At 41.9% G+C, this 57,671-nt stretch carries 53 protein-coding genes and 1 riboswitch (1 of these 54 running past the window's edge); of the genes, 8 read left to right on the top strand and 45 right to left on the bottom strand.

Annotation, left to right across the window (positions count from 1 at the left end; all coding sequences use genetic code 11):
* A partial coding sequence (locus FYJ75_RS07175) for a transposase (RefSeq protein WP_235907029.1) occupies nucleotides 1-719 on the top strand: 719 nt, incomplete at its 5' end.
* Between the two features lie 132 nt (nucleotides 720-851).
* Here the strand turns inward: FYJ75_RS07175 and yajC are convergent.
* The 3 genes from yajC to FYJ75_RS07190 form a co-directional block, all read right to left on the bottom strand.
* Entirely contained in the window at nucleotides 852-1,163 is a 312-nt protein-coding gene (gene yajC / locus FYJ75_RS07180) for a preprotein translocase subunit YajC (protein WP_154429781.1), read from the bottom strand.
* 101 nt (nucleotides 1,164-1,264) lie between these two features.
* Complete coding sequence (gene tgt, locus FYJ75_RS07185; protein ID WP_154429782.1) at nucleotides 1,265-2,422, bottom strand: tRNA guanosine(34) transglycosylase Tgt; 1,158 nt, start codon at nucleotides 2,420-2,422, stop codon at nucleotides 1,265-1,267.
* 47 nt (nucleotides 2,423-2,469) lie between these two features.
* Nucleotides 2,470-4,233, bottom strand: a complete 1,764-nt coding sequence (locus tag FYJ75_RS07190; protein WP_154429783.1) for a glycoside hydrolase family 13 protein — start codon at nucleotides 4,231-4,233, stop codon at nucleotides 2,470-2,472.
* 171 nt (nucleotides 4,234-4,404) lie between these two features.
* Here FYJ75_RS07190 and aroC point away from each other — a divergent pair, with 171 nt between their 5' ends.
* Nucleotides 4,405-5,517 carry a chorismate synthase gene (gene aroC, locus FYJ75_RS07195; RefSeq protein WP_154429784.1) on the top strand — a complete coding sequence of 371 codons (1,113 nt, stop codon included), beginning with the start codon at nucleotides 4,405-4,407 and terminating at the stop codon, nucleotides 5,515-5,517.
* A 115-nt stretch (nucleotides 5,518-5,632) separates the two neighbouring features.
* Here aroC and FYJ75_RS07200 read toward each other — a convergent pair whose 3' ends face one another.
* From FYJ75_RS07200 to mtaB, 8 genes are all read right to left on the bottom strand, one after another.
* Complete coding sequence (locus FYJ75_RS07200; protein ID WP_154429785.1) at nucleotides 5,633-6,889, bottom strand: peptidase U32 family protein; 1,257 nt, start codon at nucleotides 6,887-6,889, stop codon at nucleotides 5,633-5,635.
* 1 nt (nucleotide 6,890) lies between these two features.
* Nucleotides 6,891-7,562 (bottom strand): O-methyltransferase, encoded by a 672-nt coding sequence (locus FYJ75_RS07205; protein WP_154429786.1) that lies wholly within the window; start codon nucleotides 7,560-7,562, stop codon nucleotides 6,891-6,893.
* A gap of 21 nt (nucleotides 7,563-7,583) precedes the next feature.
* Nucleotides 7,584-8,018 (bottom strand): endolytic transglycosylase MltG, encoded by a 435-nt coding sequence (locus tag FYJ75_RS07210; RefSeq protein ID WP_154429787.1) that lies wholly within the window; start codon nucleotides 8,016-8,018, stop codon nucleotides 7,584-7,586.
* Nucleotides 8,019-8,043: 25 nt separating this feature from the next.
* Complete coding sequence (locus FYJ75_RS07215) at nucleotides 8,044-9,729, bottom strand: ribonuclease J (RefSeq protein WP_154429788.1); 1,686 nt, start codon at nucleotides 9,727-9,729, stop codon at nucleotides 8,044-8,046.
* 200 nt (nucleotides 9,730-9,929) lie between these two features.
* A complete protein-coding gene (locus tag FYJ75_RS07220) occupies nucleotides 9,930-10,193 on the bottom strand; it encodes a DUF1292 domain-containing protein (protein WP_154429789.1) in 264 nt (87 codons plus the stop codon).
* Between the two features lie 73 nt (nucleotides 10,194-10,266).
* Nucleotides 10,267-10,701, bottom strand: a complete 435-nt coding sequence (gene ruvX / locus FYJ75_RS07225; protein ID WP_154429790.1) for a Holliday junction resolvase RuvX — start codon at nucleotides 10,699-10,701, stop codon at nucleotides 10,267-10,269.
* A 17-nt stretch (nucleotides 10,702-10,718) separates the two neighbouring features.
* Nucleotides 10,719-10,982, bottom strand: a complete 264-nt coding sequence (locus FYJ75_RS07230; RefSeq protein WP_154429791.1) for an IreB family regulatory phosphoprotein — start codon at nucleotides 10,980-10,982, stop codon at nucleotides 10,719-10,721.
* 125 nt (nucleotides 10,983-11,107) lie between these two features.
* Nucleotides 11,108-12,409, bottom strand: coding sequence for a tRNA (N(6)-L-threonylcarbamoyladenosine(37)-C(2))-methylthiotransferase MtaB (mtaB, locus tag FYJ75_RS07235; protein WP_154429792.1), 1,302 nt, complete (start codon nucleotides 12,407-12,409; stop codon nucleotides 11,108-11,110).
* Nucleotides 12,410-12,496: 87 nt separating this feature from the next.
* On the opposite strand from mtaB, the gene FYJ75_RS07240 reads away from it, so the two are divergent.
* Entirely contained in the window at nucleotides 12,497-12,730 is a 234-nt protein-coding gene (locus FYJ75_RS07240) for an HPr family phosphocarrier protein (RefSeq protein WP_154429793.1), read from the top strand.
* 76 nt (nucleotides 12,731-12,806) lie between these two features.
* Here FYJ75_RS07240 and thiI read toward each other — a convergent pair whose 3' ends face one another.
* Genes thiI through prmA form a run of 4 tightly spaced genes read right to left on the bottom strand, consistent with a single transcriptional unit; the run spans nucleotide 12,807 to nucleotide 16,917 of the window.
* Complete coding sequence (gene thiI / locus FYJ75_RS07245; protein WP_154429794.1) at nucleotides 12,807-13,991, bottom strand: tRNA uracil 4-sulfurtransferase ThiI; 1,185 nt, start codon at nucleotides 13,989-13,991, stop codon at nucleotides 12,807-12,809.
* A gap of 15 nt (nucleotides 13,992-14,006) precedes the next feature.
* Entirely contained in the window at nucleotides 14,007-15,161 is a 1,155-nt protein-coding gene (locus tag FYJ75_RS07250; RefSeq protein WP_154429795.1) for a cysteine desulfurase family protein, read from the bottom strand.
* A gap of 8 nt (nucleotides 15,162-15,169) precedes the next feature.
* Nucleotides 15,170-15,922, bottom strand: a complete 753-nt coding sequence (locus tag FYJ75_RS07255; RefSeq protein ID WP_154429796.1) for an RsmE family RNA methyltransferase — start codon at nucleotides 15,920-15,922, stop codon at nucleotides 15,170-15,172.
* Between the two features lie 11 nt (nucleotides 15,923-15,933).
* Nucleotides 15,934-16,917, bottom strand: a complete 984-nt coding sequence (gene prmA, locus FYJ75_RS07260; RefSeq protein WP_154429797.1) for a 50S ribosomal protein L11 methyltransferase — start codon at nucleotides 16,915-16,917, stop codon at nucleotides 15,934-15,936.
* Between the two features lie 166 nt (nucleotides 16,918-17,083).
* On the opposite strand from prmA, the gene pap reads away from it, so the two are divergent.
* Nucleotides 17,084-18,565 (top strand): polyphosphate:AMP phosphotransferase, encoded by a 1,482-nt coding sequence (gene pap / locus FYJ75_RS07265; protein ID WP_154429798.1) that lies wholly within the window; start codon nucleotides 17,084-17,086, stop codon nucleotides 18,563-18,565.
* A gap of 30 nt (nucleotides 18,566-18,595) precedes the next feature.
* Here pap and dnaJ read toward each other — a convergent pair whose 3' ends face one another.
* From dnaJ to gpr, 11 genes are all read right to left on the bottom strand, one after another.
* Entirely contained in the window at nucleotides 18,596-19,774 is a 1,179-nt protein-coding gene (gene dnaJ, locus FYJ75_RS07270) for a molecular chaperone DnaJ (RefSeq protein ID WP_154429799.1), read from the bottom strand.
* Between the two features lie 88 nt (nucleotides 19,775-19,862).
* A complete protein-coding gene (gene dnaK / locus FYJ75_RS07275; protein ID WP_154429800.1) occupies nucleotides 19,863-21,761 on the bottom strand; it encodes a molecular chaperone DnaK in 1,899 nt (632 codons plus the stop codon).
* An 85-nt stretch (nucleotides 21,762-21,846) separates the two neighbouring features.
* Entirely contained in the window at nucleotides 21,847-22,494 is a 648-nt protein-coding gene (gene grpE, locus FYJ75_RS07280; RefSeq protein WP_328596884.1) for a nucleotide exchange factor GrpE, read from the bottom strand.
* 15 nt (nucleotides 22,495-22,509) lie between these two features.
* The gene (gene hrcA, locus FYJ75_RS07285; protein WP_154429801.1) at nucleotides 22,510-23,565 is read right to left on the bottom strand and encodes a heat-inducible transcriptional repressor HrcA; all 1,056 of its coding nucleotides are present in this window, start codon (nucleotides 23,563-23,565) and stop codon (nucleotides 22,510-22,512) included.
* 235 nt (nucleotides 23,566-23,800) lie between these two features.
* Complete coding sequence (gene thiC / locus FYJ75_RS07290) at nucleotides 23,801-25,111, bottom strand: phosphomethylpyrimidine synthase ThiC (RefSeq protein ID WP_154429802.1); 1,311 nt, start codon at nucleotides 25,109-25,111, stop codon at nucleotides 23,801-23,803.
* A 30-nt stretch (nucleotides 25,112-25,141) separates the two neighbouring features.
* A complete protein-coding gene (locus FYJ75_RS07295) occupies nucleotides 25,142-25,282 on the bottom strand; it encodes a hypothetical protein (protein ID WP_154429803.1) in 141 nt (46 codons plus the stop codon).
* Between the two features lie 77 nt (nucleotides 25,283-25,359).
* Nucleotides 25,360-25,875, bottom strand: a complete 516-nt coding sequence (gene thiW / locus FYJ75_RS07300) for an energy coupling factor transporter S component ThiW (protein ID WP_154429804.1) — start codon at nucleotides 25,873-25,875, stop codon at nucleotides 25,360-25,362.
* Nucleotides 25,876-25,995: 120 nt separating this feature from the next.
* Nucleotides 25,996-26,103: riboswitch (TPP riboswitch) on the bottom strand.
* 66 nt (nucleotides 26,104-26,169) lie between these two features.
* Nucleotides 26,170-27,393 (bottom strand): radical SAM family heme chaperone HemW, encoded by a 1,224-nt coding sequence (gene hemW, locus FYJ75_RS07305; protein ID WP_154429805.1) that lies wholly within the window; start codon nucleotides 27,391-27,393, stop codon nucleotides 26,170-26,172.
* 3 nt (nucleotides 27,394-27,396) lie between these two features.
* A complete protein-coding gene (gene lepA / locus FYJ75_RS07310) occupies nucleotides 27,397-29,208 on the bottom strand; it encodes a translation elongation factor 4 (protein WP_154429806.1) in 1,812 nt (603 codons plus the stop codon).
* A 75-nt stretch (nucleotides 29,209-29,283) separates the two neighbouring features.
* The gene (spoIIP, locus tag FYJ75_RS07315; RefSeq protein ID WP_328596885.1) at nucleotides 29,284-30,543 is read right to left on the bottom strand and encodes a stage II sporulation protein P; all 1,260 of its coding nucleotides are present in this window, start codon (nucleotides 30,541-30,543) and stop codon (nucleotides 29,284-29,286) included.
* Nucleotides 30,544-30,564: 21 nt separating this feature from the next.
* Nucleotides 30,565-31,578: a GPR endopeptidase gene (gene gpr / locus FYJ75_RS07320; protein ID WP_154429807.1), complete on the bottom strand. Its 1,014-nt coding sequence runs from the start codon at nucleotides 31,576-31,578 to the stop codon at nucleotides 30,565-30,567.
* 199 nt (nucleotides 31,579-31,777) lie between these two features.
* Here gpr and rpsT point away from each other — a divergent pair, with 199 nt between their 5' ends.
* Nucleotides 31,778-32,041 carry a 30S ribosomal protein S20 gene (rpsT, locus tag FYJ75_RS07325; protein WP_154429808.1) on the top strand — a complete coding sequence of 88 codons (264 nt, stop codon included), beginning with the start codon at nucleotides 31,778-31,780 and terminating at the stop codon, nucleotides 32,039-32,041.
* 58 nt (nucleotides 32,042-32,099) lie between these two features.
* Here the strand turns inward: rpsT and holA are convergent, their stop codons facing one another.
* The gene (holA, locus tag FYJ75_RS07330; protein ID WP_154429809.1) at nucleotides 32,100-33,101 is read right to left on the bottom strand and encodes a DNA polymerase III subunit delta; all 1,002 of its coding nucleotides are present in this window, start codon (nucleotides 33,099-33,101) and stop codon (nucleotides 32,100-32,102) included.
* 92 nt (nucleotides 33,102-33,193) lie between these two features.
* Here holA and FYJ75_RS07335 point away from each other — a divergent pair, with 92 nt between their 5' ends.
* Both FYJ75_RS07335 and FYJ75_RS07340 read left to right on the top strand, forming a co-directional pair.
* Nucleotides 33,194-34,723 carry an ABC transporter substrate-binding protein/permease gene (locus FYJ75_RS07335; protein WP_154429810.1) on the top strand — a complete coding sequence of 510 codons (1,530 nt, stop codon included), beginning with the start codon at nucleotides 33,194-33,196 and terminating at the stop codon, nucleotides 34,721-34,723.
* Complete coding sequence (locus tag FYJ75_RS07340) at nucleotides 34,713-35,486, top strand: amino acid ABC transporter ATP-binding protein (RefSeq protein WP_154429811.1); 774 nt, start codon at nucleotides 34,713-34,715, stop codon at nucleotides 35,484-35,486. The genes FYJ75_RS07335 and FYJ75_RS07340 overlap by 11 nt, the downstream gene beginning before the upstream one ends.
* 65 nt (nucleotides 35,487-35,551) lie before the next feature.
* On the opposite strand, the gene nadA is transcribed toward FYJ75_RS07340, so the two are convergent.
* The 12 genes from nadA to argC all read right to left on the bottom strand — a co-directional run bounded on the left by nadA (nucleotide 35,552) and on the right by argC (nucleotide 48,666).
* Complete coding sequence (gene nadA, locus FYJ75_RS07345; protein ID WP_154429812.1) at nucleotides 35,552-36,469, bottom strand: quinolinate synthase NadA; 918 nt, start codon at nucleotides 36,467-36,469, stop codon at nucleotides 35,552-35,554.
* Nucleotides 36,470-36,482: 13 nt separating this feature from the next.
* The gene (gene nadC / locus FYJ75_RS07350; protein WP_154429813.1) at nucleotides 36,483-37,334 is read right to left on the bottom strand and encodes a carboxylating nicotinate-nucleotide diphosphorylase; all 852 of its coding nucleotides are present in this window, start codon (nucleotides 37,332-37,334) and stop codon (nucleotides 36,483-36,485) included.
* Entirely contained in the window at nucleotides 37,331-38,617 is a 1,287-nt protein-coding gene (locus tag FYJ75_RS07355) for an L-aspartate oxidase (RefSeq protein WP_328596886.1), read from the bottom strand. The genes nadC and FYJ75_RS07355 overlap by 4 nt, the downstream gene beginning before the upstream one ends.
* A 94-nt stretch (nucleotides 38,618-38,711) precedes the next feature.
* Complete coding sequence (locus FYJ75_RS07360; protein WP_154429814.1) at nucleotides 38,712-41,099, bottom strand: DNA internalization-related competence protein ComEC/Rec2; 2,388 nt, start codon at nucleotides 41,097-41,099, stop codon at nucleotides 38,712-38,714.
* The gene (locus FYJ75_RS07365; RefSeq protein WP_154429815.1) at nucleotides 41,099-42,082 is read right to left on the bottom strand and encodes a GerMN domain-containing protein; all 984 of its coding nucleotides are present in this window, start codon (nucleotides 42,080-42,082) and stop codon (nucleotides 41,099-41,101) included. Before FYJ75_RS07365 ends, FYJ75_RS07360 begins: the two co-directional genes overlap by 1 nt.
* A gap of 9 nt (nucleotides 42,083-42,091) precedes the next feature.
* On the bottom strand, nucleotides 42,092-43,534 hold the full coding sequence (locus tag FYJ75_RS07370; protein ID WP_154429816.1) for a sensor histidine kinase: 1,443 nt from the start codon (nucleotides 43,532-43,534) through the stop codon (nucleotides 42,092-42,094).
* A 13-nt stretch (nucleotides 43,535-43,547) separates the two neighbouring features.
* Complete coding sequence (locus tag FYJ75_RS07375) at nucleotides 43,548-44,240, bottom strand: response regulator transcription factor (protein ID WP_154429817.1); 693 nt, start codon at nucleotides 44,238-44,240, stop codon at nucleotides 43,548-43,550.
* Between the two features lie 31 nt (nucleotides 44,241-44,271).
* Nucleotides 44,272-44,898, bottom strand: a complete 627-nt coding sequence (locus tag FYJ75_RS07380; protein WP_154429818.1) for a ComEA family DNA-binding protein — start codon at nucleotides 44,896-44,898, stop codon at nucleotides 44,272-44,274.
* Nucleotides 44,899-45,014: 116 nt separating this feature from the next.
* Entirely contained in the window at nucleotides 45,015-46,211 is a 1,197-nt protein-coding gene (locus FYJ75_RS07385; protein ID WP_328596887.1) for an aspartate aminotransferase family protein, read from the bottom strand.
* Nucleotides 46,204-47,103: an acetylglutamate kinase gene (gene argB, locus FYJ75_RS07390; RefSeq protein WP_154429820.1), complete on the bottom strand. Its 900-nt coding sequence runs from the start codon at nucleotides 47,101-47,103 to the stop codon at nucleotides 46,204-46,206. The genes FYJ75_RS07385 and argB overlap by 8 nt, the downstream gene beginning before the upstream one ends.
* 20 nt (nucleotides 47,104-47,123) lie before the next feature.
* Complete coding sequence (locus FYJ75_RS07395) at nucleotides 47,124-47,585, bottom strand: GNAT family N-acetyltransferase (RefSeq protein WP_154429854.1); 462 nt, start codon at nucleotides 47,583-47,585, stop codon at nucleotides 47,124-47,126.
* A 25-nt stretch (nucleotides 47,586-47,610) separates the two neighbouring features.
* A complete protein-coding gene (gene argC, locus FYJ75_RS07400) occupies nucleotides 47,611-48,666 on the bottom strand; it encodes an N-acetyl-gamma-glutamyl-phosphate reductase (protein ID WP_154429821.1) in 1,056 nt (351 codons plus the stop codon).
* Between the two features lie 343 nt (nucleotides 48,667-49,009).
* Between argC and FYJ75_RS07405 the strand changes: the two genes are divergently transcribed.
* A complete protein-coding gene (locus FYJ75_RS07405) occupies nucleotides 49,010-50,236 on the top strand; it encodes an argininosuccinate synthase (protein ID WP_154429822.1) in 1,227 nt (408 codons plus the stop codon).
* 68 nt (nucleotides 50,237-50,304) lie between these two features.
* On the opposite strand, the gene FYJ75_RS07410 is transcribed toward FYJ75_RS07405, so the two are convergent.
* The 6 genes from FYJ75_RS07410 to FYJ75_RS07435 form a co-directional block, all read right to left on the bottom strand.
* Entirely contained in the window at nucleotides 50,305-51,978 is a 1,674-nt protein-coding gene (locus tag FYJ75_RS07410) for a putative ABC exporter domain-containing protein (protein WP_154429823.1), read from the bottom strand.
* Nucleotides 51,979-51,981: 3 nt separating this feature from the next.
* On the bottom strand, nucleotides 51,982-52,692 hold the full coding sequence (locus tag FYJ75_RS07415) for an ABC transporter ATP-binding protein (RefSeq protein ID WP_154429824.1): 711 nt from the start codon (nucleotides 52,690-52,692) through the stop codon (nucleotides 51,982-51,984).
* A 110-nt stretch (nucleotides 52,693-52,802) separates the two neighbouring features.
* Nucleotides 52,803-54,281: a GH25 family lysozyme gene (locus tag FYJ75_RS07420; protein WP_154429825.1), complete on the bottom strand. Its 1,479-nt coding sequence runs from the start codon at nucleotides 54,279-54,281 to the stop codon at nucleotides 52,803-52,805.
* Between the two features lie 31 nt (nucleotides 54,282-54,312).
* Complete coding sequence (locus tag FYJ75_RS07425; protein WP_154429826.1) at nucleotides 54,313-55,176, bottom strand: DUF2225 domain-containing protein; 864 nt, start codon at nucleotides 55,174-55,176, stop codon at nucleotides 54,313-54,315.
* An 86-nt stretch (nucleotides 55,177-55,262) separates the two neighbouring features.
* Nucleotides 55,263-56,948, bottom strand: coding sequence for a glutamine--tRNA ligase/YqeY domain fusion protein (locus FYJ75_RS07430; protein WP_154429827.1), 1,686 nt, complete (start codon nucleotides 56,946-56,948; stop codon nucleotides 55,263-55,265).
* Between the two features lie 95 nt (nucleotides 56,949-57,043).
* Nucleotides 57,044-57,671, bottom strand: the end of a protein-coding gene (locus tag FYJ75_RS07435; RefSeq protein ID WP_154429828.1) for a BMP family ABC transporter substrate-binding protein. Its footprint extends 668 nt past the window's final position; only the last 628 of its 1,296 coding nucleotides appear in the window; the start codon falls outside the window, past its right edge — the gene reads right to left on this strand; its stop codon occupies nucleotides 57,044-57,046.

The raw sequence follows: 57,671 nt of genomic DNA on the forward strand, positions 1-57,671 counted from the left end.
TTCCGGCTTATAATGTACAGGTCGGTGTTGCAGATGAGTACATTGCTGTTGTTGATGTAAATCAGTACCGCTCAGATATGGATTGTTTTGTTCCGCTGATGAACAAATTTTATACTACATATGGCTTTTATCCGAAATATCCAGTAGCGGATGCGGGATATGGTTCTTACAACAATTACATCTTTTGTGAGCAGCATGGAATGGAAAAATATATGAAGTTTCCCATGTTCAAGAAAGAGACTACTGACAAAAAGTATCAAGAAGATCCATTTCGTGCAGTCAATTTCCCAATCGGGAAAGATAGAATCATGCGTTGCCCAAACGAGAAAAAATTTTATCTTCAGTACCGTAAAAACGTAAAGGGAAACAAGTATGGACGTCAGGAAGAAATATACCAGTGTGAAGACTGTTCTGGATGTCCATACGCTGAACACTGTAAAAAGACGGATAAAAACCGCACCGTTCGGATTAACCGTGAACTTACAGCGATGCATCAGGAAGTGATTGGAAATCTCGAAAGTATCCAGGGAGCACTTCTGAGGATGAACAGATCCATCCAGGCAGAGGGCACATTTGGTATCATAAAAAACGACCGTTGGTACAAAAGAATTGTCCGAAGAGGAATAAAATCTGTCCTGCTTGAAGTATTTCTTGTTTCTATTGGACACAATCTTTATAAATATCACAATAAACATGAAAAAAATGTAACAGCCGCATAGGATTCCATAATAGCCTTTCTTATGGGGTAAGGGGAATTATACACGTTTTATGAAATATAACTACTGTTGTATCCATAATAAAAAGGACGCATGAAAAAACTTTCGTTTTTTCACACGCCCTTTTGATCACGATTATTCTGCGTCTTCCGGCTTCTCTACTGCGGAAATTGCTGCTTTCTGCATTGGGATACGGCAGTTTTTGTTGTTTCCGAATTCAACAATTACCATATCGTCCTCAATATCAATGACAGTTCCATAGAATCCGCTTGTTGTAAGAACAGTATCTCCTACTGCAAGCTCGCTTAACATAAGATCCTTTTTCTGAGTTTCTTTCTTCTGTGGACGAATCATTAAGAAATACATGAATGCAAATAAAATGACCATCCATACAATAATTCCAACCCAGCCACCTGCTCCGGCTGATTGTGCTAAAATTGACATCATCAATCTTCCTCCTAAATTAACATACTTCTATTATTGTACACAACGAGTGATAAATCGGCAAGTATTTTGTACTATTTTATCCTTTTTTTAGAAATAAAACGTTATTTCTGCATCTCTTTCTCTCTGTTGATCTGCCCCATTCCGTATAGCTTTTCTTCCTTGTAGGAATGGAATCTTCCCTCATCTAAAGCATCCCGTATCTCTTCCATCATGTTATTATAGAAGTAAAGGTTATGAAGTACGCACAGACGCATGCCAAGCATCTCTTTCGCCTTCAGAAGATGTCTGATATAAGCTCTGCTGTAGGTACGGCATGCAGGACACTGACATCCTTCTTCGATCGGTCTCATATCCTTTTCGTATTTCTGGTTAAACAGATTGATCTTACCCTGATTGGTATAAACATGTCCATGTCTTCCGTTACGGCTTGGATATACGCAGTCAAAAAAGTCAATTCCACGCTCTACACCTTCCAGAATATTTGCCGGTGTACCAACTCCCATCAGGTATGTTGGTTTATTTACCGGAAGATAAGGCACTGTCTCATCCAGAATATGATACATTTCCTCATGGGTTTCTCCGACCGCAAGTCCTCCGACTGCATATCCATCCAGATCAAGTTCGGAGATTCTTTTTGCATGGTCGATTCGGATATCCGAATAAATTGCTCCCTGGTTAATACCAAAAAGCAGCTGGTCTTTGTTGATTGTATCCTCAAGGCTGTTTAATCTAGCCATCTCTTTTTTGCAGCGTTCGAGCCATCTTGTAGTACGTGCTACAGAATCGGATACGTATTTGCGGTCTGCAACACTTGATGGACATTCATCAAAAGCCATTGCGATCGTTGATCCAAGATTTGACTGGATCTGCATACTTTCTTCCGGTCCCATGAAAATCTTTGCACCATCAATATGAGAGCGGAAATACACACCCTCTTCCTTGATCTTGCGAAGTCCGGCCAGCGAAAACACCTGGAATCCGCCGGAATCTGTCAAAATTGGACGATCCCAGACCATAAATTTATGAAGACCTCCAACTTCTTTAATCAACTTGTCCCCAGTACGCACATGCAGATGATACGTATTGGACAGTTCAACCTGACACTTGATCTCTTTCAGATCAACGGTAGATACGGCGCCCTTGATTGCCCCTACCGTTCCTACGTTCATAAAAACAGGTGTCTGTATATCTCCGTGCACCGTATGAAAAACGCCTCGTTTTGCGCGCCCCTCCTGTTTTAACAGTTCATATTTAGCCATCTGATTTCTCTCTTTCTATTACAATTTGCTGTTACTATTATAACAGATTATCGTGAAATGCGGCGAATTAAAATTCCATTTTGCAGTAACGTCGAATCAATGCAGTGTCTTTCAAACAGAATCTCTCCATCTTTTGGTACTTCCACATCTTCTCCGGAGCAGTTAATAATGACTTCAACATAGGTGTCTACCCAGCCCATTTTCCGGAACTGGATCACACGCGGATGATCTGAAAAGTCATCCGGGAAATGGAAATTTCTGCTCTTTAAAAGCGGTTCACTTGCCCGAAGATGGATCAGTTTGGAAACCATTTCAATACGTTCTTTGTATTTTCCTGCCTCAATTTCATCCCATGGCATGCATCTTCTGCAGTCCGGATCAAAACTTCCTTCCATTGCAATTTCCGTTCCATAATAAATACACGGGCTTCCCGGCATTGCAAATAAAACTGCAAGCTGTGCAAAATATTCATCAAGATTCTTCACATCTGAGCGAAGTCTTTTGGTGTCATGGGAATCCAAAAGGTTAAACAAAACATCATTCGTCTGCTGCATATAGCTTGTATAACAACGATTGATCGTATACTCAAAATCCTGGTTGGTCAGACTCTTATCGATCCAGAAATCTTTAATGCTCTCACCAAGCGGATAATTCATTACCGCATCAAACTCATCTCCCCGCAGCCACGGAAGTGCATTATGCCATATTTCTCCAAGAATGTAAATATCCGGATTAATTTGTTTCAGCCGCAGATGCAGTTCTTTGCAGAAAAGATGGGATACCTCATTGGCCACATCCAGGCGGAGACCGTCAATTTTATAATTTTCCACCCAGTTTGCACAAATATCAATAAAGTATTTACGGACTTTCGGATTGCTCGTATTCAGTTTTGGCATATTATCAAAAAATGCAAAGGTATAAAACTGTTTCTTTTTTGCAGCTCCGCCTTTAAAATCCAACGGCCACTCATTGATCATAAACCAGTCATAGTATTCCGATTCCGGTCCTTTTTTCAGCACATCCTGCCACGGTGCAAAATAATACCCGCAGTGATTGAATACACCATCCAGCATAACCCGCATTCCTCTGGCATGTGCTTCTGATACCAGTTTCTGAAATGTCTCTTCATCTCCAAAATTCGGATCGATCTTCGTATAGTCAGTCGTATCGTATTTGTGATTGCTTGGCGACTCATTGATTGGTGTCAGATAAAGACCTGTGATGCCAAGATCCTTCAGATAATCCAGTTTCTGGATAATTCCTGCAAGATCTCCGCCGAAACATTCTTCATTTTTAACTTTTCCATGATTCCGCCATGGCACAACATTCTCCGGATCAATCGAATGATCTCCGTTACAGAAACGGTCTGGGAAAATCTGATACCAGACCGTTTCATTTACCCATTTCGGTGTCACCGGAATATCACATGGATTCATCCAAGGAAAAACAAAGCACTGTCTGCTTCTTCCTTCAAGTTCCATCTGTTCTCCACTGACAAATCCATCCTCGAAATAAAACCAGTGTTCATCCTCTGTAAAAAGCTCAAAATAATATTTCAGACGCTTGTATTCCGGCTTAACCGTTGTCGTCCACCAGATCTGATTTTTCAGTTTCTTTTTAAAAATAATCGGTTCCTTATTTCCGTTCCAGCTTTCTCCACCGCCTAAAATTCCAGCTGCAAATGGATCGCCAAGAATAATATTTACTTCTTTTACATCATAACCTGTCTTTAAATTTATGATCAGTTCATCCTCATTTAAAGGATAGCAATAATTATCCGATGCCTGATGATATACTCCGTTAAATTCCATATCATACCCCCGTTATGTTCTCTTTTATTTCTGAAAATATTTCAGCCAACATTGATTTTCGCAAATTTTAGTAAAACTACATCTAAAATATATCATAACTTTCTTGACTATTCAACTTCGCTTTCCTTATAATTGTCTATAAAAGATTGAAGAGACAAGAGGAGAGAAATTATGGCTGGTTCATCATACGGAACAATATTTAAAATCACTACCTGGGGAGAATCACACGGCGCAGGACTCGGTGTGGTCATTGACGGCTGCCCTGCCGGGCTTTCGCTTACCGAAGAAGATATTCAGATTTACCTGAATCGAAGAAAACCGGGACAGTCCCGATTCGCAACTCCCCGCAAGGAAGACGACGCTGTCGAAATCCTTTCCGGAGTTTTCGAGGGAAAAACAACCGGTACTCCTATTTCTCTTTTGGTTCGAAATAAAAATCAGAAATCTGCTGACTATAGCGAGATTGCATCCTACTACCGCCCTGGACATGCCGACTACGGATTTGATATGAAATACGGTTTCCGTGACTATCGTGGAGGTGGACGTTCTTCCGGACGTGAAACAATCGGACGTGTTGCTGCAGGTGCAATTGCAGCTAAGCTCCTTGGTGAACTTGGCATTCATTTTCTTACCTACACACAGTCGATTGGGGATATTTCCGTTGATCCATCCCGTTTTGATCCGGACGAGATCAGTAAAAATACACTTTACATGCCGGATGCCAATGCCGCAGACAAGGCACAGGAATATCTGGATCAGTGCCTGGAGAATAAGAACTCTTCCGGTGGCACCATTGAATGCATCGTAACCGGTCTTCCAGCCGGAATCGGCGATCCTGTTTTTGAAAAACTGGATGCAAATCTTGCAAAAGCAATGTTTTCTATCGGCGCCGTAAAAGGCTTCGAGATTGGTGACGGCTTTGCAGCAGCCAAAGCTACCGGTCTTGCAAATAATGATGCATTTTCCATTGATTCGAATGGTCAGATCGTGAAAAAGACCAATCACTCCGGTGGTACACTCGGCGGAATAAGTGACGGTTCCCCGCTTCTTATGCGCGTTGCTGTCAAACCAACACCTTCCATTGCAGCCCCACAGCAAACAGTCAACAAATCCATGGAAGAAATCGATATTTCAATCAAAGGACGCCACGACCCGATCATTGCTCCACGTGCCGTTGTTGTCGTAGAAGCGATGGCAGCACTTACGATTGTCGATCTTCTGTTTACCAATATGACAGCCCGGCTTGACTCTGTAAAGGAATTTTACAAGCCATCCCGTTCCTGATACAACTTGCAGATTAGAAAAACCCTTCGAAAAACCACCTTTTAAAGCCGTTCACGATCCGGCTGTGGTTTTCTCGAAGGGTTTTCTTTTTGGAATGCTATTTGTTTGTTTTCCGCTACTGCAGCTGAATGCTGCTGTCCTCTTCTTTACGGCGGATAATATCATACATATCCAGTTCGATTCCAAGATCAATGTACAATACCTGCTTTGGATGTGGTGCAGATTCTACATCTTTTCCATCCTCATCGGTAATCCGGCGTACTGTCACTTCAATGTTATCACCATTCGGCTTCATTACCTCAATCTGTTCACCTACAGAGAATTTATTTCTCTGCTCGATCCGATACAGTCCCTCTGCATTTTGCTCCCCAATGATTCCAAGATAGGTATATTCCTTGCAGTACGTATTGTTGTCGTAAATCTGAGCTTCCTCAGATGGCTTTCCATAGAAAAATCCGGTTGTAAACTGTCGGTATGTGCAGTTTGAAATCTGATCCAGATACCATGGCATATTTTCTTTATATTTGTCCGGAGATTCCAGATAATCGTTGATTGCCTTTCGGTATGTTCTTGCAACCGTTGCCACATAAAGTGCGGTCTTCATACGGCCTTCGATCTTATAGCTGTCAATTCCTGCATCGATGAGATCCGGAATATGCTCGATCATGCATAAGTCCTTTGAGTTGAAAATATAAGTTCCTCTCTCATTTTCATACACCGGAAGATATTCACCTGGTCTTTTTTCTTCAACAACCGCATATTTCCATCTGCATGGATGCGTACACGCTCCCTTATTCGCATCTCTTCCCGTAAAATAATTGGAAAGCAGACATCTTCCGGAATAAGAAATGCACATTGCACCATGAATAAATGTCTCAATCTCCAGATCATCCGGAATATTGGCACGGATCTCTTTAATCTCTTTTAAGGAAAGCTCTCTTGCTGATACAACACGTGATGCTCCCTGTCCATACCAGAACTGATAGGTTCCGTAATTGGTATTGTTCGCCTGTGTGCTGACGTGACGTTCAATTTCCGGACAGACTTCCTTTGCAATCATGAAAACCCCCGGATCCGAAATAATAAGTGCATCCGGACGATCCGGTTTCATCTCGTTTAATTCTTTAAAATACTGGCGTACTCCATCAAGATCATAATTATGTGCAAGTATATTCGCTGTTACATATACTTTTACATTGTGGTCATGAGCAAACTTAATTCCCTCTGCCATCTCTTCCATCGAGAAGTTTTTTGCCTTTGCACGAAGTCCGAATACTTCACCACCAATATATACTGCATCTGCGCCAAAAATAACTGCAACCTTTAATACTTCCAGACTGCTGGCCGGGACCAGTAATTCGATATTTCTCATTTTACTCTATTCCTCTCTCACTCATCTGTTCTTTTATTTTCGTGCTGACTGTAATTCCATCACCAATCGGAAGTACCGCCGTGACAAGATCATCCCGGTGTGTCAGTTCATATAAATATTCCCGCATTCTTTTATAGATCGTACGGTTTCTTCTTGTAACTGCAAAATGGGATTCTATGATATCTCCATCCTGTAGTACATTATCAGACACCAATACCCCGCCTGTTTTTAACAGCCGTAAAATATCCGGCATAAAATGGATATACTGTCCTTTTGCAGCATCCATAAAAATCATATCATACGGTTCGGAAAGCTGCTTTAAAACCTCTGTCGCATCCCCTTCAATCAAAGTGATCTGATCTTCTTTTCCGGCTCTTTTAAAATTCTCTTTTGCAATTGGAATACGTTTCTCGTAATTTTCAATTGTGGTTATCTCACACGCTTCCGGATCATATTCCGCCATTAAAATTGCAGAAAAACCGACCGCTGTTCCTACTTCCAGAATCCTTTTGGGCTTCTGCATTGCAAGTAACAGTTTCAAAAAGCTCTGCATCTCTTTCCGAATGATCGGAACATAAGAATCCAGAGCTTCTCTTTCTATGATATCCAGTATTTCGGTATTTCCCTGATCCAGCGAATTTATGTAGGTAACCAGACGTTCATCTACTACCATTGTTAAATTCTCCTGTTCTTTTTACTCTCCACCGGTTGTCACTTCGGTGGCAACCTCCGGCTCCTGTGTGTCCTCCGTCTGTTCTGTATCGGAATCAGCCTGCGCCATCTCCACGATCATTTCCTTTGGGGTCATGGAAGTATTGAGCGTATAGGTTCCGGAATGTATCCTGTTATTATAGGCAGAGAGACGAAGCTGCAGATAAAACAGATTCGCATCTCTGACAAGTCCCTTTTTCTCCAAAAGCTGTCCAAGTTCTTTTCCTGACATTCCGCTTTTCACCTGTACCAGAACATCGGTTCCAGGTTCTTCCTCCATCGCAGATTCCGTAAAAACACGATATCCAAAATCATATGCGGTTGTCCCAAGCCTGATAAATACATAAACGATCAACAGGACGATCATCAAAGTAAATGCAATTTTTATAAAACGAAACAGCAGTTTGTTAATATTCATAAGCCTCTCCCGGTTGTAAGCAATGTTATACTTCCATAATGATCGGCATGATCATCGGACGTCTCTTCGTCTCTTTCCAGACAAAATCTCCAAGTGCATCTTTTACTTCTGTCTTGATCTTGCCCCAGTCAGTAATATTATGTTCCATACAATATTCCATCGTATTGTCCAGAACTGTCTTTGCCTCATCCATAAGGCTTTCTGAATTACGTACATATACAAATCCTCTGGATACAATATCCGGGCCTGCAAGTACCTGTCCCGAACCGCTTTCAAGTGTCATAACCACAATAATAATACCATCCTCAGCAAGATGCTGTCTGTCTCTTAAAACGATATTTCCAACATCTCCAACGCCCAGTCCGTCAACAAAGACATTTCCGACATGAACATGTCCGGTAACCTCTGCGCCATCTTCATCGATTTCAAGTACATCTCCGGAAGAAAGGATCTTAATATGATCTTTATCCATTCCCAGTTCCTCAGCAATCTTCGCCTGAGCAACGAGATGTTTATACTCTCCATGTACCGGAATTGCATATTTCGGATTAACCAGCGAATAAATAAGCTTGATATCTTCCTGGCAGGCATGACCGGATACATGAACATCCTGGAAAATAACTTCAGCTCCTTTTCTCATCAGTTCATTGATGACTCCGGTTACAGACTTCTCATTTCCTGGAATCGGGCTGGAACTGAATACGATCGTATCATTTGGTTTAATGGAAACTTTTCTGTGCATACCAGATGCCATACGGGAAAGTGCTGCCATAGATTCTCCCTGGCTTCCCGTCGTAATGATGACCGTCTGCTCATCCGGATAATTGCGAAGCTGATCCGCCTCGATCAGGATATTATCCGGAAGAGAAAGATATCCAAGCTCCGAAGCGATCGAAATGATATTCACCATGCTTCGTCCTTCAATAGCCACCTTGCGTCCGTATTTATTCGCCGAGTTGATGATCTGCTGAACACGGTCAACATTTGATGCAAACGTTGCAATAATAATCCTCTGGTTCTTGTGATCATCAAAAATCTTATCTAAAGTCTTACCAACCGTCTTTTCAGACATGGTAAAGCCTTTTCTTTCCGCATTTGTACTGTCGCATAAAAGTGCAAGTACACCTTTTTTACCAATCTCTCCAAATCTCTGAAGGTCAATCGCATCACCAAATACCGGTGTGTAATCCACTTTAAAGTCACCTGTATGGACAACGATTCCTGCCGGTGAGTAGATTGCAAGCGCTGCTGCATCCTGAATACTGTGGTTTGTCTTAATAAACTCAACACGGAAACATCCAAGATTGATATGCTGACCGTATTTTACGACTTTGCGTTTTACTTTCTTTAACATATCATGTTCTTTTAATTTATGATCAATAATTCCGATTGTAAGTTTTGTTGCATAGATTGGGACATTGATTTCTTTTAAAACATATGGAATTGCCCCAATATGGTCTTCATGACCATGTGTGATAAAAAATCCCTTTACTTTATCGATATTATCTCTCAGATATGTGATATCCGGGATAACAAGGTCAATTCCCAGCATATCATCATCCGGGAATGAAATTCCGCAATCTACAACAATAATACTGTCCTCATATTCAAAAGCAGTGATATTCATACCAATCTGCTCTAATCCGCCTAATGGAATAATTTTTAATTTGCTCTTTTTGTTTGTGTTTTCCTGTTCTCTTTCTTTCTTCAAAATTTTACCTCCAAAATCTAAACCGAACCGGACAGGTTTACACCTGAGACCTTATGAACAAATATCAAACAACCATAAGGTGACCGGATAATCCTGTACGGTTTCTTTCACACACAAAAAAAGTCATGACAAACCAGCGAAACCATATCTTACATTCCGCTTTTTGTCATCCTTTTATTATGTGTCTGTTTCACGTATCATTAAAATTCTACTCTTGTATCTTCATCCATGAGTTCCGAGAATATTTTTCCGAGTGCAGCAAGCTCCACTTCGTCTTCTACCATCTCATAGACAATTTCACCGCCATCTTCTTCGCGAAGTTCTTTCAGGATATAGGCATCACCATCGCCTTCCTCTTCTTCTGTCACGAAAAGATATTTCATGCCATTCAGCTGTGTCTGTTCCAATACGAAAAACGAAACAGCTTCATTTGTTTCCGGATCTGTAAAAATTACTTTTTCCATGTTATCTCCATTTCATACATTCATTCCGGAGCAAAAGCAATCCTCTGCAGGACATAAAAACAAGATATCCCGGTTATCCCTGTTTCTGGTGTGTCAGATAATCCAGATACCCCTGTAAAATAAATATTGCCGCGATTTCATCCACATATTCCTTACGGTTCTCTCTTCGGATTCCCATCTCCATCATAGAATTATCCGCAGAAACTGTAGTGAGACGCTCGTCCCAGAGAATGACTTCAAGTCCAGTGCGTTTTTCCAGCATTTCCTTAAATTCTTTCGTCTTTTCGCAGCGCTCACCTTCCGTATTATTCATGTTCTTGGGAAAACCAAGGACAATCTTATCTACTCCGTATTCTGTTACAAGTTCTTCTATCCTTGCAAGTGTCTGACGCAATTTGGATGAAGATTTGCGTCGAATAATCTCTACTCCCTGTGCAGTGATCAGGAGTTCATCACTCACTGCCACTCCTACTGTCTTTGAACCATAGTCCAATCCTAAAATCCGCATTACTTCACCGTACCGGATTATCTCCAGGAATTGTTCTCAATGTAAGCCTTCAAAACTTCTTCCACAAGTTCATCACGCTCTACTTTCATGATCAGGCTTCTGGCATTATTATGACTGGTGATATAAGTTGGATCACCAGACATGATATATCCCACAATCTGATTAACCGGATTGTATCCTTTCTCATTGAGTGCTCGGTATACAACCTCAAGAACATCTTTTACCTGAAGTTCCGGCTCCTTTTCTACTTTAAAATACTGTGTGTTGTTAATATTCTGCATAATTTCACGCCTTTGCTCTTGTTACAATTATCCCGTAATGACTGTCACATTCATCACCGGGTTCTTTACGCCACAATAAGCTATGTCTATTTTATTGTAAACTACTCGGACAAAAAATACAACCATTAATCCATCAAAAGCACTTCATCATTCAGCATACCTGTAAGTTTACCGCTCTTTAAGCAGTTGGAAAGATTCTCTTCAGATTCCACTGCAACCTTTACATATTCTCTTGTATAGCCGGTAAAATAAGTCTTGCCGTCAATCTCATTTTCTTCTTCAAACAAAACATCCTGTGTACTTCCGATATAATGCTGGCGGAATTCTTTTGACATTTTTTCTCCAAGTTCAATCAGCTGTGCGCTCCGATTCGTCTTCTCCTGTTCTGAGACCTGATCCGGCATCACAGCTGCTTTTGTTCCCTGCCGTTTGGAATATTTAAAAATATGCATTTCATAAAAATGTATCTGTGCAAGAAATTCCTTTGTGATTTGAAATTCCTCTTCTGTCTCTCCCGGGAAACCTACGATCACATCCGTCGTAATCGCAGGATGGTCAAACGCGTCCCTCAGCAGACTGCACGCATGTGCATATTCTTCCGCTGTATATTTGCGGTTCATCCTCTGCAGCGTCGCATCGCATCCACTCTGTAATGACAAGTGAAAATGCGGACAGATTTTCGAAAGCCCGGAGAGTTCTTTTGCGAAATCTTCGGTAACAAGTCTTGGCTCCAGTGATCCAAGACGGATTCTTTCGATTCCGTCTATTTTATGAACTTCCTGGATCAGGTGAAGCAGATTATCCCCGAGATCTGTTCCATACGAACTCAGATGAATTCCAGTAAGCACGATCTCTTTATAGCCATTTGCAGCCAGACGTTCAACCTCTTTTACCACGTGTTCGAGCTTTCTGCTTCTTACCCGTCCTCTGGCATAAGGAATGATGCAATAGCTGCAAAACTGGTTACACCCATCCTGAACTTTTATAAATGCTCTTGTATGTTCTGCTGTCCGGGACAGGAAAAGTTCCTCGTATTCCTGTCTTTCATGGTTAATATCCAAAACATCATCGCGGTCTTTATGATTCTTCATAAATGCCTCGATCCGCTCAACCAGTTCATGTTTTTTATTATTTCCGATCACGATATCGATCGCGGTATCTTTTAATGCTTCTTCCTCTTTTGTCTGGATATAGCAGCCGGTGCCCACAACTACCGCATCCGGATTTTTTGCTTTTGCCCGGTGCAGCATCTGGCGTGATTTCCGGTCTGCCATATTTGTAACGGAACAGGTATTGATAATATAAACATCTGCATATTCCTGAAATGGCACAATCTCATACCCTGCATTTTCAAGCATCTGCTGCATCGCCTCGGTTTCATATGCATTCACTTTGCATCCCAGATTATGAAGTGCTGCTTTTTTCATTTTTCTCTCCTAAATAATTGACTTTTCATGTAAAAACCTTTAGTATCAAAAGTAGATAAATTCTATTATTGATAAGGAGGTTTTCTGATGAAAACAGTACAGATTTCATTAAATTCTATCGGTAAAGTAAAATCTTTCGTAAATGCAATTACACAGTTTGATTTTGATTTTGATTTAATTTCCGGAAGATATGTCATTGATGCAAAATCCATCATGGGTATCTTCAGTTTAGATTTATCCAAACCAATCGACCTTGCAATTCATACAGAGACTAATCTGGATGAGATCATGGAAGTATTAAAACCATACATTATCGAGTAATTGCAGCTTTAGAATTTATAAGCACAGACAAAGAAGATCAGAAATGATCTTCTTTTTTTGTGCCTGTTATAATAGTTTATTCTGCATCAACGTGAATCGTTTCAACCGTTTCAATTGCCTTTTTCATCAGTTCTTCGATGCAGTCATTTAAATTTTCTTCTGACTTCTTGATGTATTTCAGATTTGGCTTGGTTACCGGATGTTTTGCAACAAAGATCGTACAGCAGTCTTCAAACGGCTGGATTGAAGTTTCATACGTATCGATCTTTTCCGCAATCTCTACGATATCCTGTTTGTCCAGTGCAATAAGCGGACGATATACCGGCATGGTACATACTTCATTTGTTGCTGCAAGTGACTGCATGGTCTGGCTTGCCACCTGTCCAATGCTCTCTCCTGTGATCAGTCCGAGGCATTTATTCTCATATGCAAAATGCTCAGCGATCTTCATCATATAACGGCGCATAATAATCGTCAGTTCATCATGTGGACATTTCTCATAAATTGCAAGCTGGATATCTGTGAAATTCACAACATGAAGATTAATTGGTCCGGAATATCTTGCGACCTTCTTTGCCAGATCAACCACTTTCTGTTTTGCACGCTCACTGGTATATGGCGGTGCATGAAAATAAGTTGCATCAATGGTTACACCTCGTTTGCTGATCATATAGCCTGCAACCGGGCTGTCAATTCCTCCGGATAAAAGAAGCATTGCTTTTCCGGCTGTTCCAAGCGGCATACCTCCAGGTCCTGGAAGTTCGATGGAATAGATATTGATCATCGGACGAATTTCGATATTTACAAGCACCTGTGGATGATGTACGTCAACTTTCATCTCTGGAAAAGCTTCCAGTAATTTCTCACCGATTGCTGCATTAATCTCCATTGAATTCATCGGGTAATTTTTTCTTGCACGACGTGCATTTACCTTGAATGTAAAGTTTTTGTCCGGATATGTTTCATCCACATGCCGGATTACTTCTTCTGCAAGCTTGTCAAATCCCTCATCTTCCACAAGGATTACCGGACAGATTCCAACGATACCAAACACTCTCTGCAGCGCAGTAACGGTTTCATCATAATCGTATTCACCCTCTGTCTCCACATAAATACGTCCGTTTTCCTTGCGGACATGAAACGTTCCGTCCACATTCTTTAACTGATAACTGATGTTGTGAACCAGCGCATCCTCAAACAGATATCTGTTTTTTCCTTTGATTGCGATCTCTGCGTATTTAATCAAAAATGCTTTGTACATTCTTATCTCCTTTACTTATTTTCTTGTATATTTCTGAAGCATCGGAATGACTTCTCTCATAACTCCGAGTGCATAATCAAGTTCTTCCATTGTGGTGTGTACCGAAAAACTAAACCGGATCGTAGAATCCAAAAGCTCCGGTGCAAGTCCGATACTTTTTAACGTATGGCTGACCGAAGGCTTATTCGATGAACATGCGCTTCCTGCTGATACATAAATTCCTCTGTCTTCCAGTGTATGAAGCATAACCTCTGCACGCACACCGCGAATGCTGACGCTGACCACATGAGGAGCAGACGCTCTTTGGGATTGTCCGTTTACGCTCACACCTTCAATCTGCGTCACCTGTTCGATAAAATGCTCTCTTAAAGCATACATCCGGTCGATCTTTTCCTCAAAATCCGTATAGATCTCCTCAGCAGCAAGTCCAAGTCCTGCGATTGCAGGCACATTCTCTGTTCCGGAACGCATTCCCTTCTGCTGGCCACCACCAAATATCACCGGACGGATTTTGGTTTTATCTTTTATGTATAAAAATCCACTGCCCTTTGGTCCATGAATCTTATGTCCGCTCACTGACAAAAGATCAATATTTAACTTCTTTGGAACGATCCGCATCTTTCCATATGCCTGAATCGCATCCACGTGAAAAATAATATCCGGATTCGCTGCTTTTATGATCTTTCCAGCTTCTTCAATCGGCTGGATTGCCCCGATTTCATTGTTTACCTGCATCAAAGAAACCAGGATTGTATCCTCCCGGATCGCATTTTTTAATGCTTCCATAGAGATAACACCCTTAGAATCCACCGGCAGATAAGTCACTTCAAATCCCTGTTCTTCCAGATATGCCATAGGATTTGACACAGACGCATGTTCAATGGAAGATGTAATAATATGCATGCCGGCACGCCGGTTTGCCATTGCACTTCCAATGATGGCCAGGTTATTGGATTCTGTTCCGCCTGACGTAAAAACGATTTCTTTTTCCTGTGCTTTCAGAGTCTTTGCAATCTGTTTTTTTGCTTCATTGATATATTTTTCAGCAATTACTCCCTTCATATGTAACGAAGAAGGGTTGCCATAATCCTCCAATAACAGCTTCATCATCAGTTCAGCTGCTTTGTCTGAACATCTTGTTGTTGCTGAATTATCCAAATATGCTTCCATGATTACTCCTATTCATCCAGCTGGTACACAAGCATTGCAAGTGTTGCAAGTCCAGCTGTTTCCGTTCTTAAAATCCGTCTTCCAAGTGAGATCCGATGCATCTCGTCCGGAAGACCTGTAATCTCCTCTTCTGAGAATCCGCCTTCCGGTCCAATAAAGATTCCAATCGACTGCCCTGGTGTAATGTGCCCGATGATCTCTCTGGTAGCTTCCATGCCACGTTCATTCTCATATGGTACAAGAACAACATCCAGCGTCTTTGCCAGTTCCAATGCCTCTTTCCAGTTCATTAACGGTCTTATCACCGGAATGACCGTTCTTTTTGACTGTTTTGCAGCACTCTCTGCAATCGTCTGCCATCGTTTATTTTTATTGTCTGCCTTCTTTGCATCCAGCTTAACCACACAGTTTTTCATGGATACCGGAATCACTTCCGAAACTCCAAGCTCGGTTGCCTTTTGTATGATCAGCTCCATCTTATCGCTTTTTGGCAACCCCTGAAACAGCCAGATCGGATTATCCAGTTCTGTCCCTGTCTCATCTGCATATTCGATTCTGGCGCTCACATAATCCGCGGCAATTTCTTCCAGGCAGCAGAAAAAAGCATGTCCAGAACGATCTGAAACTCTCACCTTTTCTCCTGTTTTCATACGGAGGACATTCCGGATATGATTTACATCCGGTCCTGTGATGCAGATTTTCCCTGTTTTCTGTTCTGCGTCAAAAGCTACCTGCTCATCTTCTACAAAAAATTGATACATCTTGTCTATCCTTAATTTTTACGTGCAGTAATGTTGACCCATTCACCCTGATGATTGATCTCCACAACTTCAAGACCCGCTTTTTCAATTGCTGCCTTCACTTCATTTTCTTTGAAATCAATAATTCCGGATGTAATAAAATATCCACCCTTTTTCAGGCGGGCCGGAATGACCGGTGCCATTGGAATGATAACATCCGCAAGAATATTTGCAACTACGATATCATATACTTCTGTTCCAACCTTTTGTTGAAGTTCTTCGTCATCGATCAGGTTACCAACATAAAAAGTACCAAGTCCGGCATCAAGATGGTTTACTTCCATATTCTCTTTTGTGGAGATCATGCAGTCTGCATCCAGATCTGTACCAACTACCTCTGATGCTCCAAGTTTTAATGCAACAATTGATAAAATGCCACTTCCACATCCGACATCCAATACCTTAGGATGCTTATTCTCTGGGGTATATTCGCTGTTACCGCGGATATATTTTAAAAGCTGTCTGATGCATAACTGCGTGGTCTCATGTTTTCCTGTTCCGAACGAAATTCCAGGATCAATTTCAATCAGGAATTTATCCTTATCTTCCTCTTTCAGTTCCTCCCAGGTTGGTTTGATCAGAATATCCTCGATCGTAAAAGAAGAAAAATATTTCTTCCAGTTATTGATCCAGTCCAGATCTTCGGTCTCACTTGATGAGATCATGCCAGAACCTACCTCTACCATCTTTCTGAGATTCTCAAGGCCGGCTTTCACCTGCGTTAAGATCTGTTTCTGATCACTTCCGTCCTCTTCAATATAAAAGCTGACATGGCTGATTCCCTCATCCGGTGGAAGTTCCGGAAGAAAGTCAATAAACATATCTGCCTGGTCCTCTTTCGTCAGAGGGATATTATCTTCAATTTCAATTCCCTCAATTCCAAGGTCCATCAGCATAGAACTCATATAGTCTTCTGCTGCTGTTGTTGTTTCAATTGTATATTTTTTCCATTTCATAATGTGATATCCTCTCTGTGCATACTTCTTTTTATATTACCTTAGAATCCTGCAAAATACAAGATGGAACTCCGAAATTGATTTTTGATTCTTACTGGTATTTTTGCGGAAATGGGTTAAAATAGAAATAACAAAATGTATAGGGACACATATGGGAGGGACATATATGGGTGATTCAAAAACAAATGAGATTCAAAAACTCAGTCAGGATGAACTGAAAAGTATTTTAAAAAACACAAGGCGCACGCTGTCCGCACAACAGCAGCTGATCAAGGAAAAACATCTTCCGGTCATTGTTCTTGTAGAAGGCTGGAGTGCTTCCGGAAAAGGCACTTTGATCAGTTACCTTATCCGGGATCTTGATCCCCGCTTTTTTCAGGTTATTCCGGTAAAGTCGCCTACAAAAGAGGAAAAAAGAAAACCTTTTCTCTGCCGTCATATGACCAATATTCCGGAAGCCGGGAAATTCGTCTTCTTCGACTCCGGCTGGATGGAAGAAACTGTTTTCGACGTTGTTGATGGACACCTTTCCGAAAAGGCTCTTGCACACCGGATTCACGATGTAAACATCTTTGAGCGGCAGCTTGTTGACAACGGTTATCTGGTACTGAAAATTTTCGTGGATGTATCGAAAGAAGACCAGGAAGCAAGAATCGCCAAACTTTCCGATAGCGAAGATACCAGCTGGCGTGTAAACAAACGGGATCTCGATCAGCTGAAGCATCGCAAAAAATACGAAAAAGCATTCAGTCATTTTATCGAAGCCACGAACTCCGTCAAAGCTCCATGGCATGTCATCGACGGAAGCAAAAAGGAACTTGTAGAACTGCAGGTGTGCCATCTTCTCGTAGACGGTATTGATGCTGCAATCCAGCGGAACACACTTCCCGCTGATATTCCGGAAAATCCGTTCAAACTGGTTCCAATGCCGGAATTAAAGGATGTTCCTCTTGACAAAGCCATGACAAGGGACGAATACGAAAAACAGCTGCAGATTGCACAGAAAAAACTCAAAAAACTTCACAACCGCATCTACAACAAAAAGATTCCTGTCATTATTGCCTATGAAGGCTGGGATGCTGCGGGAAAAGGAGGCAATATCAAGCGCCTGACCAGTGCACTTGATGCACGGGGCTTCGTTGTAAATCCGATTGCGGCACCGGATGTTCACGAGAAGAACCGCCACTTCTTATGGCGTTTCTGGACCAGACTTCCGAAAACCGGCCATATCTCAATCTTTGACCGTACCTGGTATGGCCGTGTCATGGTTGAGCGTCTTGAAGGCTTCTGTAGTGAAAATGACTGGAAGCGCGCATACAACGAGATCAATGAATTCGAAAAAAATCTCTCCGACTGGGGTGCTGTCATTGTAAAATTCTGGATTCAGATCGACAAAGATACCCAGCTTGCCCGTTTTCACGAGCGCGAAGAGAATCCGGACAAACGCTGGAAAATCACTGACGAAGACTGGAGAAACCGCGAAAAATGGGATCAGTATGAAGATGCCGTCAATGAAATGCTGCAAAAGACCAGCACTACGTTTGCCCCATGGCACATCATTGAATCCAATGATAAATTATATGCCCGCATTCAGGCTATGAATATTGTGATCGATGCACTGGAGCAAAAAATTAAGGAGATTGGATAATATCCAATCTCCCTTTTTCTTTCATTTCTTTTACAGGTCGTCCAATGACTCTTTCAGTTTGCCCATAAAGCCTTTTTTCTTTTCATTCTTAGCTTTTGGAGCGGTTGCTCCATTCTCTTTATTTAATGAATCTCCGGTCAGTGCATCAAACTGGCGAAGTGCTTCTTTCGCATCTTTGCTGAGTCCTGTAGGTGTCTGTACGATCAGTGTTACATAATGATCTCCGCGTACAGCTTTATTGCGCAGAGATGGAACACCTTTTCCTTTCAGACGGATTCTTGTTCCTGTCTGGGTTCCAGGTGCAACAGAAGAAATAATATCACCATCCACTGTCTTGATCCGGATGTCTCCACCAAGTGCCGCAATTGCAAATGAGATTGAAACATTTGAATAAATATTCATATCCTGTCTCTGGAAAGCCGGATTGCTGGAAACAATCACTTCTACAAGAAGATCTCCTCTTGGTCCGCCATTTGTTCCAGGTTCACCATAATCACGTACTCTTACGCACTGTCCATTATCGATACCAGCCGGGATCTCAACTTTTTTACGTACCTTTTTCGTAATATATCCGGTTCCACGGCAGGATGCGCACTTCTCTTTTACAACCTTACCGGTTCCGTTACATTCCGGACAGGTCTGTACATTCTGAACCATTCCGAATAATGACTGCTGGGAATAAACAACTTTTCCTTTACCGCCACATTTCGTACATGTTTCCGGACTTGTTCCCGGTTTTGCACCTGTTCCATGACAGGTTGCACATTCTTCTTTATAATTAAATTCCAGTTCTTTCTCGCATCCAAAAACAGCCTCTTCAAAACTGATACGGATACTCAGACGGATATTTGCGCCCTTCATCGGTCCATTATTTGCAGATCTTCTTGAACCGCCACCGAAGAAATCACCAAAAATATCACCAAAAATGTCGCCCATGTCCATTCCTGAGAAATCGAAGCCTCCGGCTCCTCCAGCGCCTCCGTCAAAAGCTGCATGACCAAACTGGTCATACTGACGTCTCTTGTCTGCATCGCTTAATACTGCATATGCTTCCTGCGCCTCTTTAAATTTTTCTTCGCATTCTTTATCTCCTGGATGCATATCCGGATGATACTTTTTCGCAAGAACTCGGAAAGCCTTCTTTATCTCTGCATCCGTCGCAGTCTTGGGAACACCAAGCACCTCATAATAATCTCTTTTCTCTGCCATAACATTACCTTTTCTACTCTAACATTCTAAACACCGAAAACCCGGCAAGCCAAAACTTACCGGGTATTCAGATTCTTTTACGCTAAGATTAAACTTCTTTGAAGTCTGCGTCAATTACGTCATCGTCAGCGGAACCATTTGTGTTTGCACTCTGGCCTGCTCCGCCCATATTGCTCATATCCGGACCTGCACCTGCTGCGCCCTGAGCTCCCTGGGCAGCCTGTGTCTGCTCATACATTTTTGCAAAAACTTTCTGAGCACTCTGTGTTAATTTCTCCTGAGCTGCTTTTAACTCTGCAATGTCTGCATCTGTCATCTGCTCAGCTTCCGGATGTGCATCTAAGATCGCTTTTACTGCATTGATATCAGCTTCTACTGCTGATTTATCAGCTGCATCAATTCCGTCTCCAACCTGATCTAATGCCTGCTGTGTCTGGAATACGAATGCATCAGCATCGTTTCTTGCATCGATTGCTTCTTTTCTCTTCTTATCCTGAGCTTCAAATTCTGCAGCTTCTTTTACAGCCTTATCAATCTCATCATCTGACATATTTGATCCGGATGTAATTGTAATATGCTGCTCTTTTCCTGTTCCCAAATCTTTTGCAGATACATTTACAATACCGTTTGCATCGATATCAAATGTAACCTCGATCTGTGGAACACCACGACGTGCTGGTGGGATACCATCCAGACGGAACTGTCCAAGTGATTTGTTATCACGGGCAAACTGTCTCTCACCCTGTACTACGTTGATGTCAACTGCTGTCTGGTTATCTGCTGCTGTAGAGAAAATCTGGCTCTTCTTTGTAGGAATTGTTGTATTTCTCTCGATCAGTCTTGTAGCAACACCACCCATTGTCTCGATAGATAATGATAATGGAGTTACATCTAACAGTAAGATTTCACCAGCACCGGCATCTCCTGCTAATTTACCACCCTGGATAGAAGCACCAAGTGCAACACATTCATCCGGGTTTAATGATTTGCTTGGCTCTTTTCCTGTCAGCTGTTTTACTTTATCCTGTACTGCCGGAATACGTGTAGAACCACCAACTAATAATACCTGGCCAAGATCTGCATTTGTAAGACCAGCATCTTTCATTGCGTTCTGAACCGGGATTGCTGTTCTCTCAACAAGATCATGTGTTAATTCATCAAATTTTGCTCTTGTAAGGTTCATATCGAAATGTTTTGGACCTTCTGCTGTTGCTGTGATGAATGGTAAGTTGATATTTGTTGTTGTAGCTGATGATAACTCTTTCTTAGCTTTCTCAGCAGCTTCTTTTAATCTCTGAAGTGCCATCTTGTCTGTAGAAAGGTCAACACCCTCTGCTTTCTTGAACTCATCGATCATCCACTGTGTGATCTTGTTATCGAAGTCATCACCACCAAGGTGTGTATCACCGTTTGTAGATAATACTTCAATGACGCCATCACCGATCTCGATAATAGATACATCGAATGTACCACCACCAAGGTCATATACCATGATCTTCTGCTCTTTCTCATTGTCAAGTCCATAAGCTAATGCTGCTGCTGTAGGCTCGTTGATGATACGTTTTACATCCAGTCCTGCAATCTTACCTGCATCTTTTGTTGCCTGACGCTGAGCATCATTGAAGTAAGCAGGTACTGTGATAACTGCCTCTGTAACCTTTTCTCCTAAATATCCTTCTGCATCTGCTTTTAATTTCTGTAAAACCATTGCAGAAATCTGCTGTGGAGAATACTGTTTGTCATCAATTGTTACTTTGTAATCAGAGCCCATATGTCTCTTGATGGAAGAAATTGTCTTCTCTGCATTGGTAACTGCCTGACGTTTTGCAGGTTCACCAACTAATCTTTCTCCTGTTTTTGTAAATGCAACTACAGATGGTGTTGTTCTTGCACCTTCCTGGTTTGCGATAACGGTAGGTTTACCACCTTCCATAACTGCTACGCAGCTGTTTGTTGTTCCTAAGTCAATACCAATGATTTTTCCCATTTTATTGTCCTCCTGATATAAAATCAATGAATTTGTTTGCTTGTTTATATATCTATCGTGAGCTTATGCTCTGCGATATTGTCTGTTACTGTACAACTGCCACCATGCTGTGACGGACAACCGAATCTTTATACATATAACCTTTCTGAAGCTCCTGTGCTACCACACCGGACTCATACTCGTCACTTTCCACCTGCATAACTGCATTGTGGAATTCCGGATCGAATTCTTTTCCGACAGCCTCGATTGGTTTTACGCCTGCTGCATCAAGTTCTGTAAGAAGCTGTTTATAAACTTTATCCATTCCGTCTACAAATGCGCTTTCTTTTTCATCCTCAGATACCGCTGCAAGACCTCTCTCAAAATTGTCAACTACAGGAAGGATCTTCTCGATAATTGTTCTCGCACCCATATCAAACATCTGGGTCTTTTCCTTCTCTGTACGTTTACGGAAATTATCGAACTCTGCCATCTGTCTTTTCAGACGGTCATTCAGATCTTCGATCTGCTCATCTTTTTTGTCTTTCTTCTTTTTCTTGAAAAAACCATCTTTTTCTTTTTTGTTATCTTCATCCGAAGTTTCTTCGGTTTTTTCTGTTTTATCGTCTTTTTCAGAAGTATCCTTATCTGTATCTTCGGTTTTCTCTGCATCCTCAGCTTTCTTTGCTTCTGCTGCATCATCCTCTAATTCTTCAAGAACTTCTTCCATAACGTCTTTCTTTTCTTCAGCCACTTCATTACCACCTTTCTATTTATCCTCATTCGAGTTATCAAATATACCATCCAGCTGTGCCTTCAGGTTCTTCAGATTATCTACTACATTTTCGTAATCCATACGTTTCGGTCCCACAATTCCAATTGTGCCCTTCACGCCCTCGCCCAATTCATAAGTTGCAGTAACAACGCTGCAATCCTTCATGGTCTGGATCGGACTTTCATTGCCGATATACACCTGAATGCCATTGTTCTCATCATCGGATAAGGATTCTGACACCAGACTTGCCAACTGGTCTTTTTCCTCAAATGTGGTCAACAGATTACTTACCTTTTCGGAATCAGACAACTCCGGATATTTCAAAATATTTGTAGCACCGCTAGTGTAGATTTCAAGATCCTCATCTTCACTGAGTGCTTCTGCAAGTGCATCCAGCACGTCACTTACAAGGGTACTATGGATTCCTGCCTGTTCCTTTAACTTTGCAATCACTCCAAGATTGATTTCCTGAATGGACAATCCGTTCAATCCTGTATTCAATAGAATGTTCAGCTTCAGCAATGTCTCATTGTCTAATGACTGTTCTACTGAGATCATACGGTTCTTTACGATATTACTCTGCATTACGATGACTGCAAGGATCTGTGTTTCATCCACATTGGAAAGCTGGATGAACTTGATCTTATTGTGATGATATGATGGCGCAGACACGATTGTCGCATAATTGGTATTCGCTGCAAGCATTTTGGCAACCTGCTTTAAAACCTGTTCCATCTTCTCTGTCTTCTCGATGACAAACTTCTTCATCTCGGTAACCTGTTTGTCTTTCTCTTCCATCAGATGATCGACATAAAAGCGATATCCTTTATCCGACGGAATACGTCCTGCAGAAGTATGAGGCTGTAAAATATATCCGAGTTCTTCAAGATCGGACATCTCATTTCGAATCGTTGCTGAACTCAGGTTCAAATCCGTATATTTCGAAATTGTTCTTGATCCGACCGGTTCACCAGTCTCAAGATAGTTCCGGATGATGGCATCCAGTATTTTAATTTTACGTTCGCCTAATTCTTCGTAGTCCTTTTCCATTCACTCACTCCTGTTTGTGAAATTCTTACAGGTGCTATTTTGTTCCTGTAATATGCTTTCAAAAGTTGTTAGCACTCATTTGTTTGGAGTGCTAATATCTTTTCTGTACTTAAGATAGCACCACCCCTGTTTTTTGTCAACACCCTATATCAAATTTATTTATTTTTTATATTTAAAACCGCCCGGAAGCGATTTTTGATACGCTCCCGGGCGGTCTTTCCTTTTGCCCCTTGTATTATAAAATATCGATATATTCTCCGGACAATGCTTTATTCATGCTTCGGACTGCACAGAACTTGCCACACATACTGCAGGTATCACTGTGATCGTCTTCCGGCTTTCTGCTGTCCCGGATTGCTTTGGCGGTTTCCGGATCAAGCGCACATGCATACTGTGCATCCCAGTCAAGTACCCTTCTTGCATCTGCCATTTTATCATCAATATCTCTTGCTCCAGGAACTCCCTTTGCAATATCAGCGGCATGCGCTGCAATTTTCGAAGCAATGATTCCCTGTTTTACATCATCGACATTTGGAAGTGCCAGATGTTCTGCAGGTGTTACATAACATAAGAAAGCAGCTCCACTCATCGCTGCAACTGCTCCTCCGATTGCAGCTGTAATATGATCATAGCCCGGTGCAATATCTGTAACAAGCGGTCCAAGGACATAGAACGGTGCACCCTGGCAGATCTGTTTCTGTACCTGCATATTTGCAGCTACCTGATCAAGCGGAACATGTCCCGGTCCTTCAACCATAACCTGAACATTATGTGCCCACGCACGTTTGGTAAGCTCGCCCAGACGAACCAGTTCCTCAATCTGGCACACATCGGTTGCATCCGCAAGGCATCCAGGTCTGCATGCATCTCCAAGAGAAATTGTCACGTCATGTTCCTCACAAATATCAAGGATCTCATCATAATACTCATAAAACGGATTCTCTTCTCCTGTCATGCACATCCACGCAAACACAAGACTTCCACCACGGCTTACAATGTTCATCTTTCTCTTATGATTTTTAATCTGGTCAATGGTCTTTCTTGTGATTCCACAATGAAGTGTTACAAAATCCACTCCATCTTCCGCATGCAGTCTTACGACATCGATAAAGTCTTTCGCGGTAAGTGTTGCCAGATCTCGCTGATAATGGATTACGCTGTCATAGATTGGAACTGTTCCGATCATAACCGGGCATTCACTTGTCAGTTTCTGACGGAATGGCTGTGTATTTCCATGGCTGGAAAGATCCATGATTGCCTCTGCTCCAAGTTCTACGGCGCTCATAACTTTTTTCATCTCGATGTCATAATCTTTGCAGTCTCTTGAAATTCCAAGATTTACATTAATCTTTGTGCGAAGCATGCTTCCTACACCTTCTGCGCTCAGACACTTATGATGTTTGTTGGCACAGATTGCAACTTTTCCCTCTCCAACGAGTTTCATAAGCTGCTCTACCGGCATGTTTTCCTTTTTGGCAACTGTCTCCATTTCCGGAGTAACAATTCCTTTTCTTGCTGCGTCCATCTGTGTTGTGTAATTACTCATGTGATATTCTCCTCCTGATATCTTTTTCTACTATAAATATATAATTGTTTTCCCAGATGCCGGCAGAATATCACATTGAATCGTCCGAAACACAAGACTTCTTCCCTGTACAATATCTTTTTCAAACCGGCGCCTGAGTGATCTGTTTTTCACTGTTTCAGATAATTTCATCAGCTTTTCTTCCTTTTATCTGATTTTTTTATGTGGCAGAAGGTGGTGCCCCCGATCTGTCCACAGATTTTTCTATGTTACTGTTCCATCTGAATGGTCTGCTGCATTTTCACAAGCGTACCATTTTTCTGCAGAATCTCCATTACGATAAATGCGAGTATGCTTCCTGCTACCGTTGAAATCAGAAATGGAATGATATAAACGGTAACTGCTTCCGGTACAAGGCCCATCAGAAGTTTTGCTACGGGATACGCACACAGTCCACCCAGAATTCCTGTTCCAAGTGCTTCCGCTGTACACGTCATCGCCAGATTCTTAAACTTCACATAAACCAAGCCACAGCAGAATGCGCCGATCATGCTTCCCGGAAAAGCCATAAGACTTCCCAGTCCCATGAGATTTCTCAAAAGACTCGCACAAAACGCGATTCCAATTCCCCACCACGGTCCAAGCATAACTGCGGCAATAATATTAACCATATGCTGTACCGGTGCGCATTTACTTCCCGCAATCGGAAAACTGATAAGGCTTCCAGCTACTGCTACTGCTGTCAGGACTCCGGCCAGAGCAATCTTTCTTGTGTTTTGCTTCATTTTTTCACCTTCTTTTTGTATGATTCCGATCAGAACAAAATGTGCGCTTAACGAAAATAATCGAAGCGCCCGGAGGTACTTCGATCATTAAAAAAGAGAGATGCGCAGGGCATCTCTCAGTTATATCTGATAATCTTCTCCTACGTTGGCATTATCCAAATCAGGTTACAGGTCGAAACGGATCAGTTTCCTCTCAGCCGGCTCCTGCCAGCTCCCTTCATATTTAACAGTTGTTATTATATGCTTTTTTACTGCGATAATCAATAATTTTTTTCAATAAAAACAGGATATAAATCAGAATAAAAACTTCGCCATTGCATAATTGGAAAGATCCATTCCTTTTTCCGTCAGATAGATTCTTCCTGCATGCATTTCCAGCAATTCTTCCTGTTTTAATTCCTCGATAACATTCCGGTAGACAACTTCGATCGGAGTATGAAAAGCCTCCTGGAATTCCTCTCTTGATATGCCCTCATTCATTCTGAGTCCCAGAAACATAAATTCTTCCATCTGGGATTTTCTGTCCAACAGCTGACCATCTGCATGTATGCCTGTACCGAGTACTTTTTTCTGATTTTTGTCCCGGTCCTCATATTCCAGTTCCTTCATCTGTATATTCTGCGTTTCATTTATATAGGTAAAAAGATCTGTGGTATTGGTATAACGGACATTATCAATCAGAGAAGAAGCGCCAAGTCCAAGTCCAAGATAATCCGTTCTTTTCCAGTATCCGATATTATGCCGGCAGGCATGGCCGGCCTTTGCATAATTTGAGATCTCATACTGCATATAACCAGCCTCCTTTAAAGTCAGCTGTGTCATTTTATAGATCCGGTATGCCTCATCTTCCGTCGGAAGAACTTCTGTCTTCATTCCAGCTTCCTGTCTTACTGCATCAAATTTATACTGGTCATAGAAAGGAGTTCCTTTTTCTATGATGAGTGTGTATGCGGAAATATGTTCCGGCTGGAAATGGATCACCTTGTGCAGCGTATCCATGAATTTTTCCGTATTCTGATACGGAAGCCCGCTGATCAGATCCACATTCAGATTGTTAAAACCGGTGTTTCTTGCCATCTCATACGTTTTTACAAACTGTTCAAACGTATGTATTCTTCCAAGAAGTCTGAGTTCTTCATTATCTGCCGACTGCAGACCGATGGACAGCCGGTTGATCCCGGCAGAAAAATAACTCTGCAGGGACTCCTTTGTCACGGTTCCCGGATTGCATTCCATGGAGACTTCCGCATCCGGGGCAATCTGGAAATTCTGGTATATTGCCGACAGTATTTCTTCCATCCGTTCATATGCCAGCCATGACGGAGTTCCACCTCCGATATAGATCGTAGAAACTACTCTGTCTTTCATGAGAGGTCCATAATAACAAATCTCCCGGAGCAGTGCATTTACATAATCTTCCTGTGTCTTCTGATCTGAGGAAAAAGACAGGAAATCACAATAATTGCATTTTTTCACACAAAACGGAATATGGATATATAATTCAAGTTCCCTGTCCATAAATTAATCCTCGTCCAGTTTCAGCACGCTCATGAATGCTTCCTGTGGAATCTCTACATTGCCGACCTGACGCATCCGCTTCTTACCTTCTTTCTGTTTTTCAAGAAGCTTTTTCTTACGTGAAATATCTCCACCATAACATTTTGCAAGGACGTCCTTACGCATAGCTTTGACGGTCTCTCTTGCAATGATCTTGCCGCCAACAGCAGCCTGGATTGGAATCTCAAACAAATGTCTCGGGATCTCTTCCTTTAATCTCTCGCACATTTTTCTTCCACGTTCATATGCACTTTCTTTAAATACGATAAAGGACAATGCATCCACCATTTCCTTATTGATCAGGATGTCCAGTTTTACAAGTTCTGAACGCTCATATCCCTTCATTTCATAATCAAAGGAAGCATATCCTCTGGAACGGGATTTTAATGCATCGAAAAAGTCATAAATAATCTCATTTAAAGGCATGTCATATTTGATCAGAGCACGTGTTGCCTCGATATAATCCATGCTCTTATAGATTCCGCGCCGTTCCTGACAAAGAGTCATGATCGCACCGACATAATCGCTTGTGACCATAATCTCTGCTGATACATATGGTTCTTCCATGTATTCGATCTCAGATGGATCCGGCAGGTTCGACGGGTTTGTCAGTTCAATTACGTCTCCATTCGTCTTATGGACTTTATAGATAACACCCGGAGCCGTTGTTACAAGATCCAGATTGAATTCCCTTTCCAGTCGCTCCTGAATGATCTCCAGATGCAAAAGTCCAAGGAATCCGCATCGGAAACCAAATCCAAGTGCAAGTGAAGTCTCCGGCTCAAACTGAAGAGAAGCATCATTTACCTGAAGCTTTTCAAGTGCATCCCGAAGATCCGGATATTTGGCACTGTCTGCCGGATAGAGACCGCAATATACCATCGGATTTACTTTTTTGTAGCCCGGAAGTGCCTCTTCGCATGGGCGTTCTACCTCCGTTACTGTATCACCGACACGGGTATCACGGACATTTTTAATGCTTGCAGCAATATAACCGACCATGCCGGCACTCAGTTCGTCGCATGGGATAAACTGTCCGGCTCCAAAATATCCGACTTCCACTACATTGTCCTGTGCACCGGTTGCCATCATCCTGATGTTGGTTCCGACTTTTACCGTACCTTCCATCACACGGCAGAAAATAATAACACCTTTGTATGAATCATAGATTGCATCAAAAATAAGCGCTTTTAAAGGGGCTTTCGGATCGCCCACAGGTGCAGGGATCTTCGCAACAATCTGTTCAAGCACATCATCAATATTAAGTCCGGTCTTGGCTGAAATTCTCGGTGCGTCCATCGCCTCGATCCCGATGACATCCTCAATCTCCTGTGCCACTTCATCCGGTCTGGCACTTGGAAGATCAATCTTATTAATGACCGGCATAACATCCAGATTATGATCCATGGCAAGATAAACATTCGCAAGCGTCTGTGCTTCTACTCCCTGGGCGGCGTCCACTACAAGGATTGCACCGTCACAGGCTGCCAGACTTCGGGAAACTTCATAGTTAAAATCCACATGTCCCGGTGTGTCTATCAGGTTAAAGATATATTCTTCACCGTCTTTGGCAGTATAAATAATACGCACGGCCTGAGACTTGATTGTAATTCCACGCTCACGTTCCAGATCCATATTATCCAGTACCTGTGCCTGCATCTCACGGCTTGTAAGTGTTCCGGTCTTCTCAATGATCCGGTCTGCAAGTGTGGACTTACCATGATCAATATGGGCTATAATACAAAAATTTCGAATTTTACTCTGATCTATCGACATATCTTTCCTCTCAATTCTCTTTACTACCCAGATATTATAAGGTAGAATTCCTCTTTTTTCAATTGAAAATTATCCCTAACGGGCAGTTCCTGTAAGCACTTTATCCAGAATATCCGCAAGCGGTTCCATTGCATTCATCGCCTCTTCCAGAGTATTGGTCTGCGCACCGACTTCAATCAGCATTGATTTCGGGCAAAAATGCATATTATACCGCCATGCTTTCAGATAGATTCTCCTTGTAAAATCCGGATAATACTCATTTGCTGCAAGCTGCATCTGAAAAGACAAAGCAAGATTCTGATCCAGATAAGGATTGGGGTAGCTTGCCAGCGTTCCAGTCGAAGTGGAATAACAAAGCCCGTTAAAAAACATGATCTTTGCCATTTGTTTGCCATTCTGTTCCGTTACCAGATGTGTGGTTTCCGCAATTCCGTCTCTGTGAAGATCAATTACGACCTGGATCGACGGATTATCATCCATAAGCTGCTGTACTGCAGGAGCAGCGCAGGAATAGGCATAATCTCTGTCTGTATCATAGGTTTCCCTGTGATGCAGGACAGACCACCCATACTGCTGCGTCAAAAGGCTGGTCAGATAATCGCCCACTCCCACCACCGTCTGTGAAACATCTCCCGGAGCCGAATCCGCATACGCCTCCAGCGAATGCGTGTGATAGATCAGAATCTGCGGTCCCGCTGCCTGTTTATCCGCTGTCACATTTTCAGCTAACAGCTTATCCACATTCAATTGATCACTGTTTGTTGTTGTACTGGAATCGATCTGGTAAAACGTCTGCCGCAGATAATCAAAATCCCTCATCTGATCTATGGAATATGTCACCAGCTTTTCGTCCGCAGAAACCGTCTGCTGCACCTCTGCGTTTTCGTTCTCCTCCTGTGTATTTTGTACTTCTTCATTTTTTGCATCATTTAATTCATCGTCTGGTACTTTTGCATCATTTCCTGCAACTTTTGTCTCATTTTCTTCCAGCATATGTACGATATCCGTATTTTCCTGCACAGCAAGATTTTCATATTTCATCTGTTCTTCCATTCCCGTCTCATAACGGATCTGCTCTTCCAAGTAGGAAAAAACAGGTAAAAAAGCGGTAAGCAGATCCTGATAACACGCACTTTCTTCTGCCTTATCCGCAGATGCAAGCTGTGGAACATAGAGACGCAGCACAGAATTATAAAATTTGAGTGCAATGTCTGTCCTTGCCGTTTTGGCAAACGCACCGCCCCAACGATATCCGAGTATTCCAAGTATCAACAGATTTATCAATAAAAAAGGAAGAAGCCAGGGTATGCTCCTTCCCGTTCGACGTATCCTCACTGAACATCACCTCTTCTGGCATTATATGTTCCAGTCATCCTCCTTATTCCCCAAAAAAGCAATATTCAAAGCCTCTGATATTGTAAAACTCAGCTGTTTTACTGATTCATCAATGTTTTTGGGTGTCACAAACATTCCATGCAGCTGCGGTGACAGAACTTCTCTTGCAAGCTCCTGTTTCTCGCTGTCTCCGAGCTCATCCAGATTATCTCCGAGATTTTTTAAAGTAGCAGACTCTCCCATTGCGCGGATCAGCGCACTCATCCCGTCGGCTACAATCGTTGCAGCATCCACAACTGTCGGTACGCCTACTGAAATCACCGGAACTCCGATGCTTTTCTCATTGATCGCATTTCTGTGATTTCCAACCCCGCTTCCCGGGTTAATCCCGGTATCTGACAACTGAATGGTTCTTCCAAGTCTTCTTGTATTTCTTGCTGCAAGCGCATCGATTACGATCGCGAAATCCGGCTTGCTTTCTTTCACCACTCCGCGTATGATTTCAACCGTTTCCATTCCTGTCTGTGCCATCACGCCCGGAACAATTCCGCTGATGCTTCCGGTTTTCACATTTCCAAATGCATACTTTCCAAATTCCTGCAGCACATGACGCGTGATAAACATATTGTCAACCACTCTCGGACCAAGTGCATCCGGTGTTACTCCCCGGTTACCAAGTCCGACAACAAGCACAGCAACTTCAATCCCCTCGGTCAGATCCTCCAGGTTCTCTTTTTTCACCATTTTTTCCGGCAGAATGCCTCTTATGATCTTTGCAAGTTCCATAGAGATCTCTCTGTGATAATCCTCATCATCTTCGGAAAGATTTTCTGCTTCCAGTGTAATATACCGCCCCTTTGGTTTTCCCATAGAATGTGCTGCATTCTCTGTTTCGATCACAACCGTGCTTACCGTCATTCCATACGGCTTCTTCTCTTCTAAAAAGCGTACCCCACGGACATCAATATGCTCTTCCTGCATCTTCTCCTGTGTCTCAAGGGCAAGATCAGTTCTTATCTCATATACATCTCCCATAGCCTTTTCCTCCCTCAAATTCAACTTGAACACTATTTTGGTATTTCTTATAATTCCCAATTTTTTTTGAAATATGTATTGACAGCCTGCCATGTTTGCCCTATTATATTCTAGTATGTTTACATTGAATCGTCCGTGTCCGGCTTTAATGTAACAATCATGAACAATAACAATACATTATACGTTGGAGGTGTACAGATTGGCTAACATTAAATCTGCAAAAAAAAGAATTTTAGTAACAGAGACAAAGGCTGCTAGAAATAAAGCAATCAGATCTGAGGTTAAAACATCTATTAAGAAAGTAGAAGCTGCTTGTGTTGCAAAAGACAAAGCTGCTGCTGAAGCTGCTTTAAAGAGCGCTACTTCTATCATCGAGAGTGCTTGCTCTAAAGGTGTTTACCACAAAAACAATGCAGCAAGAAAAGTTTCCCGTTTAACCAAACTTGTAAACGGTGTAGCATAATTTCTGCATAAACAATTTATTTTTATCACCCTAAACATACAAAGAACCAACAGTACCGTCATGCTGTTGGTTCTTTTTTTGTTTCTCTGCTGTATTTTAAAATAAAAAGCTCTACTGCCATCTGGTCATTCATACGGCCGGTCTTCACGGACTCCTCCAAATCCACTCCGTCTTTGAGTGCCTGTTTCAGCTGTTCCACCTGAAATCCTCTTGCCTGGGCCTGATTTTTCCGCACCGCCCATTCCGGGCATCCAGCTTTCGCTGCAATATCCTTATTGGAAAATCCATGATTGGTCATCAGTTTTACTGTAAGGAGGATATGAAACTGTCTTGAGATCAGATACAATATACGCATTGCCGGCTCTTTTAACGCCAGCAGATCATAGTAAAGTTCCAACGCATGCGACTGTTTGTGCAATGCGATCGAATCCACCATTTCAAATATTTTATTGGAAATCTGTTCTGTCGTGATTGCCTCCACATCCTCTGTCTCGATCACATCTTTCTCAAGCGTATAACACAACAGCTTTTCCAGTTCCTTATCAATATTCTCCATATCCGTTCCGGTCTTTTCGGTAAAAAGCAAAAATGCATCCCGTGTAATCTTTTTACCTTCCCTGCGTATTCTTCCACCGATCCATTTTTCCAGAAGTGCATCGCTTTGTTTTCCAAATTCCACGGCTGTACCAATCTTCGAAACCGCCTTATACATCTTATTTCTCTTATCTACTTCATCTTCCACAAAAATAAAACATACCGACGGCGCTGCATCCGCCATATAGGATGCAATATCCTCCGCCTGGTTTTTGAAAAATCCGCTTCCTTCGATCAATATCACTCTTCGGTCCGCAAAAAGCGGAAGGGTTTCCGCCAGATCGATGATCTCTTTCTGATTGATATCTTTCCCGGAAAACGTGGAAAAATTCATCGTATCCCCTTCTGTTGTCAGCGCATGGATCAGTTTGTCTTTGTACTGTTTTTTTAAATAGGCTTCTTCTCCATATAAAAGATATGCCTGTTTGAATTGTCCTGTTTTAATATCTTCATCAATTGTCTTCATAGGAACTATTCTATCATAAAATATCTTTTTTTAAAATCAAATCTGTGATATACTTCTTTCGCTGCATAGTTATGCAAAAAAGGAGATATTTTATGAAACCAATGAAAAAAGTTTTTCTATCCATTCTCATTCTCACAGCTGCTGTTCTGATGTGCTGTGGATGCTCTGTTTCAAAAGATCAAAGCAGCTCCACAGAATCAGCTTCGATCAGCTCTGTGGATGATCTTTCCGGAAAGAGGATCGGTGTGCAGCTTGGCACGACCGGAGATCTGTATTGTACAGACTATGAAAAGGACGGATCCGGAACCGTCGTTGAACGTTACAACAAAGGTGCCGATGCGATCCAGGCGCTCCGTCAGGGCAAAATTGACTGTGTCGTAATCGATGAGCAGCCTGCAATCAAGTTTGTGGAGCAAAATGATGGCATCCGCATACTCGACGAAGAGTTTACGAATGAAGACTATGCGTTCGTTCTTTCCAAAGACAACACCACTCTTCTGGATCAGATCAATCAGGCATTAGACGAACTGAAAGCAGACGGAACGATCGAAAGCATCGAAAAAAACTGGGTAGGTGCAGAATCCGAACTTGGAAAATCCCCTTACGAAAAGAAGGATGTTGACCGGAGCAATGGTACAATCACCATCGGTACCAATGCCGAATTTCCGCCATATGAAAGCTATTCAGATGGACAGATTGTTGGTATTGATATCGACATCTTGCAGGCAGTCTGCGATAAGCTTGGCATGGATCTGCAAATTGAAGATATGGCATTTGATTCCATCATTACTGCTGTAACCTCCGGAAAAGTTGATGTCGGTGCCTCCGGCTTTACCATTACAGAAGAGCGCAAAAAAAATGTCAATTTTACAGAAAGCTACACCACCTCGAAACAGGTTATTATTGTAAAAGATACTTCTGCGCAGAACTCCAGACTCAGCTTTGCAGATAAGCTCAAACAGAGTTTTATTGACAATGACAATTATCAGTATCTGCTCAAAGGTCTTGGGAATACACTTCTCATTACGCTTTTTGCAATCATCATTGGTATCCTGTTCGGCTTTCTGATTGCAATCGTCCGGACAAGTCATGACCGAAACGGCAGTCTGCCTCTGTTAAACGGAATCTGCCGCCTGTATCTTACCATCATCCGCGGAACACCAGTCATGGTACAGCTGCTTATCATTTATTACGTAATACTTGCCAATATCAATACAAGCAAAATTCTGGTAGCGGTTGTCGCATTTGGATTAAATTCAGCCGCTTACGTTGCAGAAATTGTGCGTTCCGGCATTATGGCAGTTGATATCGGACAGTTTGAGGCTGGAAGAAGTCTTGGATTAAATTACAGCCAGACAATGCGTTCCATCATTCTGCCTCAGGCTATTAAAAACATTCTTCCGGCACTTTGCAATGAATTTATCAGTCTGTTAAAAGAGACCTCAATCAGTGGATACATCGGACTTATGGATCTTACTAAAGGTGGAGATATCATCCGGAGTACAACCTTCCAGGCCATGATTCCACTCATCTCTGTCGCCATTATCTATCTGGTTATGGTAGTCGGACTCAGCAAAATTGTTGGAATACTGGAAAGGAAGTTAAGAAATAATGAACGATAAGATAACACAAGACAATTCTTCCGGCAACGAACCGGACATTATCCTGGAAGTAAAAGATCTCCACAAATCTTTTGGAGACCATGAGGTATTAAAGGGCATCTCCACCACGATCCGCCGTGGCGATGTCCTTGCACTGATCGGACCTTCCGGTTGTGGAAAATCCACTTTTTTACGTTCCCTGAATCTTTTGGAAACACCAACGTCCGGTCAGGTTTTGTTTGAGGGAACCGATCTCACCTCTCCTACAGTCAATATCAATCATGTACGTGAAAAGATCGGGATGGTATTTCAGCAGTTCAACCTGTTTCCAAACAAAACAATTCTTGAAAATATTACACTTGCACCTGTCACATTAGGGAAAAAATCCAAACGTGAAGCCGAAGCACAGGCTTTTGCATTATTGGAGCGTATCGGTTTGAAAGACAAGGCTTCCTCCTATCCTTCCCAGCTCTCGGGAGGGCAGAAACAGCGCATCGCCATCGTCCGTTCCCTTGCCATGGATCCGGACATTATTCTGTTTGATGAACCTACTTCTGCATTAGACCCGGAAATGGTCAAGGAAGTACTTTCTGTTATGCAGGAGCTTGCAGAATCCGGAATGACAATGGTAGTTGTAACACATGAAATGGGGTTTGCAAGAGAAGTTGCCAACCGGGTGATGTTTATCAATGAAGGAATCATTCAGGAAGAAAATACCCCGGAACAGATTTTTTCTGCTCCGAAAAATCCAAGACTTCGTGAATTTTTAAGCAAAGTCCTGTAAATTTACTCATTACTTCACACAAAAAACTGCGGCATGAGATATGAAAAATCCCATGCCGCAGTTTTTTAACCGCCAAGTTCAACCATCCGGTGAATACATTTTCCTGCTCCATCCATAATATTCTGTGGAAGAACAATTTCTTCTCCTCCATTACCTTTCAGGCAATGATAAATATCCATCAGGGTTGTCACTTTCATATTCATACAGGTCAGCTGTACTGCAAGCGGATAAAACTGTTTATCCGGACATTCAAATTGCAGATGTTCCACAATGCTGTTCTCCGTGCCGATTATAAATTCCTGACTCTTGGATTTTCTTGCAAAATCCATAATTCCGGTTGTCGACCCAACATAATCTGCCAGCTGTACCACTTCTTTTCTGCACTCCGGATGCACCAGTACCAAAGCGTCCGGATGTTTTTTCTTTGCCCGCTCCACATCCTGAGGCGTTACAACAAGGTGCCTTGGACAGCCTCCTCTGTAAAACGCAAATTTTTTTTCCGGAATCCTGTCTGCAACATAACTTCCAAGGTTCGGGTCCGGAATAAATAAAATCTTGTCCTGCTCCAACGCTCTGCAGATCTTTTCTGCCGACGATGACGTCACACAGACATCACATTCTGTTTTAAGTTCTGAAGTCGTGTTAATATATGCAACTACCGCATACCCCGGATGTTCCTCTTTTAATCTGCGAAGCTCTTCTAAACTCATCTGTTCTGCCATCGGGCAGCCTGCCTGTGGATTGGCAAGCCATACCCGTTTCCTGGGGCTTAATATCTTGCAGGTCTCGGCCATAAAACGAACCCCGCACATGATCACACCCGACGCATCGCTTTTAGAAGCCTGAACACTCAGTCCATACGAATCTCCCATATAATCCGCCACTTCAAGGATCTCCTGTCCCTGATACGCATGTGCTAAAATGCATACGTTCTGTTCTTTTTTCATACGCAGGATTTCCTGCTGGATCTCTTGTATTGTCATACTGCTTTTCCTTTCACACTGCATGAAGATTTTTCATGGAAATATCCAGAATCGGTGCCGAATGGGTAAGTGCGCCACTCGAAACATAATCCACACCAATCTCACGGATTTTTTTAATATTTTCCCTGGTAATATTTCCGGAACATTCCGTCTTTGCACGGCCGTTGATCAGATCTATCGCCTGCTTCATCGTATCCGGAGTCATATTGTCAAGCATAATAATATCTGCGCCAGCTTCTGCAGCCTCTTTCACCTGCTCTAAAGTCTCCACTTCTACTTCAATCTTACGCACAAACGGTGCGTATGCCTTTGCCATCTGAATCGCTTTTGTAACGCTTCCGGCAGCGCCAATGTGGTTATCCTTTAAAAGAACGCCATCGGAAAGATTGTATCTGTGATTCTGACCTCCACCGACACGCACTGCATACTTTTCAAAAATACGACAGTTCGGTGTTGTTTTTCGGGTATCAAGAAGTGTTACGCTGCTTCCTTTTAACAGTTCCACTACTTCATGTGTATAGGTAGCGATTCCACTCATTCTCTGCAGATAGTTTAAAGCCACGCGTTCACCGGATAAAAGAACCCGGATATCTCCGGTCACGACTGCAAGCAGCTGCCCTTTTTTTACTGCATCACCATCTGCACATTGAAACTCAATCTGCGTATCCTCATCCAGAAGTTCAAATGTTCTCGCATACACATCAAGCCCCGCAATGATTCCATCCTGCTTTGCAATCAGATCCACGCTTCCCTTCTGTGCTTTCGGCATTACCGCATTGGTAGATACATCTTCACTCGTAATATCTTCCTCCAATGCCATCTGAATCAGTTTGTCCGCATGCAGTTTCATTGTTATTGTATTCATATTCTTACTCCCATCTTCTTAATTTCATTCCGCACCATATGATGATATCCGGAAAGTATCTCCTCCCGGTTCTCATATTGTTTCATGTCCGGTGTCTGTATCCGTGCATGATCCGGTCTGGTTCCAAAAATAATATCATCTGCTGTTCTTCTTGCAAATACCATGGATTCCAGAAGTGAATTGCTTGCAAGGCGGTTCTTGCCATGTACACCATTGCAGCTGGTCTCTCCACAGGCATACAGCCCTTTCATGGATGTTCTGCTTCCAAGATCAACCTGAATCCCTCCCATAAAGTAATGCTGTGCCGGCACAACCGGAATCGGCTCCTTTCTCGGGTCAAAGCCTTCTTCCAGACAACGCTCGTAAATATTCGGGAAATGTTCCATAATCGTCTTTTCTCCAAGAGGTCTCATATCCTCCCAGACAAAATCCGTTCCATCTTTCTCCATCTGTTTATAAATTGCCTGGCTTAAAAGGTCTCTCGGCTGAAGTTCTTCTGTAAAACGCTGGCCGTTTTTATCATAGAGTAAAGCGCCTTCACCTCTTACCGATTCGGAAATCAAAAATCTGCGGCCCGGCTTTTTGGAATATAACGTTGTAGGATGGATCTGTATGTAATCCAGATGTTCCACTGCAATTCCGTGTTTCAGTGCAATTCCAAGCGCATCTCCTGTAATATGCGGAAAATTCGTAGAATTGTGATAGAGGCCTCCCAGTCCGCCACAAGCCCATACGACATACGGCGCATAGACCGGATAAACCTGATCTTTTTCGTCCATCACAATCACTCCCTGACAGACATTGTCCTCCGCGATCAGATCAACCATCGTCATATACTCACAGATTTCTATGTTATCCCGTTCTCTTGCACGGTCCAAAAGCGTCTGTGTGATCTGCTTTCCTGTAATATCCTCATAAAAAAGGATTCTTGGCTTCGAATGAGCACCTTCTCTCGTAAACTCAAGTTCACCTTCTTCATTTCTGGCAAACGTCACTCCGCGGTTCAAAAGATCGCGGATAATTGTATTAGAACTTCTGATCATCAGATCTACCGCTCTTTTGTCATTCTCATAATGACCTGCTCTCATGGTATCTTCAAAATAGTCCTCGTAATCTTCCTCACCACGAAGCATACAGATTCCGCCCTGCGCCAGAAATGAATCTGACTGATCAGCTTCTTTCTTTGTGATCATAAGAACCTTTTTTCTTTCTGGAAGGTTCAGCGCACAGTAAAGTCCGGCTGCTCCGGTTCCAACTATAATGGCATCATAATACTCTTTCACTTTTATCCTCTTTCCGGTCTTTGCCGTTTTTATTACTCATTTTTTGCCATTATACTCTCAGTCATTACAACTGTCAAGACAGTTGTAATATATTTTACCATTCAGAAGTTGCAGACATCTTTTCTTCCACAAATCCTTCACACAGAAATTCTTTGTCTTCTCTTCGGATCGTCAGCTGACCGGATTTCATTGTATAAAAAACAGAACTTTTCACTTCCTTCAGACGCTGTATGGTTTCTTTGGCAGGATGACCGTAAGAATTATCCCTGGCGCACGAAACAGCCGTAATTTCCGGTCTGATCTGCTCCAGAAGCAACCCGGAATTTGATGTTTTTGATCCATGATGAACTGCTTTCAAAAATTGCACATGTGTAAGCTCTGCCTGTTCTGCCAGTACTTTCTCCCCGGTAGCCGGAAGATCTCCTGCAAACAACGCACGAAAATCCCCTTCTTCGTAATACAACACCTGCGATAGTATATTCCGGTCGTTATTGCAACCTTTGGCATATTCCTTTGTCGGGAAAATATTTTGCAGACAGGCATTCCCGATCTGTATCGTATCTCCGGCACCAAGCAGCAAGATCTCTGTCCGGTTATTCTGTGCTGCAATGCAGAGTTTGTCATACGCCTCATCCTTTGGCATTTCCTCTGAAATCACAAGATAATCTACAGGATAACCGCTCTCAAGCACTTCCAGCAGTCCTGAAATATGATCTTCATCGCCATGTGACACAAACCAGTAAGATATTTTCTTTTCTCCATTATATTTTAAAAATGGAAGAATACGATATTTACCAACCTCTTTTACACTCGTGCTCCCCCCGTCAAAAAAGCAGCCGGTTTCATCTCCGGTTCTCAAAAAAATCGCATCTCCCTGTCCAACATCAAGTACCGCAAGTTTCCATTCTTTTCGTGGTCCGGACAATATAAGCACAAAAAGCAGCACTACAAGTCCTCCTGAAAAAACGATCTGATTCTTTCTTTTCCGCTTTCTTCTGTTCCATAACAGGATTGTGCCAAACAGAACTGCATAATAAAGAAACAGCTTCCATTTGTCCGGTGCTCCACAGATATATTGTGCATTTGGAAGCTTTGCTGTCAGTCCACACAATCCTTCATACAGTTTCAATATAAGACTGCATGGAAGAAACAATACTCTGACCAATAACGACCGGTAGACCGGTATCTTTAAACTTTCAAGCAATATCCCGCATGTGCCCCCAAGAATACCAAACAGGATCATATAGGTTAACAGTGGAAGGACAAAAAAGTTTAAAAGCATCGCATACACCGGAACTTCATAATAATTACACGCCACAATTGGAACTGTCATAAGCTGTATTCCAAGGCTGGTAAATAAATTTTCTTTTAGCTTCTGTTTCCATGTTCTTTTACCTGTTTCTTCCGCTTTGGCAATACTGTGTCCAACAATTCCAATTCCCATGACCGCACCAAAAGAAAAGATAAATCCGGAATATTCAAACAGGAATGGATTTTCCCACACAAGAATCACTGCGAGGATTCCCATTGCAGTCAGAAGATCATAGCTTCGTCCGACAACAGCTGCAAAAAGGCATATCGCGAGCATTCCTACTGCTCTTTTTACCGATATTCCGTTTCCCGTCATTTGTGCATAGGACCATAACAAAAAGACGGATATCACTCCGGCTGTCAGATAAGTTCTTCCTCTTTTCCTTAAAAAGCGATAAACCGTAAGCCCGATCATGGATACATGAAGCCCTGATATTGCGAGAATATGCGAGATGCCACCATTCTGATAGAGCTGCCGGACTTCCTGATCCATCTCCGACTTATCCCCCAGGATCATTCCCGAAATCGTCCCTGCTTCTCTCTTGGAAAGATATTCTTTAAATATCCGTTCCATACGTTTTTGCAGCTGATACAGACCTTCCCGATACCGGTCAGCCTTTCCGTATACCTGATCAATTCTACAGGACTTAAGTGCATAATCAATCTTCTGGCTTGCATAGAAACTGGCCGGATCAAAATTTCCTTCGTTTCTGGCTTCGTCAAACATTTTTACTTTTGCATGAATAATAAGGATCTGACCGATCGAATAATCATCGGTCTGAAGATAGGCAATCACATCATTCGTTGATATGGTGCCTTTTGAAATGACTGCATAACAGTCTGTCAGATAATAAAGATATTGTTTGTTTTTATACTCTTTTTTGTACAGCGTTCCCCGAACCGTAACCGGCATTTGTTCTGTCATCTGTGACAGATACTGATCTTTGTATTCTATTTCATTTTCCGCATGTTCTGCTGCCATCAGGAACAAAAAGACGGCTATTCCGATCAGAAACAGCCGCCCTTTCCATCGTCTCCATTCGGTATGCGTACCTATGAAATAAACACACGCGGCCAGCATAAGCACAACTGCCTCCATCCGCTTTCCCATTCCCCACAGATTTCCAAGCAGATAGACACTCGCCATACAGAGTAATGGCCTTCTTTTCACTATTTTCCCCCTGTAGTGATCTGTGTTTCCTCCGTTCCTGCCTCAGGCTGTGAAGTCTCCTCCTGCGTATCCTGTACCACAATTGACTGGTCTGCCGTATACATGTTGGAAAGATCATACGTATAACGACATTTGCCTTTTGTATCTCCATTAATGGAAATCTGTACTTTATTGACCGTCTGCAGTTCGGTCAGTGAATCAACGATCGAATAAAGCACAACTGCCTCCGAAATCTCTGCATTCTGGTTTTTGAAAGCATCGTCCAGATTCACATAACAGATTCCATCCACTACGGAAATGGTGATCAGTTTTGTCTCCGATGGAATCGCAGACTGAAGTCCTTTGGTCTTTGGTCCCTCTAAAAGCTGTTCCATCACAAGTTTTTCCATAGAGATATTGGAGCTGTAGTGAACCACCCTGTTTTCCTTTTCCAGCTGTGTTCCATCCGATGAAGCAAAATACAAAGTCAGCGTCGTTGTAAGGCTTGTGTTGATCTGTTCTCCAGGGTTCTCAACAAAGCTCTCATTGTTCATTCCCCCGACCACTTTTCCCTCTGCGTCCTGCAGGTACTCGGAATTAACGGTAAATGCCACGTAGGAAATTCCCTTGATCTGAAGCAGTGTCCGGACAATCGCAGCCCTCGAAAGCACTTCCTCTGTTGGCGACATATCATGATATTCCTCACTGAAATCCACTGTCAAAAGATATCCGTTATAATCATATCCCTGAACCGAAACATCCTTTGGAATCACTCTACGGATATCATTTTCTTCCGGATCAGATGCCAGTTTATCCAGTAACTCTTCAATCTGACCCTCCGTATCCGATGCCTTCAGTTCATAATCCACCGGAACAATCTTGGTCACATCCATATTCAAATAAAACAGCTGTATTCCGCCACTTTTTTTGTTTCCTGCACACCCGCCAAGGATCATGGAAACAAGCATAGCCAGAATCAGACTTATACTTATCATTTTTTTCATATACGTCACCTATGCAATATAATTCAAAGGAATCCTTACATCAAAAGTTGTTCCTTCATTCAGCACACTATATACTTTGATTGCACCACGATGCATCAGAATCGAATTTCTGGTAATCGCAAGTCCCAGACCCGTTCCACCGATCTCTCTCGAATGTGATTTATCCACACGATAAAATCTTTCGTAAATGTGCTCTAACGATTCCTCTGGAATTCCAATTCCGGAATCTTCTACTTTGAGATAGAAATACTGATGATCCGCATTTAAAGAAACATGGACCCAGCCCTCTCCATCATTTTTGTTATACTTGATCGCATTTTCGATCAAATTGGTAAATGCAAGTGTAATCTTCACTTCATCAACCTCTGCACTTACCGGCCGGAAGCTTTCCAAAACAAGTTCCACCTTCTGCTTGTCTGCAATTGGCTGTAACCGTTTTAATATCTGCTCTAAAAGTTCATTGATATTCACGGTAGTGATATTCAGATCAGCCGCAGATTTATCCATTTTTACAAGCGAAAGAAGATCATTGATGATCTTTGTCTCACGCTCGATCTCATTGGTGATATCTTCCATAAATTCCTGATACAGTTCCACCGGAGCATCCGGCATACTGTTTAAAGAATCCGCCAATACTTTGATCGATGTCATCGGTGTTTTTAATTCATGTGACACATTGGATACAAATTCCTGTCTGGAATCATCCATTACTTTCATACGTCCAAGCATGGCATTAAACTTCTCGCAGATCTGAATCGTCTCTGTATAATCATTCACCTGAAGGCTGTCATCCCCATAACCGGTCTGGATTGACTCAATGGAATCCGATAATTTGTGAAATGGTTTTACCAGTCGAAGTGAAATCAGAATTCCGAAAAATGCGATTGCAACGCCTAAAACAACTTCAATGATCAAAGCGATTACCCGCAGATATTCGAGGTTCAACTCAATATTGTCTGTGGACACACTGATAACCATCACTCCAAGTATTGTATTTTTTTTATCATTGGGATCTGTGATTGGAATCGCCATCTCAATATAATGATTCTCAGAATCCACATTTGTAATCTCCTGTCCATTCAGACTCTTGATTACTTCTTCGGAAATGATCGTTTTGCCATCATCCAGATTGTATGTATCATGGATGATACGAAACGCGTCATTCACAATGATCACTCTTCCATCATAGATCGTCGTCAACATCTCGATCTGTGCATGAATGATATCGGATTCATCTCCATCAATATAATCACTGGTTGCAATCTGATTTGTCAGGATCTTTGCCTGACTCAGAATCTCGCTCTCGCGGATAGAAACTGCTCTTGATTCGTAGGACTTTAAAATTCCCACTCTGAGAATTATGCCAGGAACAATTGCCATAATTATAAAAATAATCATGAGCCGGCACTTAAAACTTTTGATAAATTCAATGAAACGTTTGCTTTTTGGCATGACAGGGTTCCTCTTATTTCTGACTGTAATAGTAACCTACACCCCATTTTGTGTGTACGTACTTTGGTTCACTTGGATTGATCTCGATCTTTTCTCTCAATCTCCGGACATGAACATCAACGGTGCGTACATCCCCGGGATATTCATATCCCCACACCATATTAAGCAGATTTTCTCTGCTGTATACTTTATTTTCGTTCTTCATAAGTAACTCAAGCAGATCAAATTCTTTTGTTGTAAGATTTACTTCTTTTCCGAGAATAAACATTCTCCTGCTTTCGCAATCCAATCGGATGTCTCCTTTTTCGATTACATTGCTGTTTGTTTCTTTGACTCTTGTACCCGATGTACGGCGCATGATCGCTTTAATCCTTGCTTTCACCTCAAGAATATTAAACGGTTTCGTGATGTAATCATCTGCTCCATACTCAAGGCCAAGTATCTTATCCATATCATCACCTTTTGCTGTCAGCATTACGATCGGCATATCTGAAAACTCACGAATTGCCTGGCACACTTCAAAACCATCCATTTTCGGAAGCATGATGTCAAGAAGAATCATATCATACTGATTCTCTTTCGCCATATTAAGCGCTTCTTCTCCATCATATGCGCAGTCGACATCCATTCCGTCCTGCTCAAGGCTGAAACGAATTCCTTTCACGATCAATTTTTCATCATCAACTACAAGAACTTTTTTTGCCATTTTCTGAACCTCATTTAATCATACTGTGGACTTAATCTCCAACAGAGATATAATCCTTAATTTTTGCGTACATGCCTTCCTTGATTCCAGATATATTCATCACATCCTCCGTCGACTGAAACATTCCCTGCTCCTGTCTGTATGCAATGATACTGTCTGCTTTTGATTCTCCGACACCCGGAATCGTCATAAGCTGATCTTTGGATGCTGTATTCAAATTAATTCTTCCGTCACTGGTCACGCCTTCTGCGGTTGTCTGTGCCTCACCGGAATTCCGATCCTCTCTTCCAAGTTCTTCTGCCTCTTCTGTTGTCGGAACATAAATCATTTCTCCATCCGAAACTTCTCCGGCAAGATTCCAGTATTCCGGACTTGCATCTTCTGTCATTCCGCCTGCCGCCTCAATCGCATCGCACACACGGCTTCCAGAAGGAAGCTCAAATACTCCCGGCGCAGCCACCTGACCACAGACATAAACATAACAGCTGACATTTTCATTGCCAGCCGTCTCTGTTTTTAATTCTTTCTTTTCCAATACTTCTGTTTCCGACTCGCTGTCCTGACGGACCAGTACAGCTTCCTTTTGTGAACAGGCGGTCAGTCCCGCAAGCATAAAAACAATAAGAATCCCAGTTAAACGATAAAATTTATTTGTCATATCTGACGCTCCTTTCCATCCAGGAAAGGAGTCTCAACGTCTGATATTTATTTTAACGAAAAATTACAAGTATTACAAGTATATTTCAATATGATTTATGATTTGTTCTGTCTTTTCTATGCTAACTGGTCTAATGTAAGTTCAAGTTTCTGGATCATTTCATCCACATGCTCTTTTTCGATCACAAGTGGCGGAACAAAACGAAGCACATTACTTCCTGCTGTAATCAGGATCAGTCCATTTTCCAAAGCCTTTGCGGAAACCTGACCAACCGGAATCTGGCATTCCACGCCCTGCATAAGGCCTTTTCCACGATGTGCCGTAAGACATGGATATTTTGCCACCAGCTCATCCAGCTTCTGTTCCAGATAAGGTGCAATTTCATTGACATGATCGATCACATGCAATTCTTCAAAAAGATCAAACACTTTGGATACTGCTGCGCCAACAAACGGATTGCCGCCATATGTTGTTCCATGATCTCCAGGTGCCAGAGACTTATCTGCCACCTTCTGTGTCATAAGAAAAGCTCCAACCGGCACTCCACATCCCAGTGCTTTTGCTGATGTCATAATATCCGGTTTCACATGATAATGCTGCCATGCAAACATCTTTCCGGTTCTTCCCATACCACACTGAATCTCATCCAGAATCAGAAGAATATCATTTTCATCACAGAGTTTGCGTACACCTTCTATGAATTCAGGCTCTGCCGGATAGATTCCGCCTTCTCCCTGAACGGTCTCCATAATGATTGCACAGGTCTTATCCGTAATCTGTGCTTTTACACTTTCCAGATCGTTATAATCCGCAAATTTCACTCCCGGAAGCAGAGGTCCAAAAGGCTCCTGATAATGCATATTTCCGGTTACAGAAAGTGCCCCGATACTTCTTCCATGGAAAGAATGGTTCATTGCGATAATCTCATGTCCTGCATGTCCGTCCCTTGTATATGCGTATTTCTTTGCAGCTTTTATCGCACCCTCGATTGCTTCTGTTCCACTGTTTGTAAAGAAAATACGATCCATCCCGCTTGCTTTTAAAGCTTTCTGTGCAGCTTCCATGGTCGGCACATTATAATACAGGTTGGATGTATGAAGCAGTTTATCAATCTGGTCTTTTAATGCCTGATTGTATTCTTTATTGCCATAGCCAAGTGCCTGAACTGCAATTCCTGCTGCAAAATCAAGGTATTTTTTTCCATCTGTATCATAAAGGTATACGCCTTCGCCATGATCAAGCACTAATGGAAATCTGTTGTATGTATGAAGAAGAGCCTTTTCTGCGCCCTCGATATAATCCTGTTTATTCACGATAGAAACGATCCTCCTTATCATCTAAGATAGCTGTACCAATTCCTTTATTTGTAAAGATCTCAAGTAAAAGACAATGTGCAATTCTTCCATCCAGAATATGTACTCTTGATACACCGTTTTCAATTGCATCAATACAATTGTTCAGTTTTGGCAGCATTCCGCCTCCAATATAGCCATCTTTTATGAGTTCACGTGCTTCTGATACCGTAAGTTCAGAAATCAGGGAATCCTTGTCATCCGGATCTTTATATACGCCTTCAATATCTGTCAAAAATGCCAGTTTTTCTGCCTCCACTGCTCTTGCGATCGCACAGGCTGCATCATCTGCATTGATATTATAAGAATTATAATGATCGTCCATACCAATCGGGCAGATAATCGGAAGAAAATCTTTTTCCAGAAGATCATAAAGAATCTTCGGATTTACTTCCGTAACATCACCGACAAACCCAATGTCTTCTCCATTCGATAATTTCTTTTCAACCTTTAAAAGGCCACCGTCTTTTCCACTGATTCCGATTGCATTTACACCAAGTTCCTGAACCATCTGTACCAAAGACTTGTTTACCTTATTTAAAACCATTTCTGCAATTTCCATGGTTGCTTCATCTGTTTTGCGGAGTCCGTTAACAAAAACCGGTTCCATTCCAACTTTTCCAACCCACTTGCTGATTTCTTTTCCACCGCCATGTACAATAATCGGTTTAAAACCTACCAGCTTTAACAATGTCACATCCTGGATCACATGTTTTTTCAGTTCTTCATCCACCATTGCTGATCCGCCGTATTTTACAACAATGATCTTGCGGTTAAAACGCTGTATATAAGGCAACGCCTCAATTAATACCTGTGCTTTTTCCATAACAGACTGCATATTCTGCTCTTCCATTTTCATTACTCCTTCTATAATTACTGATTGAACCGGGTGATATTTGCTTCATTTAACGTAAAATCATACGAATTGATATCATCACGGAATTCCCACCCTGCTTCTTTCCAGAAATGATTTCCGATCTCATTGCTCTTAAAGGCAATCAGAGATACTTTATTGATCTTTTCTTTCTGCAGGGCTCTCATGCACGCAACTACCATTGCTTTTCCAATTCCATGTTTGCGGTATTCCTCTAATACACAGACATGATACAGACATCCTCTTCTCCCATCATGTCCGCAGAGAATTGCTCCTACAACTTTGCCGTCCCATTCTGCGACAACACTTGTTGTAGGATTTCTTTTGAGGAATCGCTCTACGCCTTCCTTAGAATCGTCGATCGAACGGATTCCAAATCCATGAATGGTCATCCACATATTGTAAACCTGTTCATAATCATCCATCGTCATTGTTCTTATTTTATATTCCAAATTATCCATTGCTTCTATCTTTTCTTTCTTTTTATTACGGGAACATTGGAACCATTTCAAGGCCCTCTGTCTCCTTAAATCCAAACATCAGATTCATGTTCTGTACAGCCTGTCCTGCTGCACCTTTTACCAGATTATCCAAAGCACCCATCATTACGATTCTTCCGGTTCTTTCATCAATAACGAAGTTCACATCCACATAATTACTTCCCTCTACCCATTTTGTTTCCGGGCATACTCCCTTCGGAAGGACACGAACGAATTTTTCTTTTGCATAATACTTATCATATGCAGCCTTCACCTCATCGTATGTTGGAAGCGAGCCATCGGCTTTTTTCTTAAGTGTTGCATATTCTGTAGCAAGGATTCCACGGTTCATCGGAACCAGATGTGGTGTAAAGTTGATCAGAATCTGTTTACCTGCCGCATATCCAAGCTGTTCTTCAATCTCCGGTGTATGTCTGTGTGTAGCAACACCATATGCTTTCATATTTTCATTCACTTCACAGAATAAATTCTGTGTTTTTGCGCCTCTTCCAGCGCCCGATGTTCCGGACTTTGCATCAATGATCAATGTATCCGCATCGATCAGTCCCTCTTTTACAAGCGGATATGCCGTAAGAATGGAACAGGTTGTATAACAGCCCGGGTTCGCTACAAGTCTTGCTTTTTTCACAAGATCACGGTTTACTTCACACAATCCATACACTGCTTCTTCAATAAACTGTGGACTCTTATGCTCGATCTTATACCATTTCTCATAAGTTGCCACATCCTTGATTCTGAAATCCGCACTCAGATCCACAATCTTAGTTTTGCTTAAAATAGACTCATTTAAAACGCCTGCAAGAAATCCCTGTGGTGTTGCTGTAAAAATCACATCAACCTGCTCTGCAAGTTCTTCCATATTATCATCCATACATTTTGCATCAACAATTTCAAACATGTTACGATATATATCTGCATATGGCTGCTCTACATAGCTTCTCGAACCATACCACTTAATTTCCACTTCTTTATGATTCATCAATATACGGACAAGTTCTGCTCCCGCATATCCAGTCGCTCCAATAACTCCAGCTTTGATCATATCTAATCCTTCTTTCTCTGTATGTTCTGTCAGAAGCTCTGCCTCAGCAATTTACTTCCGGCATTATCTTCCTTCACTATAGCTCTTTCTTTCCTTATAGTAAAGAAGTTTTCTCTCAGCTTTCTTGTACATTGCATAATTATACATTCATTCATTTTAATATGCAACCCTGTTTTTACATTTTTATTGCATTTTTATATAATTGCTTGTTATGAAAGCTATTCTTTATTGCTCTAGTTGTGTATTTTTATTAAATATAAATGTATATTTTTTCGCTTGCATATTATTCATGATTGTTGTATATTGAATTTAATAACGATAAGAAAAGAAAGGAATCATCAAAATGAAAGAAAAAGTTGTTTTAGCATATTCCGGTGGTCTTGATACAACAGCGATCATCCCATGGTTAAAAGAGAATTATGATTATGAAGTCATCTGCTGCTGCGTTGACTGCGGTCAGGGAGAAGAGTTAGACGGATTAAACGAAAGAGCAAAATTATCCGGCGCTTCCAAATTATATATCGAAGATATTACAGATGAATTCTGTGATGATTATATTGTTCCTTGTGTTCAGGCAAATGCCGTTTACGAGAACAAGTATCTGCTTGGAACATCCATGGCCCGTCCTGGAATCGCCAAGAAATTAGTAGAGATTGCCTGCAAAGAAGGCGCTGTTGCAATCTGTCACGGTGCAACCGGAAAAGGAAATGATCAGATCCGTTTTGAGCTCGCAATCAAAGCTCTCGCTCCTGACATTAAGATCATCGCTCCTTGGCGTGATGACAAATGGAAAATGGATTCCCGTGAAGCAGAAATTGAATTCTGTAAAGCACATGGTATCGATCTTCCATTCTCAACCGATTCCAGCTATAGCCGTGACCGTAACTTATGGCACATCAGCCATGAGGGACTTGAACTTGAAGATCCTTCCAAAGAGCCAAACTATGATCACCTGCTTGTATTAAGTGTAACACCGGAAAAAGCTCCGGATGAAGGTGAATACGTAACCATGACTTTTGAAAAGGGTGTACCTACTTCCGTAAACGGAAAGAAAATGAAAGTATCTGATATCATTCGTGAACTGAACCGTCTTGGCGGAAAACACGGAATTGGTATCATCGATATCGTTGAGAACCGTGTTGTCGGTATGAAATCCCGTGGTGTATACGAGACTCCGGGAGGAACCATTCTTATGGAAGCACATCAGCAGTTGGAGGAACTTGTTCTTGATCGTGCTACCGCAGAAGTCAAAAAAGATATGGGAAACAAACTTGCCCAGATCGTATACGAAGGAAAATGGTTCACTCCACTGAGAGAGGCTGTTCAGGCTTTCGTAGAATCTACTCAGGAATATGTTACCGGTGAAGTTAAATTCAAACTTTACAAAGGAAATATCATCAAAGCCGGCACTACTTCTCCATACTCACTTTACAGTGAATCACTTGCAAGCTTTACAACCGGTGATCTTTATGATCATCATGATGCAGATGGCTTCATCACCTTATTCGGTCTTCCACTGAAAGTCCGTGCTATGAAGATGTTAGAGCTTGAGAAAGAGAAAAACAAATAATTTTCTTACATAATGCAAAATGCCGCTGATTCCATTCTTAAGAATCAGCGGTATTTTTCTGTTTGTTTTTATGCAGTGCCTTCATGTAAAAGTGAAGGATAAATAATAAAAAGTACAGCGCCAAGTATCAGATTAAACAGAATCTCAAGCAGCAATCCAATCTCAAGACTGATCAAAAGTGCTCCAACTGCCAAAATAATTACAATCACTGCAATCATAATAAATTTCAGAACAAGCTGCAACATACTCTTTACAATATCAAGTGCTGTAGCAGGGAATAACACTTCAAGCATCATTCCAACTGTGGAAAGCATAAAATCCATACTTACGATCATCACAAACCAAAGCATTACAATCCATGGTTTTTCCGGTGTCAGAACCACTCCGATGACCAGTGCCGGCAATACGTCCAATGCACAGGATACTGTTCCTGCTCCCATCGCTGCAAATACTTTGCGATACGGATTGTCTGGCACAAGAAACAGCCAGTTCATCGATGTTTCCGCCGCAATCGGATTCCCATAGTTTCGGAAAAATGCGATTCCTGTCAGAATTACTGCGATCACCGTAAATTCAGAAACATGAAGAATTCTCTCACAGAAAAGCGCCGTAACTACTGCTGCCGCCAGATAGGTGAGCATCGTATTCGTAAAAATTCCAAAACGGGCAAAACGTCTTCTGTTATACATTTCTTTCCAGAAAAACGCGCTTCCTCCCCATCCTTTCATTTCAGAATTTCTTGCAATTTTTTCGGAACGTTCTTTCTTATTGACGACACGGCCCTCCTGAGCTGCAATCATGGTATTTTCTCTGTCTGCCGCTCCGGAAAAAGCATCTTCATAGAAATCGGCTTTAATTCTCCAGATTCCAGCAAACATGACTGCCATAAGAAGCACAAGGAGTATTCCATAAATCAGCGATTCCAGTGCATTACCAGACACCGCCGCCATGATCATCCCCTTATACCATCCAATCAGAGGGATCACTCTTGTCCATTTTGCTCCAAATGTGCCCGCCATCGTCTGTTCCCAGTTCTGTCCGCTCTTCAGATATGCAGTTCCAACAATCACTGCAACAATTCCTGCGATCAGAATAATCAGCGGACGGACATATTTTTTCAGTTCTGTATAGGTTGCAGTTAACGTATAGCTGAGTACCGATACCAGCTTCTGTAATAAAAGAAGAAAGATCCATGCCAGGAAGATCGCAATGATCGCCATCCAGCTAATTCCCATATTTTGTCTAAGATTCGGAATCTGAAAAATCAGATAAAAAGAGCCAAGTATCGTCGTAACCATCTGAAATGTCAACCGAAACATCAGAACCGACTGTGGCTTTAACGGAGCTGTAAAAAGGAAATTCACATCTGCCATAAGGAAGATATCCGAGCCGTTTTTGCTTCCTCCGTATATTCCCCACAGCAAAAAGGCGATAAGTACAATTGGAATTCCAAACTCGAAGCACAGCTGCATAAATTGTGTATCCTCGAAGGTAAATTGGTTGTCATCCTCTGCACTCTCATCGGTATCCTGTTCTTCTTCCGTCCCGCTGTATTCCTCACTGGAATATTCGGTCTGATTCTCATTTTTGGAATCCACAATATCTGCAACAAGCCCTGCCGAAAATCCAAAAATCACTCCGATTGCTATGACTGCCACAAAGATAACAACAAACGTGCTCCGAAATATCTTCTTTAGGGAATTTAAAAATGTATGCCATGCGTAATATCCTACCATCTTCATACATTACACCCCTTCCTTCGGAGCTTCCGTGATCTCAAAGAAAATATCCTCCAGGCTCTTATCCGTCTCGCCGATATCCTTCCGGTCCACAGTTGCAGCAATCTGACCATCTTTCATGATGTACGTTGTATCCCACAGTTCTTCGATACTGTCGATCATATGCGTACTAACCAGTACACAGCATCCTTTTTCTTTCAGTTCTTCAAATACTTTCTTCAATTCTTTGATCGCATGAGGATCAAGTCCGATCATTGGCTCATCAAAAAGAATCAGCTGTGGTCTTGGAAGAAGTCCACAACAGATGCTGAGTTTCTGCTGCATTCCTTTCGACAGTTCATCACCGAACTTCTTTCGTTTATCCTGAAGTTCAAAGCGTTCCAGCAACTGCTCTTTATATTCTTTATAATCTTTTAACTTATACGCTCTGGCGATAAATTCAAGATGTTCATCAACCGTAAGGTTTGGATAAAGTGACGGAATTTCCGGGACATATCCCATATATCTTTTTGCTTCTACCGTTTTATTTGAACATCCATCAACGGTAATCTGTCCATCATACTTTAAAAAACCCATAATACATTTGATGATCGTACTTTTTCCAGCACCGTTTGGTCCTAACAAAATTCCAATCTGCCCATTATCAATCGTAAGATTGATATCATTGTTCGCAATTACTTTACGATACTTTTTTGTGACATGTGATACGACTAACATTGTGTGTTCTCCTCTTTCCATTTGTATTTATTTCTAACTACAAATATCATTGTATCACACACAATTCCTGTATGGTCTTAACATTGCCTTAACGAATACTGATTTTCTTATTATTGTGCAGTCGTAAGATAGCTTGAAATACAATACAGCGTCTGACCATTATATTCCACTCTGGACCATCCGAATTCCTCATTGATTCCTGTTCTTGTCACGGTTTCCCCATTCGTCAGAACCGCAGCCACAACAGCATCCGGGTTCGTAACACTTGGGATTGTCCTCAGATTTACTTCAATTTTGGCGGTTACAACATCATTACAGTCTGTGAATTTTGTCTTTAATCCGTCACCACTTCCACTGCCTTCCTGTCCTGCTGCCACATAATTTAAATCTGTAGTCAAATAACTGGATACTGCATAATATGTGGTTCCGTTATATTGCAGGCGTGACCATCCGCTGTCACTGATGCCAGTCCGCGTTGCGACATCGCCATTATTTAACGTAAGTTCCACCGTGCTGTCGGTATCCTGACTTGGAATATTTCTCAGATTTGCAGATTCTTTTGCTGTAACACTCTCGTTTACATCCTGAAACCTCATGGTTGCTTCCGGATCGGCACTTGCGGCATCCGGTGCTTCCCCGTCCTTTGCCTGTGCTGTTTCATCATATCCAAAATATGCCACATTCAGATCCACCGTAGTCCCAATGCCTGGAATAGTTCCCTGATTGGTATACTGCCACATTGCATGCGTTCCGGAATAACTGGAAGATGCAGTATCCGGATATGGTGCTTCCGGGTACTGGGCAACCCATATTTTATAACTGTTTTGTATTGCATCAAGGTTCCAGTCCGCACTATCCTGCAACTCTCCGGATGCAGCATAAAACATCGGTGTGTAACCTTTTTGATAGATTTCATCCATAAATGCAACCGCTAATCCGGTACGTTTTTCCCTGTCTAATCCGGACTGACGGCTGTCTGGATCCTGGAATCCTTCACAGTCAAAGGCTACTGGATACGTGATCTGATATTGTGAAATATAGTCAGCGACCCAGTCCGCCTCTTCCTCTGCTTCCGCTTCTGTGATTGCTGATGAGAAAAAGTATACACCTATTTTGATTCCATTCGCCTGTGCTTCCTGCATATTGTACTTGGCATTGGTGTCGACACACATTTCCCCTGTTTTCTGCGTCCGATATCCCACACGAATCATTGCAAAATCAATTCCCGATGCAGCAACTTTACTCCAGTCGATGGTTCCCTGATATTTTGCGACATCAATCCCAAGCGTAATCTGATCATTTTCCGCAGCACTGCTCGCAGTCAAAATAGCACTTGCATCAACCTGGGCACCGCTTTCCTGCCCCATTGATCCATTTTCCGGATCATCTGTATCCTGCTGTTTTGTATCCTGCTCCGTAGTCAGATCTCCCACGCTGCCCATCGGATCTTTATTCTTCTTTTGCATCCAGATTCCAGCCAAAAGCGCGGCTCCGACAAGTACAATTATCACAACTGCTATTATAATCCGGGTAATATTGCGAGAACCATAAGTAGAATCATCTAGTGAATCAAATCGTTTTTTTTTCATTACAGCCTCCTCAAAATACGTTTATTCTGAATTATTGTTCTTCTTTTTTCAAAGCTTCAATAATCTCTTCTTTCATATCCAGTGCTTTGTCTTTCATCTTGCTGCTGGCTGTACGTGATACAAGGATCGATGAGATCATCTTAGACGCAATATCATATTTCTTCAGGCGGAATGCCATAGCTGCCAAAAGACAGTCTAACGTGTTCTGATCCATTCCACAGATTGGATACATTTCATTGGCAATTGCCTCAACGAATCCATCATAGGCTTTCTCATAAAATTCATCTGCTTCTTTGACGCAGGCAGCCTTTTTCTCCAGTGTCTTTTCATCTTTTCCTGTCAGTTCCTCATTCTGTTCATATAACATCCATGCAAGTTTCAGACAGGTATATGCCTTTTCACTGATCTTGGCTTTTTTAACGATCGAATTATACAAAGATAATTTGTAACGTTCTACCGCTGTATCATAATCATATGCTTTCAGCTCTTCTACATTCAATGCATTATGCGCATTAAATTTATCACAGACATTCTCCTTGATCAGTTTTCTCTGCAGGCTGGACATGGAATCAAAATATCTGCTCATTGCGGTATAACCACAGTTTGGACATGCACAGATATCATATTTCAGAGTGTCGATATAATAAAATCTCGGTCTCAGATCCATATCCGGTTCTTTTCTTCTAAGTCTTCCCGATTTTACAGAAATCATTTTAAATTTGTGTTCGCACACCGGACACTGAACACTCTTCAGCAATAAAAATTCTGTTTCTTCCGGAATCTTTTCTTCCTTTTTTACAACCTCTTTTTCCACTGGTTTCTCATCTTTTTTCTCGTAGATCTGCATCTCATCCGCCTGCAGTCCAAATTTTTCTAACCCTGTTAATAAACTCATATACATCCCTTTCTTTATGATCAAATCAATACTTTTCCAAGAAGTAAAAGAGATTCCAGTTCCCCCGGAATCTCTTATCTCTATTCTTATGCATTTGCTTTTGGAAGCTTAAAGGAACTCTTCAGAGAAACAACTCTGTTGAATACCGGCTGTCCTGGTTTGGAATCCTTGCAATCTGCACAGAAGAATCCCTGTCTTACAAACTGAAAACTCTCATATGGTTTTGCTTCCATAAGTGCCGGTTCCACCATACAATTTTCAAGTACTGTAAGCGAATTTGGATTCAGATTCAGACTTCCGTCTTCATTATACACTCCAAGTTCTTCGTTTACAATGTTTTCGTAAAGACGAACCGTTACCGGTTTTGCATATTTTGCAGAAACCCACTGGATCGTTCCTTTTACCTTACGGCCATCCGGGCTGTTTCCACCCTTTGATGCTGGATCATACGTACAATGGATCTCCGTAACATTTCCATTCTCATCCTTTTTGAAACTCTCACATTTTACAAAATATGCATTCATCAGACGTACTTCATTACCTGGGAACATACGGAAATATTTCTTTGGAGGATTCTCCATAAAATCTTCCCGATCAATGTAAAGTTCTTTTGTAAACGGAACCTCTCTTGTTCCAAGCTCCGGATTCTCAAGATTGTTTGTTACTTCCAGCTGTTCTACCTGATCTTCCGGATAATTGTCAATAATTACTTTAACCGGATCAAGAACTGCCATCATACGAGGACGTTTCATCTTCAGATCCTCTCGGATGCAGTACTCTAACATTGCATAATCTACAGAACTGTTTGCTTTGGAAATTCCACAAAGCTCCACAAAATTGCGGATTGATTCCGGAGTAAATCCTCTTCTTCTAAGCGCAGCAATCGAAACCAGTCTCGGATCATCCCATCCATCTACAATTCCTTCTTCTACCAGACGCTTGATATAACGCTTACCGGTCACAACGTTGGTAAGATAAAGCTTTGCAAATTCAATCTGCTTCGGGGTATCATCTTCGTTCTTCTTATATCCAAGTTCTGTCACAACCCAGTCATATAATGGTCTGTGATCTTCAAACTCCAATGTACAGATAGAATGTGTGATTCCTTCAATTGCATCTTCGATTGGATGTGCAAAATCATACATTGGGTAAATGCACCATTTATCTCCGGTTCTGTGATGTGTCATATGCGCTACACGATAGATAACAGGATCTCTCATATTAATATTGGACGATGTCATATCAATCTTAGCACGTAACACCATTGTTCCGTCCTCAAACTCGCCATTCTTCATGCGTTCAAACAGATCCAGATTCTCTTCTGCGCTTCTTTCCCTGTTTGGATCATTCTTTCCAGGCTCTGTCAGTGTTCCGCGATACTCTCTGATCTGCTCTGCTGTCAGATCCGATACATATGCTTTGCCGTTTTTGATCAGTTTTACAGCAGCTTCATACATCTGGTCAAAATAATCAGAAGCAAAGAACAGTCTGTCTTCCCAATCTGCCCCAAGCCATTTTACGTCTGCCTGAATGGATTCCACGAATTCCACTTTCTCTTTCGTTGGATTTGTATCATCAAAACGGAGATTAAACTTACCGCCATATTTCTTTGAAAGTCCATAATTTAAAAGGATCGACTTTGCATGTCCGATATGAAGATAACCGTTTGGTTCCGGTGGGAATCTTGTAACGACAGACTCACAGTGTCCTTCCGCTAAATCCTTTTCTATGATCTGTTCAATAAAATTTTTGGAGACTGCTTCGTTTTCCATTGCCTCTCTTCCTCCTGTTGCTAATATTTTTTAATTATAGAGTGCGTACGAAGCTTTGTCAACCTGCCCACAGCTCTGCCATTTTTGTTTCTGCTTTATTCTTCCACAGTTTCTTCTGCGTTTAATTCCGTGATTCCATCAATGCGAAGTGTAAAATACGGTGCTGACCGGTATTTTGACTCCGCAAAATACGTACATCCATCCTCCGATGTAATTGCCTCCACAGTTTCTCCCGGATAGACCACCTCTCCATTCTCTTCATTCAGTAAAGAAAGATCTACTTTTGCTTCTGAAACACTCCCGCCGCTCACGGTAAATGTCGATGTGTCAAAAACTTTACATGTTCCATCTGAGATTGCTGCTTCAATTTCTTCGACTTTCGCTTCAGTTCCATCCGCAGTCTCCGGTCCGAGCTGCGTGATCTTCACTGCATTTTCAGCATATCCACCGCACCAGTCCTGCGGAAGTTTTTCCTTATGTAATGCCTTTTTAAAAAGTTCAAGATAATATGTTTTCCAGTTGCTTACTGCACTTGTCAGGGAAGCCGTCGGTGCAGTCTCTGACAGATCTGCGTTGCAACCCACATAATAAATAATCTGTCCCGCATCTTTTCTTGCCTGGATTGCTGCCGGAACTCCGGTTGATCCATCGTGCTGTCCAATGATCACGCATCCCAGATTCATAAGTGTGTCTGCTGCTGTTGTCTCAAGTTCCATATCATAA

Origin of the sequence: Roseburia porci, from assembly GCF_009695765.1 — a bacterium.
Lineage (GTDB): Bacteria > Bacillota > Clostridia > Lachnospirales > Lachnospiraceae > Roseburia > Roseburia porci.

What these genes read in the sequence shown, in the direction of transcription:
- yajC (WP_154429781.1), bottom strand. Translation starts at nt 1,163, where the DNA reads ATGATGTCAATTTTAGCACAATCAGCCGGAGCAGGTGGCTGGGTTGGA.
- tgt (WP_154429782.1), bottom strand. Translation starts at nt 2,422, where the DNA reads ATGGCTAAATATGAACTGTTAAAACAGGAGGGGCGCGCAAAACGAGGC.
- FYJ75_RS07190 (WP_154429783.1), bottom strand. Translation starts at nt 4,233, where the DNA reads ATGGAATTTAACGGAGTATATCATCAGGCATCGGATAATTATTGCTAT.
- aroC (WP_154429784.1), top strand. Translation starts at nt 4,405, where the DNA reads ATGGCTGGTTCATCATACGGAACAATATTTAAAATCACTACCTGGGGA.
- FYJ75_RS07200 (WP_154429785.1), bottom strand. Translation starts at nt 6,889, where the DNA reads ATGAGAAATATCGAATTACTGGTCCCGGCCAGCAGTCTGGAAGTATTA.
- FYJ75_RS07205 (WP_154429786.1), bottom strand. Translation starts at nt 7,562, where the DNA reads ATGGTAGTAGATGAACGTCTGGTTACCTACATAAATTCGCTGGATCAG.
- FYJ75_RS07210 (WP_154429787.1), bottom strand. Translation starts at nt 8,018, where the DNA reads ATGAATATTAACAAACTGCTGTTTCGTTTTATAAAAATTGCATTTACT.
- FYJ75_RS07220 (WP_154429789.1), bottom strand. Translation starts at nt 10,193, where the DNA reads ATGGAAAAAGTAATTTTTACAGATCCGGAAACAAATGAAGCTGTTTCG.
- ruvX (WP_154429790.1), bottom strand. Translation starts at nt 10,701, where the DNA reads ATGCGGATTTTAGGATTGGACTATGGTTCAAAGACAGTAGGAGTGGCA.
- FYJ75_RS07230 (WP_154429791.1), bottom strand. Translation starts at nt 10,982, where the DNA reads ATGCAGAATATTAACAACACACAGTATTTTAAAGTAGAAAAGGAGCCG.
- mtaB (WP_154429792.1), bottom strand. Translation starts at nt 12,409, where the DNA reads ATGAAAAAAGCAGCACTTCATAATCTGGGATGCAAAGTGAATGCATAT.
- FYJ75_RS07240 (WP_154429793.1), top strand. Translation starts at nt 12,497, where the DNA reads ATGAAAACAGTACAGATTTCATTAAATTCTATCGGTAAAGTAAAATCT.
- thiI (WP_154429794.1), bottom strand. Translation starts at nt 13,991, where the DNA reads ATGTACAAAGCATTTTTGATTAAATACGCAGAGATCGCAATCAAAGGA.
- FYJ75_RS07250 (WP_154429795.1), bottom strand. Translation starts at nt 15,161, where the DNA reads ATGGAAGCATATTTGGATAATTCAGCAACAACAAGATGTTCAGACAAA.
- FYJ75_RS07255 (WP_154429796.1), bottom strand. Translation starts at nt 15,922, where the DNA reads ATGTATCAATTTTTTGTAGAAGATGAGCAGGTAGCTTTTGACGCAGAA.
- prmA (WP_154429797.1), bottom strand. Translation starts at nt 16,917, where the DNA reads ATGAAATGGAAAAAATATACAATTGAAACAACAACAGCAGCAGAAGAC.
- pap (WP_154429798.1), top strand. Translation starts at nt 17,084, where the DNA reads ATGGGTGATTCAAAAACAAATGAGATTCAAAAACTCAGTCAGGATGAA.
- dnaJ (WP_154429799.1), bottom strand. Translation starts at nt 19,774, where the DNA reads ATGGCAGAGAAAAGAGATTATTATGAGGTGCTTGGTGTTCCCAAGACT.
- dnaK (WP_154429800.1), bottom strand. Translation starts at nt 21,761, where the DNA reads ATGGGAAAAATCATTGGTATTGACTTAGGAACAACAAACAGCTGCGTA.
- hrcA (WP_154429801.1), bottom strand. Translation starts at nt 23,565, where the DNA reads ATGGAAAAGGACTACGAAGAATTAGGCGAACGTAAAATTAAAATACTG.
- thiC (WP_154429802.1), bottom strand. Translation starts at nt 25,111, where the DNA reads ATGAGTAATTACACAACACAGATGGACGCAGCAAGAAAAGGAATTGTT.
- FYJ75_RS07295 (WP_154429803.1), bottom strand. Translation starts at nt 25,282, where the DNA reads ATGAAATTATCTGAAACAGTGAAAAACAGATCACTCAGGCGCCGGTTT.
- thiW (WP_154429804.1), bottom strand. Translation starts at nt 25,875, where the DNA reads ATGAAGCAAAACACAAGAAAGATTGCTCTGGCCGGAGTCCTGACAGCA.
- hemW (WP_154429805.1), bottom strand. Translation starts at nt 27,393, where the DNA reads ATGGACAGGGAACTTGAATTATATATCCATATTCCGTTTTGTGTGAAA.
- lepA (WP_154429806.1), bottom strand. Translation starts at nt 29,208, where the DNA reads ATGTCGATAGATCAGAGTAAAATTCGAAATTTTTGTATTATAGCCCAT.
- gpr (WP_154429807.1), bottom strand. Translation starts at nt 31,578, where the DNA reads ATGGGAGATGTATATGAGATAAGAACTGATCTTGCCCTTGAGACACAG.
- holA (WP_154429809.1), bottom strand. Translation starts at nt 33,101, where the DNA reads ATGAAGACAATTGATGAAGATATTAAAACAGGACAATTCAAACAGGCA.
- FYJ75_RS07335 (WP_154429810.1), top strand. Translation starts at nt 33,194, where the DNA reads ATGAAACCAATGAAAAAAGTTTTTCTATCCATTCTCATTCTCACAGCT.
- FYJ75_RS07340 (WP_154429811.1), top strand. Translation starts at nt 34,713, where the DNA reads ATGAACGATAAGATAACACAAGACAATTCTTCCGGCAACGAACCGGAC.
- nadA (WP_154429812.1), bottom strand. Translation starts at nt 36,469, where the DNA reads ATGACAATACAAGAGATCCAGCAGGAAATCCTGCGTATGAAAAAAGAA.
- nadC (WP_154429813.1), bottom strand. Translation starts at nt 37,334, where the DNA reads ATGAATACAATAACAATGAAACTGCATGCGGACAAACTGATTCAGATG.
- FYJ75_RS07365 (WP_154429815.1), bottom strand. Translation starts at nt 42,082, where the DNA reads ATGAAAAAAATGATAAGTATAAGTCTGATTCTGGCTATGCTTGTTTCC.
- FYJ75_RS07370 (WP_154429816.1), bottom strand. Translation starts at nt 43,534, where the DNA reads ATGCCAAAAAGCAAACGTTTCATTGAATTTATCAAAAGTTTTAAGTGC.
- FYJ75_RS07375 (WP_154429817.1), bottom strand. Translation starts at nt 44,240, where the DNA reads ATGGCAAAAAAAGTTCTTGTAGTTGATGATGAAAAATTGATCGTGAAA.
- FYJ75_RS07380 (WP_154429818.1), bottom strand. Translation starts at nt 44,898, where the DNA reads ATGACAAATAAATTTTATCGTTTAACTGGGATTCTTATTGTTTTTATG.
- argB (WP_154429820.1), bottom strand. Translation starts at nt 47,103, where the DNA reads ATGGAAGAGCAGAATATGCAGTCTGTTATGGAAAAAGCACAGGTATTA.
- FYJ75_RS07395 (WP_154429854.1), bottom strand. Translation starts at nt 47,585, where the DNA reads ATGGATAATTTGGAATATAAAATAAGAACAATGACGATGGATGATTAT.
- argC (WP_154429821.1), bottom strand. Translation starts at nt 48,666, where the DNA reads ATGATCAAAGCTGGAGTTATTGGAGCGACTGGATATGCGGGAGCAGAA.
- FYJ75_RS07405 (WP_154429822.1), top strand. Translation starts at nt 49,010, where the DNA reads ATGAAAGAAAAAGTTGTTTTAGCATATTCCGGTGGTCTTGATACAACA.
- FYJ75_RS07410 (WP_154429823.1), bottom strand. Translation starts at nt 51,978, where the DNA reads ATGAAGATGGTAGGATATTACGCATGGCATACATTTTTAAATTCCCTA.
- FYJ75_RS07415 (WP_154429824.1), bottom strand. Translation starts at nt 52,692, where the DNA reads ATGTTAGTCGTATCACATGTCACAAAAAAGTATCGTAAAGTAATTGCG.
- FYJ75_RS07420 (WP_154429825.1), bottom strand. Translation starts at nt 54,281, where the DNA reads ATGAAAAAAAAACGATTTGATTCACTAGATGATTCTACTTATGGTTCT.
- FYJ75_RS07425 (WP_154429826.1), bottom strand. Translation starts at nt 55,176, where the DNA reads ATGAGTTTATTAACAGGGTTAGAAAAATTTGGACTGCAGGCGGATGAG.
- FYJ75_RS07430 (WP_154429827.1), bottom strand. Translation starts at nt 56,948, where the DNA reads ATGGAAAACGAAGCAGTCTCCAAAAATTTTATTGAACAGATCATAGAA.